Source organism: Paenibacillus elgii NBRC 100335 (assembly GCF_004000865.1).
Taxonomy (GTDB): Bacteria; Bacillota; Bacilli; order Paenibacillales; family NBRC-103111; genus Paenibacillus_G; species Paenibacillus_G elgii.
This window is the reverse complement of record NZ_BIMB01000015.1, coordinates 1-57,671: the sequence shown is the minus strand read 5'-3', so window position 1 is coordinate 57,671 and position 57,671 is coordinate 1. Positions and strand designations below refer to the sequence as shown.

The window sequence follows — 57,671 nt, the reverse complement described above, 5'->3', positions numbered from 1 at the left end:
TTGATAAAACGGCAGAATCGCCTTGGCCACCGCACGGTGAACCTTCGTATTAAAATAAAACTGTGTCGTTCCCGGAAGAATCGTGGTGCCGTTCGAATACAGCACGATCGGCTTCGGCGCGTTGAAATCGACGAAGTAGCCGATGCCGTTCGTGGACAAGGACGCATACCGCCGCTCGTTTAGACCGACTTGCCGAAACAGCCGAATCAGCGCATCCAGATCCGCGCGGCGCACGCCCCGGGTCCACGCGGCAGCATAAGCAGGGTCTGTGGCAATCCGCCGGTAAAACGGAATCATGGCGGCCAGCGTCTTCCGCAGCACCGGTACCGTCACGAGACGGTTCGTTTCTTTTACAGGGTTCGTTTTCACAATGACTCTCTCCTTTCCATGGCATCTCCCTCTTCTTTTCACCTTATGTTCTTTTGGCCGCAAGGTGCGGATTTTACGCCGTCTCTTGCAAAAGAGAGAAAAATCCCTCCCATTTTCATAGATACCGCCCAATATTCGGAGGGAAAACGCATAAAAGTCCGTCAAGTAAGGGCTTTCTTCAAAGAATCGTACGGAAAACCATTTATAATTGCCCTCCATTTTGTGTATTATAGAGAGTAATAGATTTTGACAGCTAATTTGTGAGAAAGGTTGATCCCATTGGACACGACGAAACCGGCTTCTGCATCATCCTCCAATTACATTAAAAACATCATGATCGAAGATTTGAACACGGGTAAAGTTCAAACCGTCGTCACCCGCTTTCCTCCGGAGCCGAACGGCTACCTGCATATTGGGCACGCGAAATCGATCTGCCTGAACTTCGAGCTTGCCGACGAATTCGGCGGACGTACGCATTTGCGTTTTGACGATACGAACCCGGTGAAGGAAGACGAGGAGTTTGTACGCTCGATTCAGGAAGACATCGCGTGGCTCGGCTTCGAGTGGGAGCAGCTGTATTTTGCCTCGGACTTTTTCGATGAAATGTACGAGCGCGCCGTACGCTTGATCCGCAAGGGTAAAGCCTACGTATGCGATCTGACGGCGGAGCAAATCCGCGAAACGCGGGGCACCCTGACCGAGCCCGGCCAAAACAGCCCGTACCGCGACCGCAGCGTGGAGGAAAATCTCGACCTGTTCGAGCGGATGCGCAAAGGCGAGTTTGCCAACGGCGAGAAGGTGCTGCGCGCCAAAATCGACATGGCCTCGCCGAACATCAACCTGCGGGACCCGGTGCTGTACCGGATTTCCCATACGCATCACCATAATACCGGCGACAAGTGGTGCATCTACCCGATGTACGACTATGCTCATCCGCTGGAGGACGCGATCGAAGGCATCACGCATTCCATCTGTACGTTGGAGTTCGCCGACCACCGTCCGCTGTATGATTGGGTCGTGCAGGAGTGCGAGATGGAGAACGTGCCGCGGCAGTACGAATTCAACCGGCTCAGCCTGACCAATACAGTGATGAGCAAGCGGAAGCTGAAGCTACTCGTGGAAGAGAACGTCGTCGACGGCTGGGACGATCCGCGGATGCCTACGATCTCCGGTCTGCGCCGCAAGGGCTATACCCCGGAAGCGATCCGCACGTTCTGCCGCGAAGTCGGCGTAGTGAAGACGAACAACAGCGTCGTCGACGAGAAGATGCTGGAGCATTTCATCCGCGAGGACCTCAAATTGAAGGCGCCGCGCACGATGGCCGTGCTGCAGCCACTGAAGGTGGTCATCACGAACTACCCGGAAGGGCAAGTGGAGATGCTGGATGCGGAGAACAATCCCGAGAACGAAGCGATGGGTCATCGTCAAATTCCGTTCTCGCGGGAAATTTATATCGAGCGGGACGACTTTATGGAGGAGCCGGTCAAAGGCTACTTCCGCCTGTTCCCCGGCAATGAAGTGCGTCTGAAGCACGCCTACTTCATCAAATGCGAGAACGTGATCAAGGACGCGGACGGCAACGTCACGGAGCTGCACTGCACGTACGATCCTGAAACGAAGAGCGGCAGCGGCTTTACCGGCCGCAAGGTCAAGGGGACGATTCACTGGGTGGAAGCGACGCAAGCCGTCCCGGCGGAATTCCGCCTGTACGAGCCGCTCATCCTCGACGAGGAAGCAGAGGAAGGCGAATCGTTCCTCGACAATATTAATCCGAAGTCGCTCGAAACGGTGCAAGGCTTCGTCGAGAACAATATGCGGGACACGAAGCCTCAGGACAAGTTCCAGTTTTTCCGCCACGGCTACTTCAACGTCGATCCGAAGCATTCGACGGAGGGCCGCCCGGTGTTCAACCGGATCGTGTCGCTGAAGAGCTCGTTTGACCCGAAAAAATAACCACAAGCGCAAAGAAGCCTTTTCGCCGGACGGTTTATCCGCTGCGAAAGGCTTCTTTTTTTGCTGTCGTCCCAGGACGCGGCGTTAGGACCGCGGAGCGTACAGCATGACGGCGACCCCGACCAAACACAAGCTCATCCCGAGCCAGTCGTAGACGTCCGGAGCTTTCTTGTCGATGCCCCAGCCCCACAGTACCGACAAGACGACGAAAACGCCGCCATAAGCCGCATACACCCGCCCGAAGCTCGGAAAGCTTTGCAATGTCGGAATGATCCCGTATACGACAAGAATCAGCGCGCCGACGATGCCGTAGCCGATCGCCCTTCCTTCCCGGAGCCATAACCAGACAAGGTACCCTCCGCCGATCTCGGCCAGCCCCGCGAGAATAAATAAGATAACGGCCTGTACCATCGCAGTCTTCCTTTCCCCGTTCCTTCTTCGGCAATCGTTTTTTCTCCATTCTAACCGCCGCTCCCCCTCAATGTATACCGTTTCCCTAATGCCAAGCATAAAAAAAGATCCCGCCAAAACGCGGGATCTTCAGGGAACTGCTCGCAATTAGATGAACAAGGAACGGGTAACGATTACAAGCAGAATGAAGAGAACGAGAATAACACCTGTGCTAGTAAACCCGCCGCAGCCGCCAAAGCCACCAACTCCGCAACCACCAAAACCCATTGTTCGGTCCCTCCTTTCGTTTACATGTTATATCCTATGGTCGTGTCCTTCGGCATGTTTGGACTATGGGGCAAAATGTGTGCTTTTCCCCGTCCATTTTATTCGTACCGTCAGGTCAACCGACTTTGCAGTTTTTGCGACTATTCCGAAAGGAAGCGATTAGACCGAAGCGCCCGGCTCCAAGTAAAAGGTAACGCCCCCTTCTTCATTCGCGGCTCGGGCCGTATAGCCGTGGTTGACGGCGATTTGCTTGACAATGGCAAGGCCTAAGCCGAACTGCCCGTCCCCTCCGGTCCGGAACGGCTCGAACAAGCTTTGCGCCGTCTCCTCATCGAGCGGCGGCCCGTCGTTCCATAGGCGAACGATAGGAGCTCCGGCTCCCCCCGGCCTCACTTCAAGCCGGATACTAGTTTTCGCATACCGCAACTGGTTATCAGCCAGATTCTCCAGCGCGACGCCCCACTGCTCCCGGTCGCCGGTGAGCATGACCGCATCCGGGACGCTGACCTCCCAAGCAATGTCTGCGCGGCGGTAGCGCAGCCTCTCCACGGTATCGTCGAGCAGCGCTTTCAGATCGAAGGGCTGGTGCGGCTTCGCCCGGGACGTAAAATAATTCAGCTTGTTCAAATAAAGCAGGTCGCGGACCCGTTTCTCCAGCCGCTCCGATTCCTTCATAATGACGTCCACGCTGCCTGCCAGCGTTTTCCGCGGAAAGACGCCGTCCATAATGGACTGGGCATAGCTGCGGATCACCATGACGGGCGTCTTGAGCTCATGCGAGATGTTTTGGAGGAAAAACTGCTGCGTTTTGTCCTGCCTTACAAGCTGCTGACGCATCGTCTCGATGGCCGATCCCAAACGCCCGATTTCATCCTTGCTGACCGTCTCCAGCGGTTCGTGCCAATCGCGTCTGGCAAGCCGTCCGACATGCCGCTCCATCTGCACAAGCGGACGCGTCAAATATTGGGCCAGCCCCAGACACGGGAGCCAGCTCAGCACGATCAGTCCCGCCATGAGCAGCGCCAGCCGGCCGAACATCGCCATAACCAGATCGTTGCGGTAATTGCTCGTGGTGTAGGATACCATGAAGCCGGGGCCGCCTTGAATGTCTTGTATTCGGATGACATAAAAGACCAGCTTGCCCTCGATATTGCTCATATACTTTTGTACGGGAGCCTGTTGCAGCCGGGCATCCTGCGCCATGGTTCGCACGAGAGGATCGGCCGAGGTCAAAGCGCCGCTCATTTCGAATAACGATATACTCCCTTTCGTACTCAGCATCAAACGTTGAACGGACGGACCATTCGGCGGCGGCAAAGAGGGCTCCGTCTTCTTGATAGCGCCCTCTGCTTTGAGCTTATCGTCCTCGATTGTCATTCTGGCAGCGGCCTCTTTCAACGAGGCCGTCTGCTTGCGATAATCGTCCAGCAGCTTCGGAAGCAATCCGCGGATCGCTTCCGCGTCCTCCGCTCGGATCGCTTGCGTATCTCCCGCTTCGACATCTCGCGCGTACGTCTCCAAAAGCTTCATCTTATCCGAAAGCTCCGATTCTTTCCCCCCGTTGATCCCGTTATCCGGATGCTTACCGATAAAAGTCGGGGTCACTCCAGCCGCAGCGCTTTCTTTAAAATCAATTTTGTCGTTCTGAGGAGAGGTCTTCTTATTGAAGCTGCGCTGTAGCTCGTCCTTAAACTTGGTGCGTTCCTGAGTCGCTTTCGCCATGTCGTTCTCCGCCAGCTCGCGCTCCCCAAACGCCTGTTTCCACATTTCCTCGCTTTCAGGAGCAACCCGCCTGATCATCTCCCGGAAGCCCGCCAGCCCCATAATGGCAGAAGCCGATATGTCTGAAGGAAGAAAAGAAGGCGGGGAGGACGCATACATTTGAGACTGGTCGAGTAAGGAATCGTACAGCTGTTCCGTAAAAAAATCTTTCAACGTCCATGGCAGCAGCACCGCCAGCAACGAGAAGCTGCCGATCGTCAAGGCGGTGAAGATCCCCCATAATTTGACGGCAAGAGGCCAATGCTTCACGCTTTCACCAGCCTGTACCCGTATCCGTATACGGTCTCCAGCCTCAGCTGCGGCAGCTTTCGCCTCAGCCGCCGAACGAGATCGTCCACAACGCGGTCGGACCCGTAATAATCGCTGCCCCACACGCCCGCCAGCACCTGCTCGCGATCAAGCAGTTGGCCGGCATGCCGGCCAAAATAAACAATCAGATCGAACTCCTTGGAGGTGAGGTCCACGGCCTTTCCTTTCTCCGTCCTGACCGTTCGCCCATCTTCATCGACGATATAGGGCGGCACGAGTAGCTGTGCGCGGCCGCGGGCCTCCGCTTCTTGCCTTCCGTCTCCGTATACGCGCTCCAGCAGCTTGCGCGTACGGATGACCAGCTCCCGCGGGAGAAACGGCTTGGCCATATAATCGTCGCTGCCCAGCTCCAGCCCAACGACCCTGTCGATATCGGCGTCCCTCGCGGAAATGAAAATAACCGGCAGCCGCGGCTGATCCGCCTTGATCTCACGAAGCAGCTGGTAGCCGTCGATACCAGGCAGCATAATGTCGAGGATCCACAGGTCCGGCCGTTCCCCTATCGCTTGGCGACCCTCCCCGCCGTTGAGAAACGAACGCACCTGCCAACCCTCGCTTTCAAGATAAGCGGAAAGCACCCCGTTCAAATGTTCTTCGTCCTCCACCAGAAAAATACGGTACATCCGAATCCTCTCCTGTATCTGTCCCAGCATGTTTGCGTCAAAGGAAAAAGGCGTCTTCGGCCTGACTGTGCCCGAAAAGAACGCCTTTTATAAAATGTGATTACGTACCGCTTTTTACAGACCCGCTTTGATCTTGGCATCCTCCGCTTTCATTCTTGCGGCCTCTTCTTTGATTGCGGTTGTCTGCTTGCGGTAATCGATCAGCAACTTCGGCAGCAGCCCGCGAATCGCTTCCGTGTCGCCTGCTTCGACCGCTTTCGCGTACGCCACCGCCCGCTTCGACTCTTCGGATTGCTCCGGTCTTTTATCGATTATACCATCCATACCCTCCATAGCGACAGCGATGCCTTCTACAATCTTGCCGTCTGCTATCGGCCTTCCGTTTGAATAATGATCTACGGGTTTACCGTCTATAAACAGTTGCTTTTTGCCCGTAGCGGAGTTTTCTTTATATTCGACATTGGGCGCTTTAGGGGCGGTCTCCGGTTTATAATTGCGCGATAGCTCGTCCTTAAACTTGGTGCGTGCCTGAGTCGCTTCCGTCATGTCATTTTCCGCCTGCTTGCGCTCTTCGACCGCTTTTTTCCACTCCTCTGCGCTCTCCGGTATGTAGATCTTCGCCAGCAGTTTCATATAAGCGCCGTTGCCGGGATTCATAACCCCCGATTGGACGCCCGGCGGTACCTCCTTCGCCTGCTCGGCCGCCGCTGCCGTACCCATCGCTCCAAAAGCCGTTGCCAGCAGTAGCGTGCCGATCGTACCCATCTTCAATATGTTTTTCATTGTCCTGCACTCCTTCGTTGATCTGAATTTGATTTTCGCAGGAGAATGCCCCTTTGCTTGACGGGCGTTTATCCCTGCAGTCTTAAACTAACAAAGCAATGCGGACAAAATATCGCAACAATATGGGAAATGATGTGTGATCTTGATCACAGGCAACGAGCGATTGCTAGTATAACCTTGTGGAGAGAGTTTTTTCCAATGCAAGGAAGTAAACTGATTCTATGGCAAAGGTGGCAATGATATATGAGATCCGCCAACCGAGGCAAGCTGCCCGTTTTGGACTCGGTGACGCTTTTTTTCATCATATCGAATCTGATTCTTATTTTTTTATCGAATGCCATTGTGAACGCGGTAACAAACTCGCTTGACGCTATGGGATACAGGGCACCGGATGTGCCGACGCTGCTGCGCTGGGGGCTGTTTCTGTTGAACTCCGTCGTATTTTACCGCATCCTGCAGCGCTATAATGTCCGGCTGCGGCGCGAGGCGGACCGGCGGCGGTCGTCGGAGGAGCATTTGCGGTTATATGCGCGGGTATTTCAATCCGCCCAGGAAGGCATCATGGTTACGGATGCGGCCACGCGGATTATCGATATCAACCAATCATTTACCCGGATGACGGGCTATGAAGCTTGCGAGCTGCTGGGCCAGACGCCCTGCGTCCTGCAATCCGGAAAGCACGACAATAACTTCTACGCCAACATGTGGGCCTGCATCTGCCATGGAAGCTGGCAGGGCGAGATCTGGGGACGGCGCAAGGACGGCAGCTTGTTTCCCGGCTGGCTGATCATCAACGCCGTCAAGGATGATCACGGACGGATCGCCAATTATGTGGGCATCTACTCCGACATCTCCGAACGCAAAAAAGACGAGCAGACGCTGAGGATGCATGCGGGCGTGTTTGAAGCGTCGCACGAAGGAATCATGATTACCAATATCGAAGGCCAGATTTTGTCGGTCAACCCGGCTTTCGTAACTATCACGGGTTTTTCGGCGAAGGAAGCGGTCGGGCAGACGCCAAAAATTTTATACTCGGGGCTGCACGACGAAGCTTTCTATCGACACATGTGGACGACGATTCGAAGGACCGGAAGCTGGCAAGGGGAAATTTGGAACAAGCGGAAATCCGGAGACCTTTACCCGCAATGGCTGACGATCAAAGCGATCAAGGACGAGCATGGCGATGTCCGGGCGTATGCGGGTATTTTCTCCGATATTACGGAGCGCAAAAAAGCGGAAGAAGATCTTCGTTATCTGGCCCATTACGACGGGCTGACGGGGCTGCCGAACCGGCGTCATTTTCAAAATCAGCTGCAAGCCGCGCTGGAAGATGCACAGCAAGCCGGCTCGATGGTCGGGGTGCTCTTCATCGACCTCGACCGGTTCAAGGTCATCAACGATTCGCTCGGCCACGACATCGGAGACCGGCTTCTCATGCAAGCTGGGCAGCGGCTGCTTCAGTGCGTCGAAGCGCCGCAGATCGTATCCCGGTTCGGCGGAGACGAGTTTACGATCATTTTGCCCCATCTGCGGGACCCCGAGGAGGCGACTGCCGTTGCGGATACCGTTTTGGCAGAGCTTGCGCGAAAGTTTCACGTCGAAGAACATGATTTTTATATCACCGGCAGTGTCGGCATCAGTCTTTATCCCAAGGACGGAAGCGACATGGAAACGCTCCTGCGGCACGCCGATTCCGCCATGTACGCCGCCAAGGAGAGCCGGAACGAGTATCGGCTGTACATGCCCAAGTGGACGGAGAAGCTGCCGCGTCAACTGATGCTGGAAAACGGCCTGCGCGCGGCCGCGGAGGCCGGCGAGCTGGAAGTGTACTATCAGCCGCAGATGGATTGCCGGACCGGCCACTTGACCGGATTGGAAGCGCTGACGCGATGGAACCATCCGGTGATGGGGCTTCTCAGCCCGCAAGAGTTCATCCCGGTAGCCGAAGAGATCGGCATGATCGCCGATATGGACGAATGGGTGCTGGAGAAAGTGTGCATGCAGCACGTCCGGTGGGAAGAGGTGTTGGGTTATCCGGTCAAGGTAGCTGTCAATTTATCCGCGCGGCAGCTGAACCGGCCTCATTTGCCCGAACGCATCCAACAGATCCTCCAGCGGCATGAGGTCGATCCTTCCCAATTGGAGATTGAGATTACAGAAAGCGCCGGCCTGACGAAGGCCGAGGCGACGATCCGGCTGCTGAAGGAGCTGCGCCGAATTGGCGTCGGGACGGCCATCGACGATTTCGGCACCGGCCATTCCGCGCTCGCTTACCTGAAAAAGTTTGATTTCAGCGTGCTCAAAATCGACAAGACATTCATCCGGGGGCTGGACCATGATCCGGTCAACCGCGCTCTGGTCCAAGCGATCGTCGACATGGCCCATGCGCTCGGGCTCCGGACGGTTGCCGAGGGCGTAGAGACGGAAGCGGAGCTCGCGCGGCTGAAGCAGATCGGCTGCGATACCGTGCAGGGCTACTTGCTCAGCCGGCCTTTGCCCGCCCGCGAGATCGAAGCTTTTCTGGCCTCGAAAGGCACGCCTCAGTATAACACCCTCCACAAATAAAACGTCGCATACGCTTCAAAGCCGCTCCAGCCGGCGGCAAGCCGCCGCAGCTCGGCCGGCGTCGGCTTGCTGTCCATGCCGAACAGATGCTTGACCGCATTCTGCAGGCCGACGTCCCCGGCGGGAAAAGCCGACGGCAGACGGAGACAGCGCATCATCACGTAATGGGCCGTCCATGGCCCAATCCCGCGTACGGCGGTCAGCTCGCGTTCGACCGCTTCCGCATCGCCTAAACGCAGCAGGCGCTCCTTGGTCAGCCGGCCGTCCGCCATGCGCGCCGCCGTTTCGAGCACATACTCGGCCTTTTTGGACGTGAGCTGCAGCGGCGTGAGGTCGGCCACCGACAGTTCCGCAATCGCTTCGGGCGCCGGAAAGGTCCAGAACTTCCGGCCGTCCCAAGCCATGGAAGCGCCGTACGATTCGACGAACCGCCGCTTGAGCGTGTAGGCGAACGCCAGATTGATCTGCTGCCCGAGAATGGCCCAGCATAGCGCCTCGAACAAATCCGGAATGCCGATGCACCGGAGCCCGTAAAACCGCTGTGTTAACGGTCCGAGCAGCAGGTCGCTCTCGGCCAGCCGGTAAAACGCGTCGAGATCCGTCCCCAAGTCGAACCATTCCCAGACGTAACGTGCCGCCGCCAAACGAGCCTGCGGATTCCCATGCGCCACTTCGTCAAGAAACCGCAGACGCACAGTACGATCCTCCGAACCGCCGAAGATTTCGACAAGCACCCGCTCACTTCCCGCTTCGATCCATTTGTACACGCGGTCTTGGTCTTGATCGACGTAAAACAGGCATTCGTTCTCCGATCTCCCCATATAGGCAAGAGCTGCGGAAAACCGGAAAGGCCCCCGCGGAATAAGCTCCCCTTCGTGTCCGCCGTCCTTCCATCCTTCTTGAAATTCAAGCTCGGCCGCAAGCTGTGCTTCGTTCATTATCCATTCTCTCCTTTGTCCAAGCAACGTCCGTTATTTTTCTTCATGATACCTTTTTACCATACTCCGGTCACATGCGCTTTTGAAATCTTGCGCTCTCACTCGTCCCCCCTTACATCGCAAGACCTGCCGGGGTATACTGAGCTCGTGAGGTGATCGCAATGACTGACCTGCCTAAACAGCCGGCGGACCGCGAACGGACGGAGCCGGCGTTAACCGACGATATTTGGAACGCCATCATCGCCAACGATGCGGCGCTCGACGGCCGATTGATTTACGCCGTGAAGACAACGGGAATCTTTTGCCGTCCCTCCTGCAAATCGAAGCCCCCGAGGAGGGAGCACGTGCGCATATTCCGCGGCGCGGCCGACGCCGCCGCTCAAGGCTTCCGCCCCTGCAAGCGATGCCGTCCCGACGGCAAGGGGATGCCGGACGAAGAATGGATCCGGCACACCGCCAAGTGGATCGAGGCACATTATACGGAGCCGCTGACCCTCGCCGTGCTGGCGGAAGCACAGCATGCCAGCCCTTACCATCTGCACCGTACGTTCAAGCGGCTGACCGGGGTCACGCCTGCGGAGTATATCGCAGCTACCCGCGTAGAGGAGGCCAAGCGGCGGCTGAAGGAAACCGGCGAGACGGTGACCGAAGTTGCGCTCCGCACGGGCTTTCCGAACGCCGCATATTTCTCGACCGTTTTTCATAAACGAACCGGGCTCTCGCCGACCGCCTACCGGCAGGCGCAGGAAGCTTCGGGCACATATCCGTCGAAGAGGAGAACAGAGGAGGGACGATCATGATAGATACAGCCGCCGTTACCAATACAAGGAACGCTACGCCGCCTTCGCGCGGCTCCGTGGAGGGCACGCAGACGCCGTACGTATATTGGACCACTTATCAGGACGGGGATTGGACGCTGAAGATCGCGGCGACGGAGCAAGGACTTTGCCGCATTCGCTTCCCGAACGAGAAGCCCGGGGCGCTGGCTGCTTGGGCGAGCATTCACTGGCCCGGGGCAGCGCTTGTGGAAAGCGCGGAGGCGCTGCGTCCTTATCGGGAGCCGCTCGCCGCTTATTTCCGGGGGGACTGCACCCCGTTCGATATGCCGCTTGACGTGCGGGGTACCCCGTTTCAGCTTGAGGTCTGGGAAGCGCTCCGGCTCATTCCGTACGGAAGCACCTGGACGTATGCGGAGCTGGCCGAGGTCTTGGGAAGGCCGCTCGCCGCCCGGCCCGTCGGTGCCGCCGTCGGCGCCAATCCGCTGCCGATCGTGCTGCCCTGCCACCGGGTGATCGGCAAGGACGGCTCCTTGACCGGCTACCTCGGCGGCCTGGAGGCCAAGACGCGGCTGCTGCGCATGGAGGGTTTCCCGCTCCGGGAGGAGCGCGGCTTGCGCCAAAATTAAAGTCAAAAAAGCCGGCCTCTGCCTATGTGCAAGAGCCGGCTTTTCCCTTATTTTCAATTAAAATGAAGCTTCCGCCCGATCCTTCTTCGCCGATCTGGCTTCGCGAACGGCAAAAACGGCAACGAGCAAAAACGACAGCACCCCGTACACCAACACCATGAGCTGCAGCCCGATGAAATCCAGCAGCAGCCCCGTGCTCAGCAGAACGACCTGGAACACGACGCGGTCGAGCATGCTGCGGAACGAGAAGAAGCGGCCGTGGTACGCTTTCGGAATCTGCTTCTGGAACAAGGTCGCCGCCGCCGGGAAAAATCCGCCCGCCGCCAAACCGAACAGTCCGAACGAAAGCAAAGCGCATAGCTTCGAATCGGCGAAAAACAACAGGCACTGCGCCGCTGCCACGATTGCCGCAAACAGGAACAGGCGATTCATCAAGCCGCCGCGATCGGCCATCCACTTGACCAGAAAGCCGGCCAGAATGAAGCTGATCCCTTCCACGGCATAGAGCAGCCCTTTCACCTGCGCATCGTGCTGCAGCTCGCTGATGTTGATGACCATCAGGTTGAAGCCCCCGATGAATAGCGTCGGCACCAGCGTCAGCCAGAGCACCGTCAGCACGATCGGCTCTGAACGCAGCAGCGGCAGAAGCGCCTTGAAGCCGCTTTGCTCCGCTGGCGGCGCCTGTGCTGCCGGATCGCTGCCGCGCCGGCCTTTTTCGGCCTGCTCCGGCTCCCCGCCGGGTACGGCCGCCGCCCCTTCGTCAGCCCCTCTCGCCCGCTGCAGGTCGGGCTCGGGCACGTTCAGGAAGGCCGTAGACGCAAGCAGCGCCACATAAGCCACGAAGGAGGCGACATACAAGCCTTGCAGGCTCATCACCGTCAGCATCAGTCCGGCCAAGGTCGTCCCCAGAATACGCGCGATTGTACCCGCGTTCATATGTACGCCGTTTAAGGCCAGCAGCTCCCGCTCCTTCACGATCAGCGGAATGACGGACTGTAGCGCCGGGAAATAGAACGCGGCCGATATTTGCAGCGTCACGGCGAACAGCACCATCCACCAGATGGAATCGAAATACAGCGCGACAAACATAAAGCAGACGCTGACAAGGCGTCCGGCACCCGAGATCAGCAGCACCTTTTTCTTCGAGGTTGTGTCGATGACCCGTCCGGCCAGCGGACCGAAGAGCACGCCGGCGAGCAGCCCGGCGAATAAAATAAGCGACTTCATGAAATCCGAAGGCACTTTTTGCTGCATAAACTCCAAGTTGGCAATAATCGACATCCACAAGCCAAGCCCGGCGATAAATTCCCCTGCCAGAACAATCCACACGTTCCGATTCTTCCACATATACGGTTCTCCCTTAGATTTGAAGCTGTCTTTGGATTGTATACCGAACCGGCCGAAATTAAAAGACTCGTTCGGCAAAATCAAGCGCAAAGCCCATTCTCTCCGGTTATCGAAGGGAATGGGCCTTGTATCGCCTTGAACGGCATATTTAATCCAACGGACGCTTCGGATGCTTTTTCATCGATTGGTTGAGCTTCTTCCACCGGTCTTTCTCCGCCCGCTGCAAGCCCTTGTCTTCCTTGCGGGCTTGGAACGCCAGCTCCTTCTGCAGCTTCACGTAGTTATGATACCGTCCCCGGTCGAGCGTGCCGTTCTCCAGCGCCTCCTTGACGGCGCAGCCGGGCTCCTCCTGGTGCGTACAGTTGCCGAACCGGCAGCCCACGGCAAGCTGCTCCACATCGCGGAAAGCGGCGTCCAAGCCGGATTCCGCATCCCACAGCTGCAATTCCCGCATCCCGGGCGTATCGATCAGCAGCGCGCCCCCAGGCAGCAGCACAAGCTCGCGGTGGGTCGTCGTATGCCGTCCGCGGTCGTCTCCCTCTCGGATCTCCCCGGTGTCCAGGATGGCCTCGCCGTAGAGCAGATTGGCCAGTGTGGATTTCCCGGCTCCCGAGGACCCGAGGAGCGCCACCGTCCGCCCTGGCTTCAGATACGAAGCCAGCGCATCCAAGCCTTCGCCGCGCGCGGAGCTGATCGCATGCACCGGCACGCCCGGCGCCACAGCTTCTACATCGGCCATTTTGCCCGGTACGTCCTCGCACAGATCCGCTTTGCTGAGCAGCACGACGGGCGCTGCGCCGCTCTCGTAGGACAAGGTCAAGTAGCGTTCCAGCCGCCGCACGTTAAAATCCGCATTGAGCGCATGCACCAAAAACACCGTGTCGATGTTGGCTGCGACGATCTGCTCCTCGACGGCCGACCCGGCGGCTTTGCGCGAAAACTTGCTCTCCCTCGGAAGCACCGCGTGCACGATCGCGCGCCCGTCCTCCGCCCGCGCCTGCAGCGCCACCCAATCGCCGACGGCGGGATAATCGGCCCGCCCGGCCGCTTGATGCCGGAGCCGCCCCGACACCTCGGCCAGCAGCTCTCCGCCAGCCGTGACGGCGCGGTACACGTGCTTATGCTCCAAAATAATGCGCCCGGGCTCGTGTCCGGCCTCCCGGTAAGGGGCGAACGCCTCCTCCCGCCGGTCGTCCCAGCCCCAATCGCGCAGATGGTATTCGGTCAATTGTTTTCCTCCCATTCTTCAAGCCGATAATACTGTTGTACCATTTATTGTAATGAACCGGACCGACCGCATCAAAGTAAAAAAAGACTTCTAATCATCCTTTACCAGAATAGCCGTCACGGCAGTTTGTAACCAGATTGTAACTTTCTTGCCAATCATCCGTTCTATAATCAAAGCATCAAGTCATTTACAACCTAGGAGGGACTTTTATGAAAACCCCGTTCAAATTACTGACTCTCAGCATCGCAGGGGCTTGCCTATTGACTGCAGGCATTCCTGTTTCCCGGGCAAGCGCCGAGCCTTCCTCCGCGAGCGTTCCCGTACAAGCCGTGCCGATCTCCGCAGCCGTTCAGCAGGGTGCCGTCAAAGTATCGGCCAAGGCCGTACAAGAGAAAACCGACCTGTACTCCGCGGATCTGAGCATCCCGGTCATCGAAGGACTGAAAGATAAAAAGTACCAAGACGAGCTGAACGATATTCTGGAGCGTCATGCGATGAAAGACTTGGAGCTGCTGAAGAAGCAAGCGGAAAATGACGCGGCCGAGGCCAAAAAAGCGGGCTTCGAATTCAGACCGTACGAGGTTACCGTCAAATACGAAGTGAAAGCCGGGGGCGGCGCGGCTGATGCGGATATGTTCTCCATCGCAGTGACGACCTACGCGTATACGGGAGGAGCCCACGGTTTACCGCGTACCGACACATACAACGTGCTGAATCAAGACGCCGCGAAGCGGATCGAGCTGCAAGACCTGTTCGGCGCAGACTACAAGCAGACGATCGACAAGCACATCAAGGATGAGATCGCCAAGCATCCCGACGATTATTTCAAAGACGGCTTCGAAGGCATCGCCGATACGCAGTCGTTCTATATTCATCGAGGCAGCGCCGTCATCGTCTTCGGGCCGTACGAGATCGCGCCTTACGCCGCAGGCATGCCGGAATTCACCATCCCGCTGCCGAAGCAAGCGCAGACACCGGGCATCGAAGCGGGCGGCCTGCCGCAGAAGCTTGTCGTGAACGGCACCGAGCTGTCCACCGTCGATGCAGCCGTCTACACGGACGCCAAAGGCACCGTGACCGTTCCTTTGCGGAGCGTCGCCGAAGCCCTCGGCTACGAGCTGAAATGGAACGCCGAGCAGCAAGCTGTCGAGCTGCAAAAGGGGGCTCGGTGGACGATCGTGCGGTCAGGCAAGGATGAGTACGTCATCAACAAAATGGCTCCGATCTCTCTGGGCACCGCCCCGGCGATTAACAGCGAAGGCAAAATGTACGTGCCGCTGGCCTTTTTCTCGGACATCCTGAAAGCCGACGTGAAGTCCGAAGCCGGGACGATCACGATCCGTTAGTCCCCCCTATAGACCAAGAAAGAGCGCTTATCGGCGCTCTTTTGCTTTGCTTAAAATGAAATAATCGTACTCGCATTGATCCGACAAGGTGACCCTTCGCCGATGCTCGAAGCCCGCTTTTTCAACCACCCTCCTGGAAGGGGCGTTAAACGGCTTAACGATCGCGACAATCTCCCCGAGCGACGTGCATTCGAACACGTGCGCAGCGACGGCTCTCACCGCTTCGGACACATAGCCTCGGTTCCGGTAATCCTTAGATACCGCGTAAGCGATTTCCCGTTCGGCAGGCGGGAGCAGATCATTAGGAAATACGCCGCACCACCCGATCAACCTCCGGCCCTGCTTATGCTCCAAGGCAAGCAGGAAGCGGACATGATCCGGATCGAAATTCTCGTAACTGGAAATGACGAAAGAAAGAAATTGATTTAGCTGCTCTTCGCTCATTCGCCAGTCCGGCAGCACATCCGTTATCTCCGATTGCCAGGTTAATTCCCTAAGCCCCGCCAAATCCTCAAGCGTAAACTCCCGAATGATCAGCGAGTCCGTCTCCATAATAAAAGAATGTCTGATTTCAACCATCCCCTGCGTCGATTTATCTTCTCTCTATACAGATTACCTTTCGGATAAAACAAATTTCCATGGAAACAATCATTAAAAGCAACTTGCCGCCTCTATAAAAAGGATTCGGCTGCCCCTGCGGAGAATTAGGCATGAACACCAACCGACATCAAATCGGAAGCAAAGGACGGCTGTATTGTATGAAACTTGACCGGCTGCTGGCCATCACCATGCTGCTGCTTAACCGCAAACGGGTGAGCGCCAAGGAATTGTCCGAGCGCTTCGAAGTATCGCTGCGGACGGTGTACCGGGATATCGAAGCGATCAATCAAGCGGGGATTCCGATCGTTTCTTACGCCGGTCAGACCGGCGGTTACGAGATTACGGACCGCTACCGGCTGGACCGCCAGCTCCTGTCCTTCGACGAGCTCCAGTCGCTCATCGTCGCGCTGCGCGGGATGCAGAACACCCTGGACGACCGGCATTTCGGCAGCCTGCTAGACAAAGTCGGCGCGCTTCTGGCGAAATCCGAGCAGGGAAGCGTGACGGATGCATCCAAGCAGATCATTATCGATATGAATCCTTGGAGGAACGGCACCGCCGACAAAGAAAAGCTGGAAACGCTGCGGCAAGCGATCCGGGAAAACCGGCTTACCGTCTTTGAGTATACGAACGGGAAAGGGGAACAGGCCGAGCGCCTGTGCGAACCAATGAGCGTGGTGCTTAAAGGCTACGTGTGGTACATGTATGGCTATTGCCGGTTGCGGGAAGATTTTCGGATATTCCGGCTATCCCGGATGCGAAATTTGCAGGCCGGAACGGAGACGTTCGAACGCCGCGAGCTGCCGGCGGATCAATTGGATAGCCGCTGGATGCGGCGCGAGGCTCGCCATTCCGTGAACCTCGTGCTGCAATTCACCTCAAAGGCCAGGGTTCCAGTAGAGGATTATTACAAGCCGGAGCAAATCGAATACGGCCCGGACGGGACGCTCATCGTGCGCGCTTCCCATCCAGACGCGCACTGGACGTATGCTCATCTGCTGTCTTACGGCGCCGATGTGAAGGTGCTGGAGCCGGAAGCCGTCGCCAGTCGGTTGCGGGAGGAGGCGCTCGCCATCGCGCGGCTCTACGAGCAACCCTGACATACAGCTGTCAGGGAATTCATGCTATTGTAAAGGGGTAAGCTAATTTGCGAGCACAGGGAGGAATTCGAGATGTTTATTAAAACAGCCGATTTTATAGCCGAATGGCAGCAAGAAGCTGCCGCTACACAGAGAATCATGGATGCCTTGACCGACGAGGCCTTGGATCAGGCGGTTACTCCGGACCACCGGACGCTCGGGCAGCTTGCCTGGCATCTAACGACGACGGTGCATGAGATGCTGTCTCGGACCGGCCTGGAATTCGCATCGGCCGGAGACGACCAGCATGCGCCGGACTCGGCAGCCGTTATCGCCGAAGCTTACCGGAACGCCTCTCAAGCGGCGTCGAACGCCGTCCAAACCCAGTGGACGGACGCCAAGCTGGCGGAAACGACGGAAATGTACGGCGACACGTGGCCGAATGGCCTGACCTTGCGTATTTTAATCCAGCATCAGATTCATCACCGGGGCCAAATGACCGTCCTGATGCGCCAAGCCGGGCTCAGAGTTCCGGACATTTACGGCCCGACGCGGGAAGATTGGCTGGAGAGAGGCATGCAGCCGCTTGTCTGACGGTGAGCGTTTCACCCGACTGAGTCAGCCTGACTCTAAGAAGCAAGACATGAATATGTAGCGCAAGCAGTGATATTATATATAGTATCAGCATCTTACATTTCAGTTTAAATGTGGAAACACTAAAAAGAGCCGCTAGTGCGCCAACATTAAACGGCTCTTTGGATAAACGAAGCTGTGGCTTACCCCACGGCGCGCATAGTTAAAACCTAAGCGAAAAACCACCGGTCAGGGCTGCAACCTTATTGACGGTGGTTTTTTCGCTTGCTTAGCTTCCGTTTGATTAACTTGAACAGCTCCCTACCGCTCAACCATAAGCTGAGAATAGTTGCAATCCATTTGACTACATTTCAGTTGTTAGATCAGTGAGCGTTGTAAATCCGAGTGCCCGTCCGTCTCAAAATTTTCTCTTTCGCAGCCTACCTACCCTATTCCGGCATCTCCGCTAATGCACATTTTCCCGCCCACCCAATCACAGGGCCCCTGACCATCATAAGGTATACTAGGCTAAACGGAAGGAGGATGAATGTATGAGCTGCGTAAAAGGGTTTGGCGGATTTACTTCTACGGGCGTAATCCTCGTATTGTTTATTTTGTTGGTAATCGTATCTTGTGCCGTATGGTTCTAATTCGAGGCACACAGCCCGGGCAGCGGCCGCCTGGGCTTTTTTTCTTGAATCACGGGTGTTGAGACTGGGGCTCGCTGCGCCCCCTCTTTTGACCTTGACCTTCAAGCTACATACTTCCGGTCACGGCTTTAGCAGACGAATGAATGCCAGCAGCGGCTGAGACATCCATTTCTTGGGATGGACAAACAGCTGCAGATCAAACCGGATATCAGGGTGGGCAAAAGGCAGCACCTTGAGGCGCCCGCGCCGTACTTCCTCTTCAACGACGATCTGTGGAAGAAGGGCTACGCCGAGCCCGTTCATCACGCACTGCTTGATCGCCTCCGGATTGCCTAGCTCAAAGCGGATGAGAAACGAGACGTTATGCGCTCTTAATACGTTCTCGAACATGCCCCGGTAATTGCAGCTTTCCTCCGACATGATCAGCTCGACTCCGTTCAGATGATCCACGCTTACACCGCCGGATAACTGCGTGAGCGGATGGCCGGGCGGCGCAATCAGCACCAGGGGCTCTTCCCGGATCGTCTCGCAGCTTAGAGCCGGGTCGACCGGCTTGCCGTCGAGCAGCAGGCCGATGTCGAATTCCCCCTCCTTCACTTTACTGACGATCAGCGACTCGCGTTCCGCTTGAATATGGATATTCAATTCAGGAAACCGTTCCCTCAGCTGCTGCAAATAGGGAGGAAGGTAGTAGGCCGCCAGCGAATCGATCGTGCCGATCGTCAGCGTCCCGCCGACTTGATTTCCGACGATTTCTTTGGATTGTGCATACAAATCCAGCATCTGCACGGCGAGCTTCAGCAGCACTTCGCCGGGCGGCGTAAGCCGAAGCAGCCTGCCGTGACGCTCAAACAAGGAAACGCCGTATTCCCGCTCCAGCTTCTGAATTTGCATCGTGACACTGGACTGCGCATAGCCAAGCTCCTCGGCCGCCCGGGTAAAGCTTTGACGTTTCGCCACCTCGCGAAACGTCTGGAGATATGTCAGCTCCATGTGAACTTCTCCCCTATTATCAATATTATTGATGATGATTATCACTTATTATAGCTAACTCCGATGATTGAAACCATGGTAAAGTAGAGCCAAAGAAAAAATATTCAAACCCCATGGAGGAATGTAAAAAATGCTAACCCAAGAACAGCTAACCGGTGTTTACGTCCCTATCGTCACCCCGTTCGACAGCAGCGGCGCCGTAGATCTAACTTCATTCGAGCGGCATGTTCGCTGGCTTGCGGACCGCGGCATCCATGGCCTGGTCGTCAACGGGACGACGGGAGAATCGCCGACGGTAGCATGGGAAGAAGTCGAAGCTTTGGTGAAGACCGCCAAGAACGCAGTCGGCGGAAAATTGCCGGTGATCGTCGGCACCGGAACGAACGATACCGCTTCGACCGTGAAGCGTACAGAGCTTGCGGGACGGCTGGGCGCGGATGCCGTGCTTGTCGTTGTCCCTTACTATAACCGCCCGTCCCAGGAAGGCATCGCCACCCATTTCCGCAAAGCGGCGGAGGTCGGCATTCCCGTCATCGCCTACGATAACCCGTCCCGTACCGGGGTGGGCCTTACGGCGCAGACGGCCGAAGCCGTCCTGGAGCTGGACGGAGTGATCGGCCTGAAGGACAGCTCCGGCGGCATTCAACTGCTTACAGAATTGTCTCGCTTGAGCAGCAAACCGGTGCTGTGCGGCGACGACTCCTACGCCTATGCGATGCTTTGCTGCGGGGCCAAGGGCGGCATCCTCACCGCCTCCAACGTGGTGCCGGAAGCTCTCGTCGAGATGCACCGGCAGTTCGCCGAAGGAGACTCGAACGGAGCGAAACAAACGTTCGAAGGACTGCTTCCGCTCATCCGGCTTCTATTCAAGGAATCGAATCCGGCGCCGGTGAAGTGGATTCTTGCTCATCGGGGCATTATCTCCTCGGAGGCTCTCCGCCTGCCGATGACCAGCATCAGTGCGAAGCTCGGGCAGGAGCTCGAAGCATATTGGAACCAAGCCGGTGAACTGGTAAAGTAAAACGACGGTCTGCACAATACCAACCGTCAGACACACGAAAAAGCCCTCCGCTGCAAGCGGAGGGCTTTTTTCGGACCCAAACCTAATGTTTCATACGGGAAAACAAATCGACAAACGCCCCGCCAACGAGCCAGTAGCTAACGATGCAGCTGAGCACGATGAGGATAACGTTTTTCAAAAACTTCATTTCTTCAACTCCAATATCATTTAGGTTCGCCAACGATAGAAGCGCCAAGCTTCACCCGCTTCCGGCGTACGGTGCCTAAGTGCGGCTCCTGGTGTCGTTAGACAAAAGGACCGTCATCTATTAGACGATTGAACCTATGAATAAGTTTCAAGCAAATGTTTCTCTCAGCCGGAACCCGGGGTCATAGGCGACGTAAAACGGCGGCTAGACGACGGATGCCTTCCTCGATCCGGTTCTCCGGTTCCCGGGCGTACGACAGCCTTAACGAGCTGCCCTCCGCGCCGTATACGCTGCCGGGCATAACCGCGACGCGGTGCGCCTCCATCTCCCGGACCAGCTCGCCGTCTGGGATTTTCCGGTTCAGTTTGCACCACAGGTAATAGCCGCCCTGTGGCACGAGCCATTCGGCCCGATTCCCGAGATGCTCCTGCAGCGCGGTCAGCATCCGGTTGCGGCGGCGCGTCAGCGCCTGACGCAGGTCCGCGAGGTGACCCTGCCATACGCCTGACGTCAAGTACAGCTTCGTCACCTCTTGAAGGATCGTACTGTAGCCGTAATCCATTTCCTGCTTCGCTTCGGCCAGCCGGCTCGCGACACCTGCCGGAGCTACGATCCAACCAGCGCGGAATCCGGGAGCGGCCATCTTGGACAGCGTGCCCATATACAGCACATGGCCGCTGCCGGATGACAGCGCCTTAAGGGATAGAGGCGGCGGCGCAGCCCCTTCCAACGCTAACAAGCTGTAGGGGTCGTCTTCGACGATGGGGATGCGGCGCTCCTCGCACAGCTCCAGCAGCCGCCGGCGGCGGGACAGCGAGAGCGTCGTTCCGGTCGGGTTCTGATAGGTCGGATTGACGAAGATCATCCGGATTTTATGCTTGTTATACAACTGAACCACTTCCTCAGGAATGAGACCGTGCTCGTCCATTGGCATTTGAAACAAACGCAAGCCTGCCGAGACGAAGAGCGAGCGGGAGTAAGCGTATGACGGTCCTTCCAGCCCGATTGCGTCGCCCGGGTTCAGCAGACAGTGCGTCACGAGATGCAAAGCCTGTTGGGCACCGGATGTCAGCAAGATTTCGTCCGGAGCGGCATTCACCCGGTACTGCTCCTTCAGATGCGCGGAAATCGCCTCCCGCGTCTCGGCTTCTCCTTTCGGATTGGCATAATCAAGCGGCATCGACAGCGTTAACTCCCGAAGTAATGCGCTGAGTTGCTCCGACGGCAGCAGGTCGGCCGACAGCTCTCCTCTGGAGAAAACGACCGTATCGGGAGCCGCTGCGATCTCCCGGACCCGCCGGACAATCGCCAGCGTCGGCACAAACGAGCCTCCGCTGACATAGGAGTGCCAATTCAAGCCGCGCTTCGGTGTATCGCCCCATAACGTTTCGCTTACACGCGTGCCGCTCCCTTGCGTGGACTGCACGAAGCCCGATGCGCGCAAATCGGAGTAAGCCGCCGTGACGGTGCTGCGGTTAATGCCGAGCCGCACGGACAGCTCCCGTTCCGTCGGCAACGCCGAGCCCGGCAACAGCTGACCAGAAACGATCTGCTGTTCGAAATAACGGGCGATTTGCCGGTATCTCGGTTCCCGGCTATCCGTATCCAACCTCCAGTTCACGCGCATCCCCTCCAAGTTACCTCAGTATACGCCAAATTGGTTGGCGATGGTACCCTCCAATTGGATGCATACAATCTCCGCCGACTCTTTTATGCTCTCATTAGAACAAAATCGTCAGGTCAAGGAGGGCTTCCGCATGTGGTTTGGAGAGAAAAAGTACGCCTGGGGGCTTCTCGCGGTCCTCTGGGTTTTCGGCTGTATTGCAGCGTTATCCCGATTCGTCATGGCATACTACCAAGCAGCCATTACCGAGGATTTCGCCGTGGGGCGCAGCTTCATTTCGCTGTCCTGGTCGCTGAACCTGCTGATCGCTGCGCTGTGTATGCCGCTCGGCGGGTGGCTGGTCGATCGATACGGTGTCAAAAAGGTGATGGTGCTCAGCACGCTGTTCGGTGCGACGGGCTCCAGCATGGTCTTTTTCATACATCATCCCGTCGCCTTCTTTATCGGCTACGGCATCATTACCGGTCTTGTCGGGATCGGTTCGACCACAGTGTTCACGCTCGTGCTCCATTGGTTCGAGCGCCACCGGGCGAAAGCCATGACGATCATTAACAGCGCTTCGCCACTCGGCCTCGCTATCGTCAGCCCGATCTTCATCAGCTACGAAGGACAGCTTACGTGGGAATACGCCTTCCTTATCACCGCCGCACTCGGGATCGGACTCGTTCTCCCCAGTACGCTGTTGTTCATCCGTGACGGGAGGAATTCCGGGAAAGGGACGGACTCCGGAGCGCCGGATCAGGCCGCTGAAGCTTCAGGTCAGCCGGAAGAAACGGGCCAAGCAGCCGCCCCCTCCCGGTCCGGGCTACCGCTGCGCAGGCTGAGGGAGAAATTCGTGCCTTACTTCGGCTCCCCAGTTATCCCGGTCGTCATGTTCGCTTTATTCACCTGCGGGTTCAACATGGGCACCGTCGAAATGAACATGGTAGCCATTCATCAGCATGCGCACGTTCCCGGCACAATGATTGCATCGGCGCTCAGTCTCCTTGGGGTCATGGAGGTGGCCGGCTCGTTCGTTTTCGGCTATTTATTGGACCGTATTTCGCGGGCGCTCGCCCTGGCCGTATTATACGGCTTCCGCGTCCTCGGGTTCACGCTGCTCTGGTTTCATCTGGATTTGTCTCCGGTTCTGTTCTCCGTCTTGTTCGGCGCAACTTACATCGGCGCTATTCCGGGAGGACTGCTGCTTGCCGGGGAGACGCTCAAAGGAACGTCGACGCAGACCGGCCTTCTTCTGCTGTTTCACCAAGCGGGCGGCATTATCGGGGCGTTGGTCGCCGGATTTTTGTTCGACAGCTTCGGCAACTACCAGTCGCTAATCGGGGTGAACATCACGATTGCCGCACTCGTGGCCGCCAGCTACGCCTGGCTGCATCTCCGCAGCCGGAGCAAGCGCGAAGCCACTCGGCCATCTGCCGCACAGGCCTGAACGGAGGCTTCAGTCACGCTGCTGTTCCAAACCGAACCCCGGCTTCATACAAATCGCCGCCAGCGCTCCTGTACCAGGTGAGGTACAAGGCCGCTGACGGCGACTTCATTGCCTATTCGATTCCGCCTGTGTGCTTACACCCAGCCGCGGGCTTCCATCGCTTTGGAAATCCGCTCCATCGAGATCATGTAAGCAGCCGTGCGCAGGTCGGTTTTGTATTGGATCGCCAGCTCTTGAACCGCGCGATACGCTTCCGTCATCGCCGTCTTGAGCTTAAGGTTTACCTCTTCTTCGCTCCAGTAATAGTTCATCAGGTTCTGAACCCATTCGAAGTAGGAAACCGTCACGCCGCCGGCATTCGCCAAAATATCCGGAATCACCTTCACGCCATTGCCGAACAAAATCTCGTCCGCTTCCGGCGTCGTCGGTCCGTTGGCCGCTTCGGCCACGATGCTCGCCTTGATCTGCGCGGCATTGGCCGATGTAATGACATTCTCAAGCGCAGCCGGTACCAAAATATCAACGTCCAGCTCCAGCAGCTTCTCCGGTTGAATCGCGAACGATGCGCCATATGCGGACAGGTCTCCCTGATCCTTCAGTTCCTCCACGCGGTTCAAATCGAGTCCTTGCGGGTCATAAATCGCGCCGCGCGAGTCGCTGACGGCCACAATGCGGCAGCCCAGCTCCGACAGCAGCTTCGCCGCAATCCGGCCGGCATTGCCGAAGCCTTGAATGGCTACCGTCGCGCCTTCCGGCGTCTTGCCCATATCCTTCAACGCCTCTTGAATCGTGAAGACGCAGCCGCGGGCCGTCGCTTCGTTTCTTCCCTTGGAGCCCCCGATAATCAGCGGCTTGCCGGTAATGACGCCTGGGCTGTTGAAGCCTTTCAAACGGCTGAACGTATCCATCATCCAGCCCATAATTTGCGGAGTCGTGTACACGTCCGGCGCCGGAATGTCTTTCTCCGGTCCGACGATATCAGCGATCGCTTCCATGAATCCCCGGCTGACGCGCTCCAGCTCGCCCTTGCTCATTTCGCGCGGGTCGCAGATGACTCCGCCCTTGCCGCCGCCGTACGGGAGGCCGACAACGCCGCATTTGAAGCTCATCCACATCGACAGTGCCTTAACCTCGTCCAGCGTCACGTCCGGATGGAACCGGATGCCGCCCTTCGTCGGACCGACCGCATCGTTATGCTGGGAGCGGTAACCTTCAAATACGCGGACTTCGCCGTTGTCCATCTTCACGGGGAACGTGACGGACAACACCCGTTTTGGGTGTTTCAGAATTTCTACGGCCTCTTTGGGCAAATTTAGTAGAGATGCCGCATGCTCGATTTGCCTTTGTGCGATTTTAAACGGATTTAGATTTTCGGCAGTCAGTGTAGTTACAGTCATCGATTCATCTCCATCTCCTTCTATGCTTTAACGTAATACTGAAATAATAAGTTGTTTTTTATTCTATAGGTATCGACTTCCACTTTCAACCGTTTTTTTTGACAATATTCGAAAAATTATCAGAAAACCTTATCAAACCTTTCATCATATGTTATTTTTAATCTGAAAATAATGTATAATATAATTGACATCTATTCAAAATTTATCTGATGGAAAGAGGAGAATATGCTGACGTTTGAGGAAAAGATCGCTGTAATCGAATCGTTTGCGGAGCTGGAGAGGAAGAACGTGTCCTTGGGCCGGGTAAACTATCATTATGAGCAGAGCGCTTATGACAAGAAGACCGTCGTCTATCATTTACATCCGAACGGCAACGGCTTCGTCTATGCCGGCCATCTATCCGGTTACGACATCGACGAGCGGGGGATGGTGAACATTAGGGACTATACCGCAGACGAGCTCCGCTCGATTGTCGAAGCCTCGATCCGCTCCCTTGCGCCCAAGACGGCAAAAGAACAAGCCGTCACCGGCGACGCGGAGATCGAAGAGCGCTGGATCGGTCCGGATAAGCAGGCCTTGATGCTGCTGTATGAGAACGAGCTGTGGTGCGTCTATGCCGGGTTGAATCTCGAAGCAGCCTTCGAGACGTACGGAGAAGCCGAAGAGTATTTAGTAGAGGAAGGCTTTTCGAGGCAATAGGCCTCGCCCACCTGCGAAGGACAGCAATCAGCTTACGTTTCAAGAGCTCTGTGAACTCGCCGGGGGTGCATCCGATATCCGCTCGCTGATCCGTCTTATTGTTTCCGGCGCAGCTTGTGGATACCCGGCAAACAGCCGGCTACGGATAAGGTCTATCGCAGCAAAATGACGCCATTCCCCGTCGGACTGGCGTTTTTTCACTTCAACCGCCGCTTCCATCTCAGGCCAGACCCTAGAGACATGTAAAAGAAGCCCCGGCCGGGAATGCGACCCGGACAAGGCTTCCACGAATACCTGCTTCTTCAAGGACGAGGCGGATCAACGCAGTCTTCGGGACCCGACTTCCGCTCCGTAATCGGCATCGTAGGTGCTCGCATTCCTCGAGTGATTGGCGCGGAACGTATCGTATACCTCGTTGTCAAGGTCGGCCCGAGAGTCTACAAGCACAAGGATGCTCCCTTCCTTCACATATTCGTTGTAGCGCTTCGCTTCGTCCTCGGGAATTCCCATGCCGATCAATCCGCCGACGATCCCGCCGGCCCCCGCGCCGACAGCCGCCCCGGTTAAGGTCGCCGCAATTGGGCCTGCCGCAATAATCGGCCCTACGCCCGGGATTGCGAGCGCGCCAATCCCGGCCAACAGCCCGGCGATCCCGCCCAGCATGCCGCCTGTAGCCGCTCCTGCCGCGGCACCCTCCGGCGCTTTGGACCCGGTCTGATCCGCTACGGCGGATACGTCCTTCTTATCCTTCGCAATCACGGATATCTCATCCGCCCGATAACCTTGCCTTTTCAAGCCTTCGATAGCCCGGATCGCTTCCTGCTCGGTCTGGAACACGCCTACGATTTTTTTCTCGTTGTTCATGGTCATGACCTCCTCGGTTGGTAACGAACCGGCAAGCGGTTCGTCGGCGTTTCGAAGCCGGACGGCCTGCCGCGCTTCGACGCGGGCCCGCCCGAATCGGCGCCTCTAGCAGCTTTCCGCTACACAGCTTCTTACCCCGAGGAAGGACATGCTAATCATTCGGCTTTTCGCCGCAGCCGTTTCTACGGATCGGCACGTCTGACCCGATCATGCATCGCAAGCCAGCTCAGCTTCCCTCTTGCGGGTCATCGCGGCCGAACCGCGAGACAGACTTCTTTGATCCGTCAGCTCCCCTTCTCCGATCATGGTCCGTCTGACGGGGCGACTGCTGCCGTGACGGCTTCCCCCGACCTTACAACTACCCGTCTTAGGTCTTCCACGAACAAACGCATAAGCCCCGGCCTGCGCCGGACGGCGAGCGGATGGTAGCTGACGGTCGTCGGCAGCCCGCCGATATCGTACCAGCTTCCCCTGAGCCGCTTGACCTCCGCTTCCGGATCTTGAAAAAACGCCTGTACCGCCACGTTTCCCAAGCAGATCATAAGCTTCGGACGCTTCAGCTCCAACTGCGAAAGCAGGTGTGCCCGGCAGCTATTCCTCGCGGCTTCTTTGTCGTATTTGCGAACCGGCCGGCATTTCAACACATAGGTCACGTAAACGTCGTTCATATCGAGTCCCGCCTCCGCCGCACCGAGCTGCAGCGTCGCACGGGTACCGCAGACGAAAGCGCGGCCCTCCCGGTCCTCCCGCGCCCCGGGATTATCCAGCAGCATGATGATCCGGCCTTCCGGATTGCCTTCCCCCCATATAACGCGAGTCCGCTGATTCGCCAGCTCGCATAGCCGGCAGGAGGCCGCATACGGCGGTGCGGCTTCCTCCGGCAGAGCAATTGGATCGTTGTCGGTCATGGATTCGGCTTCCTTCCCGATAAGATTGTCGGTTTACAGGATGTTCCGGAAGTTCTGCGTTTATGCATTTGCACGACTCTATTAAGTTGAAGCCCGGTTATCGAAAAAGCCGAAGCAGCCCTCCGGCTCCCTCGGCTTTTCGCCCTTTCATCTCCGCTACATTCGCTCCACAATCGACCGGGCCATCCACACGCCGGCTGCGCCCGCTTGGGCCAGCCCCCGGGTCACGCCCGCGCCGTCGCCGCCGCAGTACAAGCCGCCGATCACCGTTTCAAGGTGCTCGCTCAGCTTCGGCCGGGCCGAGTAGAACTTTGCCTCCACACCATAGAACAGCGTATGGTCCGATGCGATGCCCGGCGTCACTTTATCCAGCGCCTCGACCATTTCGATCAGACTTTTCATCGTATTGTACGGAAGCACGAGGCCCAGATCCCCCGGAACGGCTTCCTTCAGCGTCGGCTCCAGAAATCCTTCCTGAATGCGTCCTACCGTCGACCGGCGGCCGCGAATGATGTCGCCGTACTTCTGCACGATTACACCGCCACCTGACAAATCGTTCGCCCGCTTGCAGATTTCCCGCGCGTACTCGTTCGGCTTGTCGAACGGCTCGGTAAACCGGTGGGAGACGAGCAGCGCAAAGTTCGTATTCAGCGAGCCGAGCGCCGGGTCCTTGAAAGCATGGCCATTGGCCGCCATCACCCCGCTGTGGTTCTCGACCACGACATGGCCCGACGGATTGCTGCAGAACGTCCGCACCCGCGTGCCGACCGATGTGTTGAAAATAAATTTGCCCTCATACAAATGCTCATTAATCTCGCGCATGACCACATCGGACGTCTCTACCCGGACACCGACGTCCACTTGGTTGTTGAACATCGGGATGCGCCGCTTGCGGAGAATTTCCGTCAGCCAAGCCGAACCGTCCCGACCCGGCACGACGATCACAGCGTCCGCTTCCAGCTCCTCGCCGCTGGACAGCACGACGCCTTGCACCCGGTAGCCTTCCGCTTCTTTCACCGTCAGCACGTCAGCCACTTCCGTCTTGAACCGCACCTCGATATGCCGCTTCAAATAGTCGTTGATCGATTTCAGAATTTGCAAATTTTTCTCGGTCCCCAGATGCCTGACCTGCGCCCGCAGAAGCTTGAGTCCGGCCGCGTAGCCACGCTGCTCGATCGAGCGCACGACCTCGGTCATCGGATCGGTGATTGTATCGGGTGCGCCATGCCGCAGATTGAGACTGTCAACGTAATGAATAAGCTCCAGCACCTGCGACGGCGGCAAATAATCGGTCAGCCATCCGCCGAATTCCGTCGTAATGTTAAACTTCCCGTCGCTGTATGCGCCCGCTCCGCCGAACCCGCCCGTAATCGAACAGGCTGGCAGACAGCCCGCATATTCCTTTTTCCCCGCAGGAGGAGGACAGAGCCGGATCTTTTCTTCCAGAATCGGACACCGGCGGCTGTCGATATCGTGTCCTTTATCGATTAACAAAACGCGTTTGTGAGGCGCTTTCAACGTTAGCTCATAAGCGGCAAAAATCCCCGCTGGTCCGGCTCCAACAATAATCACATCAAAGCGATTGCCCATCTTCGCTTTCCCTCCATCGAACGAATAATCTCGTGCCTACCCGCCCGGAGACGCAAAAAATCCCGGCCTCGAGCGGGTATGGAAAACCCGCCGCTCGTAGCCAGGAATTGTCGGTTCCTTGTAGAGACCCCCGGCCCGTCATGCCGAAGATATACGAACAGTCTCATCTGTGACGCTTATTCGGTTTACGTAAATTACGTTACCGGAATTTCAGATCAGTGTCAAGGTATTATCTTGAATTTGTTCGTGATTTACAGAAAAAATACACGTTCATCCTGTGATCTCGTCCAATATAAAACGAAATTACGAACATTATCAGTGATTCCCCGCTCGCAACCCCATTGCTCGAGAACCATACGCCCCTAAATCTGCTGATGAACCTTTTTGCGGCCGACGAGGCATCTACAATAACTTAACACTATCTTCAAAGACGTTCCTGTAAGATGGAAAATATATAGTTCCAAGGGCCCGATTCTTTAGGTCTACAATAAAGAAAGGAACGATTTCCATGAATCTGTCTATCGCCAAACAAATCGTGATCGGCTTCCTCGTAGCGCCTCTGCTGCTCGCCGTCATCGGCGGTATGTCCTTTTACTCGTTGCAGTCCGTGAACCGCTCATACTCCGAGTTGATCCGCAGCGATATTCAAGCGGCGCTGGATACCCACGTCATTCAGTTCGACGCCGCGCAGCAGATGAACTTCCTCAATGCGTACTTCGTCGTACAGGAAAGCCAGTATTTGCAGGGTTTTCAGCGAACGAACGCGGATTTGAGCGAACTGGCGGACAAAGTGAAGCCCATGTTGGCTCAGCCTGAAGATCAAGCCGCCCTGGCGCAAATTACCGAGCGGAACCGCTCGCTGCAACAGAGTGCGGACAAGGTGGTCGCCTTGCTGAAAACAGACCCGAAGCAGGCGCGGGCGATCGTCAGTCAGGAGGTACTTCCGGCAGGCACGGAGATCAAAAATCAAGCCAAAATCATCGTCGACCGGCAGGAAGAAGCGATGCGCCATGCCTATGAAACCAACGCCGCCCGCGTCGCCTCCACCCAGCAGCTCATTGTGACGGCCAGCGCCGCGGCCATCGGAATTGCCCTTGTTTTCGGCCTGATCATAGCCTCGCGGGTTTCGAAGCCGCTCGTCATGGTTAACCGGCAGCTGAAAGAAATTGCAGAGGGGGAAGGGGATTTGACCAAGCAGCTTGCGATCCGGTCGGGAGGCGAGTTCCAAGAGTTGGCTTCGTCGTTCAATCATATGGTCCGGCACCTGCAAGGACTTGTACGGCAGGTTGGCGCTCATGCGGAACGGTTCGCGGCGTATGCAGTTCAGCTGAGCGTCCGCGCCGAGGAAACGAGCCGGGCATCCGAGCATATTGCGGCCACGGTGCGGGAGGTCGCAAGCGGAACGGAAACCCAGAATGAAGCGGTCGGGCACAGCTCTGAAATTATCGGAACGATCGCCCTGAACGCCCGGCAAACTGCCGCCAAGTCCGGAGACGTCTTCACCGCGATCCAAATGACGGAGGAAGCCGCGCTGCAGGGCAATCAAGCCATCCATACGTCCATGAAGCAAATCTCTCTGGTGCATGAGACGATCAGCCGGATGACCGAAACGGTGAATCGGCTCGATGCCCGTTCCCGGGAGATCGGGACTTCCATTCAGCTCATCACGGACCTCGCGCGTCAGACGAACCTGCTCGCCCTGAACGCCGGAATCGAATCCGCTCGCGCCGGGGAACAAGGCAAAGGCTTCGCCGTCGTGGCCGGCGAAGTTCGCAAGCTGGCCATGCGGTCGGCCGAATCGGCGCAAACCATCACCGAGCTGATCGAATCCGCCCGGACCGAGATTCAAGCGGCGATCGAGATGACCCGGCGCAGCGCGGCCGAGGCCGACTCCGGCCTCCAGACGGTGAACGAAGCCGGCGCTTCGTTCGACCATATCGTCCTGGCCATCCGAGGCATCCGTGGGCAGATGGAGGATGTGGCCGCCGCCTCAAGCAAAATGGCCGAGGACAGCGGGCACGTCGCCGGCTCCATCGGATCGATTGCCGCGGCTGCAACGGCCAATGCCGAAGGAACCCAGCATATCGCCGGAGCCAGCAGCAAGCAGCTCGATGCCATGGCGGAGATCACGGCGTCGGCCGGACACTTGCTGGAGATGGCACAAGAGCTTCAGCAATCGATCCACCGTTTTAAAGTTTGAAGCCAGTAAACAAAAAACGGCCCGGGTGGCTTCTCAAGGAAGCACACCAGGCCGTAAACGTTACTTGAAGATGTCCGCATGCTCGCGCAGAAAAGCATCCAGCGAGCGCGGCTCTCTGCCGAGCAGACGCTTTACGGTATCCGTAGGCTTTTCCGGCAGTGCCACCGACATGGACTGAATTTCCGTCACATGGTTCGCAAGCCAAAGAGGCATATGACCGAACTCCATCAGATCGCGGCGCAGCGCTTCGGGCTCCATATTGATATACCGGATCGGCTTGCCGAGCAGGGCAGACAGCTTGTCCGCAATTTGCGGATAACTGAAAACCTCCGCCCCGGTAAGTGTGTATACATGCCCGGCGGCCTCGGGGTTGGTCAGCGCCTCTGCGGCAACGTCCGCAATATCCCGGCAGTCGATGAAATTGCACGCCGCTTCGCCCATGCAGCCGTAGAATGCCCCTTGATGGATAACGGTCGGAGCCAGGCGCTGCAGGTTTTGCATAAAAGCATAGGGACGCAGCACGGTATTCTTGAGCCCGGATTCGGACAAAAATTTCTCGATTTTTTGGTGCCATCCCGCGACGGCTACCGGGGCGCTCGGGTCGTAGGCAGGACTGGATATTTTTACGATATGCCCGATTCCGGCTTCTGCGGCCATACGAATGATCGAAGTCTCCAGCTCCACTTGTCTCGGACTGTTGGACATCGCCATGAAAAGCTGGCTGGCCCCTGCGAAAGCGCGCCGCATCGACTCAGGATCGGCTGCGTCGGCCGCTGCGACCTCGATCGTCGATCCGCCCCACTCCCCAAGCTGATGCCGCAGCTTTTCCGGCTCTCTGCTCAGCGCCCGCGCGGGCACACCGAGATCAACCAAACGTTTCACAAGCGCACTGCCAATCGTACCTGTTGCTCCTAGAATAACAATCATCTTTATCTTCTCCTTTGATTAATTAGTTTTTGGCTGCAGTGAGCGCCAGCGCCAGATCATGATCGTGCTTGCTATCGCTCCGGACATCGGAAAATCGAGCCACACCCGATCAACCCAAGCCGCAGGATCAAACGGCCGCAGGATCCCGAACAAATATGCCGTCGCCCAGGCGACCAATAAACCGAAGGCAATACCGCCCAAGGTAAAAGTACCCGTGACAATCAGGCGATTCGCGCCGGCAATCCAACGATTTTTGCCTCCCGCACTTCGCAGCCAGAGGCCCAGCATCCAGGCGATCAAGGCCGATGCTCCGCCAATGGTGGTCAGCGCCGCAATTTGAAGCCCCTTGTCGGCGGTAACCAATCCTCCGATTCCCGCCATGACGGCGGGGGAGATATAGGCCATGGCCACTTCCCGCCATAGCACGAAGCTTTTTGCGCGAGAACCGGCAGACGCGATGTAAGAAGCGCCTCCCCGCTTATCCGCGGATTCCATCCTGTTCATGCACTTGCTCCTTTCTTTTGCTCATGTGGTTCGCACTTAATTTATACCACATATAATTAGGAACCTAACTATATGCGGGTGAAAATGGGCTAGTGAACCTAGCCCGTTTTACCCTTTGCTCCTGTGCTGCTTTTTCTTGGATTCCCCCGCCGGTTTGTTCGGTTCGATCGTCTCGTCCGTAAGTGCCGAGATCCCCTGCGTTACCCGCCCAAGCAGGTCAAGAAATACGCCGCGCTCCTCGATACTGAGAAGGCCAACCATCGCTTCCAGCCTCGCGAAGTGCTCCGGGGCCATAGCTTGAAGCCGCCTCGCTCCTTCCTCCGTCAGAATGACCGATCTCTGGCGGCCGTCTTGAGCGCTGGTCCGGCGGGATACGAGTCCGTCCCGTTCCAGAGTGTCGATCAGCCCCGTCATTGTAGCGCGCGTAACACCCAAATTTTCCGCCAATTGCGACGGCAACGCTTCTCCCTCGCTATCCTCCAGCTCGACCAGCACCCGGTACCGTCCTGTCGATAAACCGAATCTTGCAAAATGGACCTCCGAGGCATGCCCAAGCCTCGTTCCTGCTGCCAATAGCCTGGTAGCGACAAGAATGGCCTGTGCGTCGACATCCAGCCCATAACGCTCAATCTGACGCTTCGATTGGACAAGCGAGGGAATCGCGTCATTCTGATTCCAAACTTTGTTATCGTTAGCCATGAATATAGTATGGCACCTAACTAATTTGTTGTCAAGAATTTTTTTCTTGATCACTGCGCTTGAAGCGATCCATGTGGCTGACAATTAGTCAGACGTACTTCAAGACATCTTAATTAAATTATGGAATCCAACGCTCTTTTTAACCTCACATGAAGTAACTCTGTTTGCAAATCCATGTTCATTCGGTGAAGACATGAAACGATGTCTTCAACCGCTAATCTATGTAAAGACGCCTCTTGATTGCTTGCCATCTTCAGTACAGACATTGTGCAAGCTTCGTAGGTTTGAATTTGCAGTATTAATTCTCGTTCTTCGGCGTCCAATCTGTCTACGAGGAGAAGTTTATTTATATCCATGTCGCCCACCCTTCCTACGATTGCTGAAAGCTTTCCCCGCGGTTGAGACTAGAATATAGCTGGTTACATTCATTAAAAGCGACCTCCGTTGTAGAATATAAAACCAATACTACCCTTAAGCGATTAAACCGTTAAGAGTTCAATCCCTTCGATTAACTATACCACTCTTAAGAGTATAGCGCAATGTATTATTGACCAGACTATGGTATAATAAAAACTTAATTACGCTTAAAGGTAATGGAGGAGCTATGAAGATTCACATTAGATTACGAGATATATTAGCAGAACGCGGTATTTCACAACGGCAGTTTGCTCTCTCAATGAATATGCGAATTGCAACCATCAACCATCTCTGTTCTAATTCCGTAGACAGAGTTTATATTCGCACGTTAGAGCAAATTTGCGAAGCCTTGGATATTACCGTAGACCAACTTGTTGTCTCGGTAAACGAGAAAGAAGACGCGGCCGATAAATAACATACCTGCATAACCTTCCATACGGCTTGTAGAGCCATCTATTTTCTCCGCACACCCTATGTTGGCGGTGTTTTAGGTATGCAAAAAAAGCCCCTTCCTCCTCTTTACCCCGCATCCTACACATCAATGAGCAGCTTATAGCACACACGGTTTCTTTCTATATGAATCGTATCACCCACAACTGACGCCGATTGTAGTAAAATGGAGGATAGCATTTTCACTCCACGTATATATGAGAAGTGTGTTGCTGCATTAAACCGATCAGGATTGCATTTTGACAGATTGAAGGGATATGAAAAATGAAACACATGTTAGGCAAATTGCTCAACAATTACTGGAGCCCCTATGCCGCGATGGGAATCGCAGGTCTTCTGAGCGCACTCTACTTCGGAATTACCGGAACCGTATGGGCCGTAACCGGCGAATTCACTCGTTTGGGAGGGCACGTTTTACAGCTTTTCGGCGTGGATGTTTCCAATTGGGCCTATTACGGCTTGATTCGCATGGACGGAACGACCTTCAGCAGAACAGACGGCTGGATCGTGTGGGGCATGTTCATCGGCGCCTTGATTATGATTTTGCTCAGCAATAATTTTAAGGTAAGAGTTCCGAAGCAAAAGCGACGCTTGCTGCAAGGGCTGATTGGCGGATTCATCGCGGGTGTCGGCGCCCGTTTGGCGCTAGGCTGCAATCTGGCTGCCCTTTTCACTGGTGTACCTCAGTTTTCATTTCATGCTTGGATATTTATGATCGCCACCGCAATCGGCACTTACGCGGGCGTTAAAATCGTCAATACAAGATGGTGGAAAGGCAAGCCTGCCCTGCAAAAGGGCAATATAGCCCAAAGCGCTGCCAAAGCCAGAAAAATTCAACCTATTGCAGGGACCGTTATTGCATTGTTATATGCAGGTCTTATCGTTTACTTTTTTATCTCGGGCCGCACGATGTTGGGCGTAGCCGCTTTATTCGGGGCCGCATTCGGTATTTTGATTGAAAGAGGGCAAATTTGTTTTACATCTGCGTTCCGCGATTTATGGATCAGCGGGCGGGCCACCATGACGAAAGCAATCACGGTCGGCATGGCAATTAGTTCCGTGGCGACACTGCTAATCATTCTGATTTACGGCTTGGACCCGATTACCAAGATCGCCGCGCCAAGCACATTTATCGGCGGCGTGCTGTTCGGCATCGGCATCGTACTGGCTGGCGGCTGCGAGACAGGCATGATGTACCGGCTGATGGAAGGACAAGTCGTGTTCTTACCCGTATTTATTGGCAACATTATCGGGGCCACGGCCCTCGCCTATGCTTGGGATCATCTCGGTGTCTATAACGCGCTCGTGCAAAGCGGCGCCAAAATCAATCTGCTCACGATCATGGGGCCGGTCGGCGCGCTGCTGTTGACCTTGATCTTGCTGGGAATCGGATATGCCGTGGCCGTATACTGGCAAAAAAACTACCGCTTCGGCGTTGGATTCAAGAAAGGGGACTACAAAAATGTCGGTTGAAGTTGATTTCACGTTGGATCTTCGAGGGGAATCTTGTCCATACCCTGTTATTTATACGCTGGAAACCTTACGGGACATGACGAAGGGGCAGCTGCTTCATGTCATTGTCGACTGTCCGGCGGCTTTCCGCAACATCCCGGAAGAAGTCGTCAAGCACGGCTATACGTTCACGCAGGAACCTGTCAAAAACGGGCAGGATTTAAACTTTTATATTCAGGCGTAAAAAAACCAAAGGATTAGGTGCGAAAAATTCGCGGTCTAATCCTTTTTCTTATTGCAGTTTTGGCTATTCTATTGGCAATTTTTAAATTCACGCACTTGGGCCGTTGTCGTCTGTTCCTACGCCGTAACCGGCGTAATGTTCCGTGCTTTGAACACTTCGCTGACCACATTCAAGGCTCCGCATGCTTTCGGGAACCCGGCGTAGCCTGCACAGTGCAGGACGATCTCCAAAATTTCCTCTGGCGTCAAGCCGACGTTCAGCGCCGCATGCACATGGAACGGCAACTGCTCCGTCGCCCCCTGCGTGATGAGCGAGGTGATCGTAATGATCTCCCGCTGCTTCAGGTCCAGCGTCTTGCGCGAGTACAAATCGCCGAATCCGAAGGATACGATCTGATGCGCCATATCCGGGAAAAAAGCACCGATATTCCCGATCGTCTGCGCTCCTTCTTCTCCGACCATCTCCACTAACGTCTTCATGCCCCGTTCATACCGATCGGCGTTCGTTAACCGGTCTTCGCTTCCCATCGTACTCACCTCTGCTTATGTATTCATGACCCTCTCCAGTTACCCGCGCGCCATCGTCGGCGGAATTTCCAGCGGATCGGCCATCACTTCGATCACGGCCGTACGTCGCATCGCCAGCGCCTGCGTCACCGCAGCATACAGCTCGGCTTCGGTCGAGCAGCGGAACGCTTCCGCTCCCATCGCTTCCCCGAACTTGGCGGCGTGCACCGGCACCGTGTAATTCGTCCCGATCGCACGGCCCAGATGCCGGGCCATCCCTTTTTCCACCATATCCAGACTGCTGTTATTCATCACAACGAAAATGACCGGAGCGCCGGCATTCACCGCCGTCGAGATTTCCGTGCCGTTCATGAACAGGCATCCGTCCCCGGTCAGGCAGACGATCGTTTTGTCCGGCTCCGCAAGCTGGGCGCCGACGGCATATCCGATGGCGCGGCCCATCGTCGCATACACTTCTTCGAAGTAGAACGTCCCGGGCACCTCGATATCCAAGTGCTTCACCGCATAAAAGGAATGGCTGCCCGCATCGCCGTACACCACAGCCTCCTTCGGCAGCGCCGACCGCAGGACGCGCATCGTCTGCCGTCCGGTCAGCCACCGGCTCTCCGTCGGCTCCTCCGCTTCGGCGGCCGGTTCCGATGCGGCCGCAGCCTCGGCATACGCGCTTGTAAGCTCTACCCGACGGCCATCCGTCAACCGTAGCAGCTCCTGAAGATTGCGCTTCAAGTCGCCAAGCACCGGGAGCACCGGCACGGGCACCGCTTTGCCGATAAACGTCGGCTCGTAGTCGAAATGGATCATCCGCTGCGGGTACATGTCCGGCGTCAGTCCGGGCAGCTCCAAGTCGCTGAGCTGGCTGCCCACGACCATCATCACGTCGACACCTTCGCCCATATAGGCTTTGGACGTCTCGTTGCCGCCAAGACCGAACGGTCCGAGCGACAGCGGATGCCCGGATACGAACGCGCCCTTGCCTCCCGGCATCGTCATCACGGGAATGCTCCATCGTTCGGCCAGCTGCCGGAGCTCTTCGTAGACCCGGCAAGCGTGCACGCCGCCGCCCACGAACAGCACCGGACGCCTTGCCGCATCAAGCCATTCGATCACTTGATCGAGATTAGCGGAAAGAACGGCCGGATAATGCGTCGGCAGCGGAATTTGAAAAGGTCGGACTTCCTCTGTCAGAACGTCCAAGGGGATGGAGAGATGGACGGGGCCTTTCACCCCGGTGCAGGCTTGTTCGATCGCATGGCGCAGGTACGTCTCCAGCAGTTCGCCGCGCTCGATGCGCGCGCTGAATTTCGTCACCGGCTCGAACATCTTGACGAGGTCGGTGCCGAACAGCGTGCTGTCCTGCCCGAGCACCTTGCCGATCTCTTTGATCGGCGGCTGCCCGGTCAAGAACAGGACGGGAACGCCCGTCGCCTTCGCTTGTCCCGCGGCGGTCAGCATGTTGATGCCGCCCGGCCCCGCCGTGCTCAGCGCTGCGCCAAGCCGCCCGCCTTCGAAGGCGTACCCCGCCGCTGCGAACCCTGCGCCGCCTTCATGCTTGCTCAGCACGAAGGCGATGCCCTGCCGGTCCATCTCCATGACCAGAGGCGTCACCGGCTTTCCTGGGATGCCGAATACATGGGTAACGCCCCATCGAATCAAATGCTCCACTAATAATTGAGCCACAGTTTTCATGATGATCCCCTTTTTTTGAAAGCATCAATATTTTCTTTTGACCTTTTCCTGCAGCTCCTGAAAATACAGCTCGAACTTCTCTGCCGGGATCGGCTCGCTGAAGTAGTATCCTTGCACTTCGTTGCATTTTTGGTACTGCAGGAAACGGAGCTGGTCTTTCTCTTCGACGCCTTCCGCAATAACCTCCAGCCCCAGATTGTGCGCCATCGCGATGATGGTACCGACGATGTCCGAATCGTGGGAATTCGTCATAATATCCCGCACGAACGACTGATCGATCTTCAGGCGGTCGATCGAAAACTTTTTCAAATAATTGAGCGAGCTGTACCCCGTTCCGAAATCGTCGATACTGATCTGGACTCCGAGACCATGCAGCTGGCGCAGCGTCGGAATCGTATGCTCCACATCCATCGTCATCGTTTCGGTAATTTCCAGCTCAAGGAATTTCGGCTCAAGCCCGGTCTCCTCCAAAATGGCTTTGACCGTCTCGGCCAAATATTCTTTGGAAAATTGCTGGGAGGACAAGTTCACGGCGACGCGCATCGGCGGCAGTCCTTTTTCCTGCCAGCTCTTGTTCTGCATGCAAGCGGTGCGCAGCACCCATTGATCCATCTGGATAATAAGTCCGGTTTCTTCCGCTAACGGAATGAATTCATAGGGAGACACAAGCCCGCGCTCGGGGTGCATCCAGCGAATCAGCGCCTCGGCGCCCTTGATATCTCCGCTTTTGATATCGATTTGCGGCTGGTAATACAGCACGAATTCGTTATTGTCGATCGCGCGACGCAGCGACGTTTCCATCTTGATTTTCTCGTGGGACTTCGTCTGCATGTCGTCGGAATAAATGACATATTGATTTTTGCCGCGCTGCTTCGCCCGGTACATCGCCGTATCCGCATGAATCATCAGCATCTCGATGTCGAGACCGTCGTCCGGGTAGAACGCGATGCCGATGCTGGCCGTAATATGAAACTCGTACCCGTTCATGTTGAACGGATGCTGGAACAGGCTTAGTATGCGCTCGGCACGATGGACGACCTGCTGCTCGTCCGTCACGATCGGAAACAGAAACATAAATTCGTCGCCGCCCATGCGCGCAACCAGATCCGTCGCCTCGAGGCTGCTCGTCAGCCGCTCGGCAATTTGCTTGAGCAGCAGATCTCCGTTGGAGTGCCCCAACGTGTCGTTGACCAGCTTGAAGCGGTCGAGATCCAGATACATAATGGCAATGCCGGACGGATGCAGCCCCCGCTTCGCCCGCTCCAGCAGAGGGACAAGCACTTGCTTGTAATACCTGCGGTTGGGCAGCTTGGTCAGATCGTCGTGATTGGCCAAATAATTGTATTTCTCCTCCGCCTCATACCGGTCCGTAATGTTACGGAACTGGCCGAAGGCGCCGATAAGCCGTTTGTACTCATCGTAGATCGGGAACGCGTCGAACAGGCACACCGTGCGCGTCCCGTTCCCCTTGCGCTCAAAGCTGATTTGAATATCTTCGTACTTTTTCCCGTGGCGGATCACATCGTAGATGTATTGCCCCATGGGTTCAAGAAACAGCACCGACCTCCCCAGCGTTTGCTCTTTGGACAGACCTGTAAGATCTTGAGCAAAGTGATTAAAATCCGTAATTTCCCCCTCTTTATCGGTGATAATAATGCCGTTGCGCGTGTTGTCCATCAGAATTTGATTCATAATGTCCAGCTTGCGGTTCTGCTTGCGAAGCATCAGCTCCCTCTCGATCGAATCCACGGTGGTGGACAGCATGGTGACCATCAGCGGATTCTGGTATTCGATAGCCGTCATAATGATGAGGCTTCCTAGCAGATTGTTGGCATCGGTATAATGAAAAGCTACGGCGTAGCAGGCGGTTTGATGCAGGTATTCGTGGTAATGATCGGGGCCGATCAATTGGATGGCGTAGCCGCTGTGCTTCAAAGAAAGGTTCACCACATTGGTGCCCATGACTTCCTCGGAGAATTGAATGCCGGTGCGGATGCCGAGCTGATTGATCATGTTCTTGATGGTTTCATCCCCCATCATATGCAGGATGAACCCCCGTGCGTCGGCAACCGACAACAAGATCGGCGTGCCCTTCATCGAATCCAAAATCTTGTTGCCAAAAAACTGGACGACGGACAAGATTTCCTCATAGTCCTGACGCTTGTCCTCCAGCTCATTCGGCGTCATCACGACTTTGGGAAACGGAATCTCTTTCGGATTCATCCCCGCATCGTCACAAAACGACTTGGATTCGATAATGTAGTTACTTAGCGACATACCCCCACCCTCTTCCAACGTGACATAAGGAATGTGCGATTCCCTTGTAAAACGATATGTATATAGTATACTTCGCCACAAGAGCGGCGATAGTGAATAGGGAAGCTGACTTTCATGTCCGCTTTATTCTGATGGCGCGTTGAAGTGGCTTAACGAAAGCGGAAGGTACGGCACCATGCCGCTTGCCTTTTTCGGGCTGTTCTCGGTCTTGGCGGTGCGCGGGGGACTGCAACAGAAAAAACGGAGGCGTCATGTGCGTCTCCGTTTGTTAGCGTGCGATGATGTACTTCTATTGAATTGCATGCAGAACCATGCTAAAATGGAGATTGGTCGCCACCTATATTGTGGTTCCACTCTTAAATTTACCCACTATCATATTAACACATGCATCGGCGATTTGTCAAATCTTTTGAAAAAAGGGGCGGTAACGTGGTTAACATGCAGCAAGTGTGGCAGGAAGAGCAGGAGCGGGTCGAACGGGTAACCCGGGACATCGGCAAGAGCATCGATACCCTCCAGCGGGAGGTCGGCGAGCTAAGATCGGATATCGTCGATATCCGCAAGCATTTTTGGGACGATGTGACCGTCAATCTGGACGCTCCCGACGATGCCATAGAAACATACGCAAGCCTCAAGCAGCAAGCCGAGGTGCTTGTCGGCCGCGAGCACAGCCACCGGCATGCCCAGAAGCAACTGACGAAGCTGAAGCGATTGCAGACGACCCCGTATTTCGGGCGTATCGATTTTCTGGAAGACGGGGAACGGCGCGCCGAAGCCGTGTACCTGGGCATCGGATCGTTCCTGGACGATAGCGGCGAGCAGTTCCTGATCTACGACTGGCGCGCTCCCGTATCGAGCCTGTACTACGATTACCCGCCGGGACCGGCGCAGTATGAGACACCCGGCGGCGTCATCTCCGGCGAGATGGAGCTGAAGCGGCAATATATTATTCGCGACGCGGTCATCCGCAGCTTGTTCGACACCGGCGTCACGATCGGCGACGAGCTGCTGCAGGAAGTGCTCGGCAAGCATTCGGACGCCCAGATGAAGAGCATCGTCGCCACGATTCAAAAGGAGCAGAACCGGATCATCCGCAACGAGCGCAGCCGGCTGCTGATCGTACAGGGCGCGGCGGGCAGCGGCAAAACGTCGGCCGCCCTGCAGCGAGTCGCGTACCTCCTGTACCGGTACCGGGAAACGCTGAGCGCGGAGCAGATCGTGCTCTTCTCGCCCAATCCGATGTTCAACAGCTACGTCTCTACTGTGTTACCCGAGCTCGGGGAGGAAAACATGCAGCAGACGACGTTCCAGGAATATCTGGAGCACCGGCTCGGCGGTACGTTCCGTGTGGAAGACCCGTTCGAGCAAGCGGAATACACGCTGACGGCGGCCGGAGACCCCGGCTATGACGCGCGAATCGAAGGCATTTTGTTCAAAGCGGGCACTTCCTTCATGCATATGCTGGAGCGGTATGCGGAGCGGCTCGGCAGAGAAGGGCTGCTGTTCAAGGACGTGAGCTTCCGCGAGGAGCCTATCGTCACGGGCGGACAGATCGCAGCCTATTTCTACAGCCTCGATCCGGCGCTGCCGATTCCGAACCGGATGATCCTGACCTCCGAATGGCTGCTGAAGGAGCTGAAGCGGCTGGGGCGGCGGGAGCGATCCAAGTCGTGGGTCGAGGACGAGATCGAGCTGCTCGACAAGGAAGCGTACCTGCAAGCCTATCATCAATTGCAGCGCAAAAAACAGTATGCTGAAGACACGTTCAACGACTTCCAGCGCGAGCAGGAGCTGCTGGCCACGATGGTCGTTCAGGAGCATTTCAAGCCACTCCGCGTGAGCGCCAAACGGCTCAACTTCATCGACATTCCTGCCGTGTACCGGCAGCTGTTCGCCGAGCCGGGACGCTTCGCGGACCTCGCGCCCGAAGCCGGCCTGCCGCCGCATTGGGAGGACATATGCAAGCAGACCGCGGAAAAGCTGGAGCGCGGCGAGCTGGCCAGCGAGGACGGAGCGCCGTATTTGTACTTGAAAGAGCGGATCGAAGGCTTCCAAACGAACAACACAATCCGCCACGTCTTCATCGACGAAGGACAGGACTACACGCCGTTCCAGTTCGCGTTCATCCGGCGGCTGTTCCCGCGCAGCAAAATGACCGTCCTCGGCGACTGGAACCAAGCCATCTACGCGCACGCCTCCGCCAATACGGAAGGGTTCGTGCCGCTGACCTCGCTGTACGGGCCGGAGCATACGGAGACGAACGTGTTGACGCGAAGCTACCGCTCGACGCGGGAGATCGTCGAGTTCACCCGCGGCCTGCTGGCGGACGGCACGGCCATCGAGCCGTTCAACCGCGGCGGCAGCCTGCCCGTCGTCGCGGAAGCGGCGGACCGGGCCGATCTGGGCGCCAAGGTCGCCGGGCGCATCCGGGCCCTGCTGGCGGACGGCCACAAGACGATCGGCGTCATCTGCAAGACGGCGGCGGAGAGCCGGGAAGCATGCGACGCCCTGCAAGCCGCAGGGGTTCCGCTTCGCCTCGTCGGGACGGAGACGGCCTCCTTCGAGCCCGGCGTGCTGGTGATCCCGTCGTACTTGGCCAAGGGCGTCGAGTTCGACGCGGTCGTCATCTACAACGCCTCGATGGAGCAATACGGCCGGGAAGCCGAGCGCAAGCTGTTCTACACGGCCTGCACGCGGGCGATGCATGAGCTGTACGTGTACCATATCGGCCGGCGCAGCCCGTTTCTGGACGGCGCTTCCCCCGACACTTATACCGCCGGTCATTGATCTACGGTATCTCTAAAGCGCGCCTCCCTTCGACTTTCTTTTAAACGTCGCGGGGAGGCGTTTTTTTACATTCACGGGGATTTAGCCGCGCTAAACTACCGTATTGCCGGCGTTCAGGTCGGTCTTCTCGTTAAGCGACAGGGCCCCTTTCATGACGATGTTGTTCAGCACCTTCGTGCCCGTCGATTCTTTGGTGGCGATGGAATGGGTCAAGGCGTACTCGGAGTTGGAATATACGGTATTTTTTGCCACGATGGAATCCTTAGCATCTTTTAAATAAATCCCGACTCCGCCATTGGAAGACTTGTTAAAGGTTACGTTATTACCCACGATCTCGTGCTTTGCTCCGCCTACAATTTGGATCATGGCGGTGAAGCTGTTTGCATCGGCTATTTCGTTGTCCGCTATTTTGGCCCGTTTTCCGATGCCGCCCTCGCCGTAGATGGCGGTGTTTCTGGGGCCGGGAATCCGGTTCCCTTTCAGGGTTACCTCGCTTTTGGAATCGAAGGAGATGGCATAGGCGGTTTTTCCCTTGTATTCCGTCAGATCGATATGGTTGCTCTCCACGACGACTTCGCTGTTGGACGCTTCGCTCGAAATGTTGGTCACCTTGATGCCTCCGCTGCAATCGCGGACGACATTGCCGCGCAAGATGACCTGGGAGGAAGCGTTGGCTTCGATCGCCGTCTTGTCGGAGCCGTGCGCTTTATTGTTGACAAGTTGGACATCCTTGCAGCTGGCGATCCGGTAAGGCGTCCCTTTCGTCCGGTACACGGAGTTGTTCGCGATCCATACGTTTTCCGCGGCGAACGCGGCGATTCCCACCCCGGCCTCCCCCAAATGGGATAACGCGTTGCCGGTCACAACCACGTCTTTTCCCCGGATATCCATGCCGCTGCCAAAGCCTTTCACGATATTTCCCATGATGGTCACATGATTTGCTTCCAGACCCTGGGACACGCCTTGGCCGTCAATCCCCGTCCGCTGGCGATCCGTGCGGATCAGAACGTTGTTGGCAATGACGGTGTCGGTGCCGTTTCCGTAAGAGAGGGTATTGTCCGCAAAATTGCCCTCGATCACGACGCCGTATCCATTGAAATTGCCTACCGAATACACCCGGTTCCCCCGAAACTGGTTGCCCTGGATGACAATGTTCAGCGGGGTTTCATAATCGATATCGCCCTCGCCATACCCCTCGATGTCGATGCCGAATCCGGGGCCGATCTTGGATTTAAACCCGGGACCCGCATCGGTCTGAATCCCCGCGTTCAGGATGAGGTTGTTGCGGATGACGACGCCGTCGCAAGCGCTAATCGAGATATTGTTGCGTCTGGAGCCGTCCAGCGTACAGTTCTGAATCGTTACCTTCTGCGGCGGGGTATACGGGACGGTCCCGTAATTAATCATTCCGATGGCATTGACATAAATGCAGTCTCCCGAACAATCCTTAATCCGCACATTGTCGATCGTAATGTTGGTTCCTCCGCGGACGTTAATCCCAAATCCCCACTCATGCGTCGGCTTGGTTTTGTTGCTGTAATCGTGTTCGTTACGGTCGCCTGTCAAGATTCCGCCGGTAATGGTCACGTTGTGGACATTGTCCAGAAAAATACAGGAATAGCCGTATGAGCCGTTCGGCTCCACCTTTAATTCCGCTTCCGAATCCAGCGTCAGCTTGAGGTTGGAAGGAACTCTGATGCCTCCCCCGATTTCGGGCGAATGGTTGGTTTTGCACACGGCATCGATCAAGTATTTCCCTTTCGGCAGGTACACTTCGCCGAATCCCTTGGACTTGGCGTCGGCCAGAGCCGCATTGAGTCCGTCCGTCGTTGCCCGCGCGTTCGTTCCGTCCGTCGAAATGCCCCATTTCGCCGGGTCGATTAACAGGATATGAGCTGCTGCCCGCGCGTCTGCCGCCGCGGGTTGCGCGGTAGAGGTGGGCAACTGCTGCCCATATACTTGCTCCGTAACCGTCGCGCCGAACACCGGACTGCCAAGAGACGTTCCAGCCGCTACGGCGGCGCCTGCGAGTCCTAAAGAAGAAAGAAGCTTGCGACGGGTCATTTTGGACCCGGTCCATTGGGTTGGTTCCTGCTTGTCGTTCATAGCGTCCTCCTGAATATGTGCTGTTTTCCTCTTATGTAAATATTTCGGTGCCTCTCGCCGTAAATTACACCCCTTTTTAAAAATGTTAAAAAAGTCACGGTCCACCCCCCTGACGATGAGCGTACAAAAACGGTCTCCCGCCATGGCGAGAGACCGTTTTGCTATTGATTATTTCAGGCCGTCCAAGAACGGACGGTGGCTGTTGACAAAGCCGTAGCCGCTTGCCGCATCCCAGTTGATCGACCAAGTCATGAGTCCTTTGAAGCCGGGATAGCCGGCCGGGTTTTGCAGCTTGTAGCTGCCGCCGAACGACGTGCCCTTGACGAGATACGTAATCGCCTTTTGCACCTCGGCCGCCGATGTATATCCGCCTCCCGCGGCGCTCGGCACCGCAGGTACGCCGATGGCGACCTGCTCCGGACGCAGCGCCGGGAATACGTTGTTCGCATTGTTATTGACAGGGAAGCCCTTCAGCAGCATCTCGGCCATCGCGACGTGGAAATCCGCCGTACCTTGAGCGTAAGAACGGCCGTCAAGCCCCGTCATCGAGCCGCTGTTGTAATGCTGAACGTGAATATACGTCAGCTTGTCGCGCAGCGCATGGATGATCGGCAGATACGCGCCCCAAGGACCGCCGTAAGCACCCATTCCGCCTTGCACGTACGCCGTCTCCGGCGCCATCGTCAGCACGAAGCCGCTGCCGAACGTGCCGCTGAGCGTACGGACAGCGTCAACCAGGTTCACGATGCCCGGCGTGGTCGGGTTTTTGAAGTCCGTATCGCCGCCGTTCAGCGCGACCGAGCTGCCTTCCAGGTCGATATCGATCCCGTCGAAGCCGTACGTTTGGATAATCGAGGTCATCGTGCTGATAAATTGCTGCTTCTTCGTCGCATCGGACAGCGTAACCGTGCCGTTGGCACCGCCGAGGGAGATCAGCACCTTTTTACCTTGGCTCTTCAAATACGCGACATCCGCTTTGAATTCGTCCACCGTCGCATTGAATGGCGTAAAGGCAATTGTACCGCTGCCCGGAGAAACCGGCTCAGCGAAAGCAACGTTGATCACGTCGTATTTCTTCGAGACGTCCCGCAGTTTGAGCACCGAGGACCCGTTATCGAAGTTGTGCCAATAGCCGACGACGATCTTGCCCCCGCCTCCGGACGGCGCCGGTTCGGTCTTCCCTTGTACGCTGGCACCGGCCGAGACGTTGCCGGCGGCGTCCTTCGCCTTCACGGTGAACGTATACGTCGTGTCGGCGGCAAGCCCGGTTACCGTCGCCGTCGTGCCCGCGACGCTCAGGGTGCCGGAGCCGTACTCCACCGTATAGCCGGTGACGCCCACGTTATCCGTGGAAGCCGTCCAGGACAGCGAGATGCTGGACGACGTTTTCCCGGTAACGGTCAGATTCGTCGGCGCCGTCGGTGGCTGCGTATCGCCGGACGCCGGGTCCGTCGTCACTGTGACAGCTTGGCTTGCGGCAGACACGTTGCCCGCTGCGTCCTTCGCTTTCACCGTGAACGTGTACGCCGTGTTCGCAGACAGCCCGCCGATCGTCGCAGTCGTTCCCGTCACGCTCGCCGCGACGGCAGCCCCGTTGTACACGTCGTAGCCGGTGACGCCTACGTTATCCGTCGAAGCGTTCCACGCGAGGGTCACGCTGTTGGATGTTTTAGCGGTCGCCTTCAAGCCGGACGGAGCGGTCGGCGGCTGCGTATCCGTTCCGCCGCTGCCGCCGGCCTTCCACAAGGCCGGGACGTTCGGCGGCTCCCAGCCAGTCAGCGATGTATGCGGTTGCAAACAAGTGTACGTCTGCCCCGCGTAGGTAACCTCGTCGCCGGCTTTGTAGGCGGTGTTCGGCTGCCACTCGGCCGCGCCGAGCGCCATCGCCGGAATCAGACTAAGCAGGAGCACAGCGATTATGGTCAACGAAAACGCTTTCCTAAACGTGCGCCGAAGCGCGATTTGCGCAAAGCTCATTCATTAATCCCTCCTGAATATGGATAAAAACTACCGGAACATCCTCCATCAAACGACGACGACTGCGGCAGGCTCACCCCCTTTCAAACTGGGCTCGTACTCTCATTTAACCATGGCTTCGGCAGGGCGGTAAGGGATAGATTCCATTTTTTAGGGGATAAAATTGTGCAAAAAATCGTGGGTGCCAAAGCTGAACCATGACCCCCGGCAACAGATTCGGGCTGGAAACATTTACTATGGTTTAGCGGTAAAATTTTTATTGACCTGCAAATTTGCGTTCAAGTAAAATTAAACACGTTAATGTGATTGATAATGATTATCAATGTTAATTAGGTTCCATTTTTTGAGAGCGGGGGTTCCCATGCATAAACCGTTTTTCGCTTTACTTGGCCTGGTTTTGGCGTTCAGCCTGTTGTTTCATCCTCCTGCGGCGCATGCTTCCAGCGAAGGCGTCGAGCATATGACCAAAGCCGTCGCGGTCATCTCGCAAGCGCTGGATGCTGCAAAGCAAGATCAAGCCAAGGCCAAAGCCTTGTACGATCAGTTCCATGATCAATGGATGGACGTGGAGGATACGGTCAAGGCCGACTCCAAAGCGGCCTACAAAGACATCGAGTCCCAGATGGGGCAAGTCGATTATGCGTTTCTGGTCAATCAGCCGGAAGATGTCGTTTCCGCGCTCCAGCAGCTTCGGCAAGTGCTGGAACGTTATGTCCAAGGCCAATATGCCGAAGGAACGGACGGCAAGGAAAGCAACATCACGCTTCCCGGTTTTATCACCCTGCTGAAGCAAACGAAAGAAAGCGTCGCCAAGCATGATCAAACGGCGGCTTTGCAAGGGATCGGCGGCGTACGCGAGAGCTGGCTCAGCGTCGAAGGGCATGTCGTCGCGCAATCCGCTTCCGTTTACAGCGATTCCGAACGGGACATGGTCGTGATCCAGGCCATGATCACCAAGCAGCAGTACGATGCCGCGGCGAAACGGATCGACGACATGATCGCGTATCTTGCGCCGCTTGCGGAAAAGACGACCTACACCGTGTGGGATGCAGCCATGATTCCGATTCGGGAAGGGCTGGAGGCACTGCTCGTCGTGGGCGCGCTGCTCGCGTTTGTGAAAAAGTCCAAGTCGGCCAAAGGGAGCCGGTGGATCTGGTCGGGCGTCCTGGCCGGGCTTGCCCTGAGCGGCATCTTGGCCGTCATCGTGAAGTTTGTGTTTTCTTCGGGGGCTTTCGGCACGAATAACTTTCTCATCGCGGGCTGGACGGGAATTTTCGCTGCCGCCATGCTGCTGTATATGAGCTATTGGCTGCACAGCAAATCCAACGTCAAGCAGTGGAACGACTATATCCGTGTCAAAACCGAAACGGCGCTGAGCACAGGCAACGTATTTTCCCTCGCCTTGCTTTCCTTCCTTGCCATTTTCCGGGAAGGCACCGAGACGGTGCTGTTCCTGGTCGGGATGGTGAATCAGATCGGCCTTCAGCAGCTTCTGCTTGGCATTGTGCTGGGCATCGGCATCTTGGCCGTCCTCGCCTTCCTCATGCTGTACGTGGGCATGAAGCTGCCGATCCGTCCGTTTTTCCTGGTTTCGAGCCTGATCGTCTTTTATCTGTGCATCAAATTTACCGGTCTGGGCATTCACAGCCTGCAATTGGCCGGAACGTTGGGGACATCGAACAGCTCTCTGCTGCCCAGCCTTGATTTTCTCGGGATGTTCCCTTCATGGGAAAGCACCATCCCTCAGTTCACGATCGCTCTCGGCGCTCTCGCCTTCCTCCTTGGAAGCCGCATCAGCAAACGCTCGGCCAAACTGACATCTTAGACATTACATCGGAGGTATTTCGAATGAACAAGCCTGTGTCCCTGATCACCGCCACCCTGCTCCTCTCCGCCTCGCTCCTCTCCGCCTGCGGCTCTGCTCCGGCTCCATCGGCCCAAGCGAACAACGGACAAGCTTCCCCTGCACCATCCAAAACCGAGAACCCAACCGTATCCGACGCGGCTATCAAAGAAGGGACCGCGAAGCTACTAAAAACGGCGAAACAGCTGAGTAAAGCGGCAACGGCCGGCGACGAAGCCAAAGTCAAAGAGCTGGGACCTAAATTGGAAGACGCTTGGGGCGCCTTCGAAGACGGAGTCAAGCCGAAATACCCGGACCTGTACGAGAAAATCGAAAAAAATCTCGATCCGGCCATCGCGGCGTCCAAAGCATCGCCCCTGAATAAAGATGTACTATCCAAAGCAAACGACCAACTGATCCAAACGCTGTACGACCTGTCGCAAAAATTAATTCCCGTCGACCAGATCAAAGCCGGAGCCACTCAAATGCTCGGCATCGCCGGCGATTTGAAAAAAGAAATCGAAGCCGGCAACGAAGCGAAGGTAAAAGAGCTCGGCCCTAAATTGGAAGACGTATGGAGCACCTTCGAGGACGGCGTGCGCCCCCGCAGCGCCGAGCTGTACGAGAAGCTCGAAAAAAGCCTGAACCCCGAAGTGGCGGGTTCCCAGAAAAGCCCTCTGGACAAGCAAGCGTTGTCCCAATTGAATGACGGATTGACACAAGCCTTAAACGAAATGCTGCAAACAATAAAGTAATACGAAAAGAGAAGGATGCGCTCCTTCTCTTTTTCATTTTCAACTCAACATACCTCCCCCCGTTCAACAGTATGGAGCCCATCCTAACCCGGGCTCTTTTTTCGCTTCGCCGTTTGACATGCTCTGACCCGGAAGTTATAATTTGATCAATCAATCAGTTTTTTAATCGTATAATCAACTTCCTTCAATATTAAAGGAGGAATCTAAATGGAAACCGGGCTTTCGCTCAAAATACCACCGGAGAACGGGGTAGTTCAGCGCCTAAGCTTTTGGTCTCGCTTCGCCCCCGTGCTCGGGCTGTTCTTCCTTGCTCCGCTGGTCGGGGAGTACCTGCTCGGCAGCATTTCGATCAAGGAGCCCATGGCCCTGCTTCTCCTCTCTCCGATGTACGGCGGCGGCGCGCTCCTCATCCGGGAGGTCGTGCGCCGCACCGGGCGCGGCTGGCCGACCATCCTGCTGCTCGCGCTCGCTTACGGCGTGGCCGAGCCGGCGCTGTTCGACCACTCGCTTTTCAATGCGTCGTTCCAGGGTTACGACTTCCAGGACGCCACATACGTTCCCGCTCTTGGCATCAGCGTCTCGAACGCCTTGGCCTTCTGCGTAGGGCATGCGGTTTGGAGTATTAGTGTGCCGATCGCCATCGTCGAGATGCTCGTGCCCGACCGAAGGACGACGCCTTGGCTGGGCCGAATCGGCCTGACAGTTACCGGCGTGCTGTACCTTTTGGGCGGTACGATCGTCTTCCTGTGGGCGGCGAAATCGCAGCACTTTCTCCCATCCGTGCCGCAGTTTGCCGTCTCGATTGCCGTGGTGCTCGGCTTGATCGGGGCTGCCTTTGCCCTCCGGCGGCTGCCGCTCGGGGCATCCGATCGCCCAGGACCGAATCCGTGGCTGGTCGGCGCGGCCGCGTTCTTCGCATCCAGCCTCTTCTTCCTCCTCGGCGGGAATTGGCTGCACGTTGCGGTGAAGACAGGGCTCATCGCCGCAATGGCGATTGCCGTTGCGCTATGGTCCAGCCGGGCGGGTTGGGGAGCGCGCCATCGGTTCGCCCTGACCGGCGGTACGCTGCTCACCTACGTCTGGGGCGGGTTCGTATGTGCGACCTTTGTGGGCAATACGGGGTTGGTCGACCGGATTGGCAACGTTATTTTTTCCTTGGGCGCGATCGTATTGCTGATGCTGGCTGCGCGCAAAATACGTAAAATCTAATTCGCCCTTGGAGCAACCTGTTTTATTGCAACGGTAATTGGACGATCCCCGGCTTCGCTGGTATCATTGGTTACAGTCCCCCTGATGGCGCTTGCCGGCATCCGGAGCCGGTAAATTCGTACAACCATTGAAGGAGAAAAACGATGCGTGATAAAAAAGCGGACGAAAAGCAAACGTTCATTGCCGAGGCCAGACGTGCGCAGATCATCGAGGCGGCCATCTCGACACTGGACGAAATCGGATATGTTCATGCGAGTCTCGCTCAAATCGCCAAAAGAGCCGAAATCAGCACCGCTTTAATCTCTTACCATTTTAAGGACAAAACCGATCTGATGGACCAAACGCTGATAATGCTGGTTGCCGACACCGCCTCCTACGTATTGACAAAAACGCGGGCTGCGGCAACTCCCCGGGAAAAGCTGCACGCCTACATCGCGGCCTGCCTCGCTTACCAGGGCACCCGTCCCAAGCACAATACGGCGTTAATCGAGATTGTCTTTCATGCCCGAACGCCGGATAACGTTCCGTATTACAAGCTGGGCGACGACGATGAGGAGCCGCTTGTCCTCGAGCTTCAACAGCTATTGCTTGAAGGGCAAAAGAAGGGCGAGTTCCGCGAATTCAACGTTCAAGTTATGGCAACCGCGATCCGGGGAGCAATCGGGGAATATACGATGACTTCGGGCATTTCCGGTAAAATCGATTTGGAATCCTATAGCGCCGAACTGATCAAGCTGTTCGATAAAGCTATTCTGAAGGACGGCGATCCCCAGTAAGGCCCTCAGGTTGTAACCGGGGACCGTAAATAAAAGCGTCTAGGCAACTAAAGTAAACAAAAGACTGCTCTCGTTCGAGCGGTCTTTTAGGAGGGCACATGAATAAAAGAAGAGCTTGGATTATTTGGGGCTTACTATTCGTGGGCGTTATCACCATACTGTATTTGAATTTCAACCAGAACGATAAATTCGATATCATTTCCGCCTATGCTAACAAGAACGTAACCTTTGACAAAGACTCCCTTCGGACGTATCCGGAAGATAAATTTGAAGTTGTTTTCTGTACTGATAAAGCGCAAAAAACTCACGTTTTTCTGCTAAAAAACAATAAAGTCCTTACTTCCACATCGTTTGTAAATGCTCCCTTGAATGAAAAGATGGTTGATTGGCAGATTTCTAAGAACCCGCAGCTAAATTATTGGCTATTATCCGGGAGATTGAACGATGCGATCGAATCTCTTGAGGTAAATGGAACCAAACCACAAGACCTAAAAATAATACAATATAATCATGAGAAAATGTTCTACAGTTTGTCGGAGGATATTAGAGAACCGATTGATATTCAAGCCAAAAATAAAGACGGGAATATCATTTATAAAACGCTGCCCTAGTAAAAAAGAGAAGGAAAGCTCCTTCTCTTCCTCCGTGGGGATTGATCGTCCCCCATATGATACTTCATTCTTCCGCTTTCCGCAGCTCCTCGGCTTTCTCCCAGCTCGTGAACCAATCCTCCCAAACGATGTGACAGAACGACCCGTTGACGGCGATCACCGTTCCCCTCGCCCCGTCCGGGATAAAGATGACGCAGTCCCCCACCGCAAACATGTGCAGCTACCCCAGCCGGAAGATGATTCCGTGACCGCCTTTGGGATATTCCCACTTGATGTTCTGATGCGGACAGCCGATGCGGCAGCTTCCGCACTCGTGACAGCCCTCGTATCCGACATGCATCCGGATCTCTTCCCATTTGTACACTTCGGCCGGGCAAAAAATCGTACAGATCTTGTCGGGGCATTTCGTCGCGCAGATATCGTAATCGAGCACGTGGAGATGGGAGTTCGTATCCGCCTTGAACCGGATCAAGTACTGCTTCTCTTCGATGGTCTGCCCTTTTCCCTTGGGCTGGTCGCTCATTTCATCACCCTCCATGCCTTGAACAAATCTTGGGCGATCTTGAACTTCTCGCCGGCGGTGCCGATGCCCTGCCAGATTTTGCGCTGCTTCTCTCTCTTGCTCGTCCCGTCGACGGTGAATAGCTCGCCCGCCGCCCGGTTCATGAGCGGGATATATTTTTCGAAGTAGTGCGGGTATTTCTCAAAATGATGCGTCGCGTCCTTGTACTTCTTCAAGTCTTGGCCGACGAAGCCGTCCAGCAGCCGGGCCCGGTACTTATCGAGCCGCGCGGCGGAATAATCGCCCGCTTCCTTCGCTTCCAGAATCGTCTCGCCCGCCAGTACGCCGGACGCCATCGCCATATTCGAGCCTTCGCGGTGAATGGCATTGACGAGCTGCGCCGCGTCACCGATTACGATCACGCCGTCTCCGACGACCTTCGGCATGGAGCGGTACCCGCCCTCGGGGATCAAGTGGGCCAAATATTCCTGCTGCTCGCTGCCTTGAATATAAGGCCGCAGGATCGGATGCGTCTTGACATACTCCAACAGCTCGTACGGCTTCAGCTTGCGCTTGATCAGCCCGGACAGCATCGCCCCGACACCGATGTTCAAGCTGTCCTTGTTCGTATACAGCCACGCCGTGCCGAGAATGCCATGGGTCGAATCGCCAAAAATCTCGAACGTGCAGCCTTGGTCGCCTTCCAGGCTGAACCGGTCTTCGATAATTTTGCGGTCCAGCTTCAACACTTCCATGACGGCCAGCGCCACTTCGTCCGGGCGGAATTCCTTATGGAAGCCGAGCGACTTGGCGAGCAGCGAGTTGACGCCATCCGCGAGCACCACGACGTCGGCATACAGGTCCCCATCCGGGCGGTCGGTGCGGACGCCGACGACGCGTCCGTCCTGGGTGATGCATTCGAGCACGACCGTCTCGTTGACCAGCAGCGCGCCCTGCTGCACCGCTTTCTCCGCGAACCATTGATCGAACTTGGCCCGCAGCACGGTGAAATTGTTGTACGGCTCCTGCCCCCACTCCTTCCCCTTGTAGCTGAAGGTGACTGCCGATTCTTTATCCAGCATCATGAACCGCTGCTCGACGATCGGCCGCTCCACCGGCGCATCCTTGTAGAATCCTGGAATGATGTCTTCCATCGTTTTGCGGTACAGGACGCCGCCCATGACGTTTTTCGAGCCGGGGTACTCTCCTCGCTCAATGAGCAGAACGTTTACACCTGCCTTGGCTAACGTATAGGCGCACGAAGTCCCGGCCGGACCTGCGCCGACCACGATGACGTCGAATTTTTCAGCCATATTGAGGCACCTCGCTTTGCAGCGCTTTTTGGAACGCTTCGATCAGCAGCGGGACGATGACGAATGCATCGCCGACGATGCCGTAATGGCAGGACCCGAAGATCGGCGCGGCAGGGTCCTTGTTGATGGCGATAATGAGCCCCGAGTTTTGCATCCCGACCAAGTGCTGGATCGCCCCGGAAATGCCGATGGCAAAATAAATTTTTGGCGTCACGGTGACGCCCGTCTGCCCGACCTGATGATGATGCTCAATCCAGCCGGCCTCCACTGCATCGCGGCTCGCCCCGACCGAAGCGCCCAGCGTCGCCGCCAGCCGGTGAATCAGCTCGAAGCCGTCCGGACCGCCGAGCCCTTTGCCTCCGGCGACGATCACGTCCGCTTCGTCGATCCGCACCCGCTGCGTCGTATCGCGGACGATCTCCAGCACCTTCGTGCGCAGGTCCTCTTCGCGGACGGAGACGGCTTCCTCGACGATCTCCCCCTTGCGCTTCGGGTCCGGGGCTAGCCGCTTCATGACCTTCGGGCGCACGGTGGCCATTTGCGGGCGGTCCTTCTTGCACAAAATCGTGGCCATAATGTTGCCCCCGAACGCCGGACGGCTCGCTTCCAGCAGCCCGGTCTCCGCATCGACGTCCAGCTGCGTCGTATCCGCCGTCAGCCCCGTCACGAGATCCGTCGCCACGGCGCTGGCGAGGTCCTTGCCCGTCGATGTCGCGCCGAATAGGAAAATTTCCGGCTTGTGCTTCTGGCAAGCCTCGATGACGGCCCGCATGAACGATTCCGTCCGGTAATGATGGAAGATCGGATCATCGTATAAGTACACGGTGTCCGCCCCGTAAGCGATGACATCCGCAGCCAGAGGCCGGACGCCGTCGCCGATGAGGATGCCCGCCAGCGGCACGCCGCGCTTATCTGCGAGCTTCCGCCCGGCTCCCAGCAGCTCCAGCGATACCGGCGCAATCACGCCGTTCTTCTGCTCAATGAACACCCACACACCGCGGTAATCCTGAAGGTTCATCCGCTTTCACCTCCGTTCTGGACGCGGAAGAGCTCTTTTTTCTCCAGCAAAATCGAGAGCAGCTTGCCCGCCTGTTCCGCAGGAGTTCCCTCCAGCAGCTCTCCGCCCTTCGGCTTCTCCGGCGGCCATACCTTGGCGACGATCGTCGGGGAGCCTTTGAGGCCGAGCTTTGTACGGTCCACCCCCTCCAAATCGTCGACGGACCAGACGACTGGCTGGTACCGCGCCGCCCGCAGCATGTTGGGCAGCGGCGAATACGGGATGTCGTTGATGTCCTTTTCGACGGAGAACAGACACGGCAGCGTCGAACGGACGACCTCATAACCGTCCTCCAGCTTACGGTGGATGATGGCGTAGCCCTCGTCCTTGTTAATTTCGACGATCTTGCGGACGTTCGTCAACGGCGGAATATCCAGTCTGCGCGCGATGCCCGGACCGACCTGGCCGGTATCGCCGTCGATGGTCATTTTGCCGCAGAGGATCATATCGATCGGCTTGATCTTGGCGATTTTGTCGATCGCCTTCGTCAGCGAATAGCTGGTTGCCAGCGTATCCGCCCCGGCGAAGGCGCGGTCGGTGATCAGGTAGCCTTCGTCCGCGCCGATCTCGATGCATTTGCGGATCGCCTTGACCGCGGGCGGCGGCCCCATCGTCACGACGGATACCGTTCCTCCGTACCGCTGCTTAAGACGCACCGCTTCTTCGACGGCATGCGCATCGTACGGATTGAGGATGGCCGGCGCGCTGGAGCGGTCCATCGTGTTCGTTTTCGGGTTCATCTTGATGATTTTCGTATCCGGCACCTGCTTGATACAGGCGACCAAGTGAAGCATCGGCAGTTCCCTCCTTGTCGGACGCTTCGGTTCTCGACAGCGGCCCGCGAGACAAGCAGTCTTTCCCGGGGCCATGTCCATCTTCTCTTTATCAATCTATTGGCTGTCCGCTCCTTTTATTCGGCGATCCGAAAAAAAGAAGCCGGCCGTCCTGCAGAAAGTAATCGTGTTCATTGAAAAGATAGGCAGGCTTTTATGGAATACAAGGTGATCATGTACAATAAACCGATAAAGTAGGCGATGCTCAAGGTCGAATAAAGTGCATACTGGATTTTTTTGGATTTCGGGAGATGAACCAAATAATTCGGCAAGGGTCGGAAGGCGGCCTTACAGAGCAAATATTGGAGCGCCCTTCTTCGCAAATTGAATTCGCCCATCAGGGCTTCAATCGTGCGGAGTCCGTCGCTGGGCAGCAGCGGATTGACGTTAAACAAAAAGATCGTGAATTGAATACCCAGCAATACCTGGAACTGATCTCAAGGGTTCACCCGGCAGCGGGGGCAAGGAAATCACGTTTTGCAGCAGCCCGCCGATGGGTTGAACGAGCTTTTCGACAAAATTCATGGTCATCCTCCGATCCGGAACGATTTTTTGGCATTTTTACGGGCGTCCTTACGACGGGCTCTTTCTTGATTGGAGCGGTCGTCCCACTGAAAAGTATACAGAGCGATGACCAGAAACAGCGCTGCCGTCGCCGTCATCACCAAACAATCGACAATTAAAGACGCCATCGCTTCCGTCCCGGTATTGACGAATTTCCTTAAGCCGTCGCCGAAATACGTTAAGGGCACGTACTGCGCGAACGTTCTGATCAAAGGAGGCATCCATTCCAGCGGGTAAAACAAACCGCAAACAATCATTAAAGGCCTCATAATCAGTCCGATGACGCCGTTAACCGCTTCCTGGGAGTGGAGCATTCCTCCGAGCATATAGCCCAAGGAAAAAAACATCAGCAGCCCAAAACCGGAGACCATTAATATTCCGGGCACCGCATCGGCGGTCAAAATGCCGGTTTGAAAACTGTAGACCAGCATGATGGCCACTTGAATCATTGCAATGACGGCCCTGACCAAAATTTGCGAAGCAATCAGGTTAAACCGGTTCACCGGCGTCAGGGCAAACAACCGCAAGCTCCCTCTTTGCCTCATTTGAATAATCGGAACGGAAGTTCCCGTAAGGCTTAAGGAAAGAAAAGCCAGAATCAAGACGGAGGGGAAGGTAAACTTCAATATGTCGAACGGCTTCCTTGCCTCCCCTATCGGCTCTGTTACCGTCTGCGGTCCGCCGGTCGGATGAAGCTTATCGTATAGCAGGCTTTTCAAAATCAGAACGAGATCCTCTTTATTCCGGTCATAGACCAGTCTGACCAATCCTTGCGCGTCCAGCGTGCGCGGCAATACAACGGCGGCGTCTAGCTCTTTCTTCGCAAATTTGGCGTTCAGCTCCGCTTCTTCGGCATTCGATACCTGAAACCGGTCATGCTGCCGAAGCTGTTCCGTCAGATTTTGCACCCTCGCGTCGCTGCCGGATTCCATAACGATTCCTACCTTGATAGGGGCAGGCTGGGATTGGTAAGAAATGAAAGCAATTGAACATTCCCACCACCTGCGCTATGGCG

At 56.3% G+C, this 57,671-nt stretch carries 51 protein-coding genes and 1 riboswitch (1 of these 52 running past the window's edge); of the genes, 21 read left to right on the top strand and 30 right to left on the bottom strand.

The features are described from left to right. On the bottom strand, positions 1-369 hold the 5' portion of the coding sequence (locus tag PEL01S_RS13620) for a hypothetical protein (protein WP_127460656.1). 210 nt of this gene lie to the left of the window's left edge; only the first 369 of its 579 coding nucleotides appear in the window; the start codon lies at positions 367-369; its stop codon lies beyond the left edge, outside the window. 279 nt (positions 370-648) lie between these two features. Here PEL01S_RS13620 and PEL01S_RS13615 point away from each other — a divergent pair, with 279 nt between their 5' ends. Next, positions 649-2,322 (top strand): glutamine--tRNA ligase/YqeY domain fusion protein, encoded by a 1,674-nt coding sequence (locus PEL01S_RS13615; RefSeq protein ID WP_127460655.1) that lies wholly within the window; start codon positions 649-651, stop codon positions 2,320-2,322. 84 nt (positions 2,323-2,406) lie between these two features. Here PEL01S_RS13615 and PEL01S_RS13610 read toward each other — a convergent pair whose 3' ends face one another. From PEL01S_RS13610 to PEL01S_RS13595, 4 genes are all read right to left on the bottom strand, one after another. Further along, on the bottom strand, positions 2,407-2,733 hold the full coding sequence (locus PEL01S_RS13610; RefSeq protein ID WP_063180976.1) for a YnfA family protein: 327 nt from the start codon (positions 2,731-2,733) through the stop codon (positions 2,407-2,409). Between the two features lie 426 nt (positions 2,734-3,159). After that, positions 3,160-5,031: a sensor histidine kinase gene (locus tag PEL01S_RS13605; protein WP_127460654.1), complete on the bottom strand. Its 1,872-nt coding sequence runs from the start codon at positions 5,029-5,031 to the stop codon at positions 3,160-3,162. Beyond that, entirely contained in the window at positions 5,028-5,714 is a 687-nt protein-coding gene (locus tag PEL01S_RS13600) for a response regulator transcription factor (protein ID WP_108532251.1), read from the bottom strand. The genes PEL01S_RS13605 and PEL01S_RS13600 overlap by 4 nt, the downstream gene beginning before the upstream one ends. A 114-nt stretch (positions 5,715-5,828) precedes the next feature. Further along, positions 5,829-6,497: a hypothetical protein gene (locus tag PEL01S_RS13595; RefSeq protein WP_127460653.1), complete on the bottom strand. Its 669-nt coding sequence runs from the start codon at positions 6,495-6,497 to the stop codon at positions 5,829-5,831. A gap of 243 nt (positions 6,498-6,740) precedes the next feature. Between PEL01S_RS13595 and PEL01S_RS13590 the strand changes: the two genes are divergently transcribed. Then, positions 6,741-9,062: a bifunctional diguanylate cyclase/phosphodiesterase gene (locus PEL01S_RS13590; protein WP_127460652.1), complete on the top strand. Its 2,322-nt coding sequence runs from the start codon at positions 6,741-6,743 to the stop codon at positions 9,060-9,062. Here PEL01S_RS13590 and PEL01S_RS13585 read toward each other — a convergent pair. Then, positions 9,038-10,003 carry a DNA-3-methyladenine glycosylase family protein gene (locus tag PEL01S_RS13585; protein ID WP_127460720.1) on the bottom strand — a complete coding sequence of 322 codons (966 nt, stop codon included), beginning with the start codon at positions 10,001-10,003 and terminating at the stop codon, positions 9,038-9,040. The genes PEL01S_RS13590 and PEL01S_RS13585 overlap by 25 nt on opposite strands. 158 nt (positions 10,004-10,161) lie before the next feature. On the opposite strand from PEL01S_RS13585, the gene PEL01S_RS13580 reads away from it, so the two are divergent. Beyond that, complete coding sequence (locus tag PEL01S_RS13580; protein ID WP_127460651.1) at positions 10,162-10,800, top strand: bifunctional transcriptional activator/DNA repair enzyme AdaA; 639 nt, start codon at positions 10,162-10,164, stop codon at positions 10,798-10,800. Then, a complete protein-coding gene (locus PEL01S_RS13575; protein ID WP_127460650.1) occupies positions 10,797-11,405 on the top strand; it encodes a methylated-DNA--[protein]-cysteine S-methyltransferase in 609 nt (202 codons plus the stop codon). The genes PEL01S_RS13580 and PEL01S_RS13575 overlap by 4 nt, the downstream gene beginning before the upstream one ends. 57 nt (positions 11,406-11,462) lie before the next feature. Here PEL01S_RS13575 and PEL01S_RS13570 read toward each other — a convergent pair whose 3' ends face one another. Together PEL01S_RS13570 and rsgA are read right to left on the bottom strand one after the other, a co-directional pair. Continuing rightward, entirely contained in the window at positions 11,463-12,752 is a 1,290-nt protein-coding gene (locus PEL01S_RS13570; RefSeq protein ID WP_127460649.1) for an MFS transporter, read from the bottom strand. Positions 12,753-12,900: 148 nt separating this feature from the next. Next, on the bottom strand, positions 12,901-13,980 hold the full coding sequence (gene rsgA, locus PEL01S_RS13565; RefSeq protein WP_082867106.1) for a ribosome small subunit-dependent GTPase A: 1,080 nt from the start codon (positions 13,978-13,980) through the stop codon (positions 12,901-12,903). A 209-nt stretch (positions 13,981-14,189) separates the two neighbouring features. Between rsgA and PEL01S_RS13560 the strand changes: the two genes are divergently transcribed. Further along, positions 14,190-15,326 (top strand): stalk domain-containing protein, encoded by a 1,137-nt coding sequence (locus PEL01S_RS13560; protein ID WP_127460648.1) that lies wholly within the window; start codon positions 14,190-14,192, stop codon positions 15,324-15,326. Between the two features lie 27 nt (positions 15,327-15,353). On the opposite strand, the gene PEL01S_RS13555 is transcribed toward PEL01S_RS13560, so the two are convergent. Next, complete coding sequence (locus PEL01S_RS13555) at positions 15,354-15,905, bottom strand: GNAT family N-acetyltransferase (RefSeq protein ID WP_063184813.1); 552 nt, start codon at positions 15,903-15,905, stop codon at positions 15,354-15,356. Between the two features lie 131 nt (positions 15,906-16,036). On the opposite strand from PEL01S_RS13555, the gene PEL01S_RS13550 reads away from it, so the two are divergent. The 3 genes from PEL01S_RS13550 to PEL01S_RS35285 all read left to right on the top strand — a co-directional run bounded on the left by PEL01S_RS13550 (position 16,037) and on the right by PEL01S_RS35285 (position 18,228). Beyond that, a complete protein-coding gene (locus PEL01S_RS13550) occupies positions 16,037-17,026 on the top strand; it encodes a helix-turn-helix transcriptional regulator (protein ID WP_127460647.1) in 990 nt (329 codons plus the stop codon). 72 nt (positions 17,027-17,098) lie between these two features. Continuing rightward, the gene (locus PEL01S_RS13545; RefSeq protein WP_063184815.1) at positions 17,099-17,599 is read left to right on the top strand and encodes a DinB family protein; all 501 of its coding nucleotides are present in this window, start codon (positions 17,099-17,101) and stop codon (positions 17,597-17,599) included. A gap of 530 nt (positions 17,600-18,129) precedes the next feature. After that, entirely contained in the window at positions 18,130-18,228 is a 99-nt protein-coding gene (locus PEL01S_RS35285; protein ID WP_054974735.1) for a hypothetical protein, read from the top strand. A 120-nt stretch (positions 18,229-18,348) separates the two neighbouring features. On the opposite strand, the gene PEL01S_RS13535 is transcribed toward PEL01S_RS35285, so the two are convergent. After that, entirely contained in the window at positions 18,349-19,221 is an 873-nt protein-coding gene (locus PEL01S_RS13535) for a LysR family transcriptional regulator (RefSeq protein WP_063184817.1), read from the bottom strand. 130 nt (positions 19,222-19,351) lie between these two features. On the opposite strand from PEL01S_RS13535, the gene dapA reads away from it, so the two are divergent. After that, positions 19,352-20,242 (top strand): 4-hydroxy-tetrahydrodipicolinate synthase, encoded by an 891-nt coding sequence (gene dapA, locus PEL01S_RS13530; RefSeq protein ID WP_063184818.1) that lies wholly within the window; start codon positions 19,352-19,354, stop codon positions 20,240-20,242. Positions 20,243-20,610: 368 nt separating this feature from the next. On the opposite strand, the gene pdxR is transcribed toward dapA, so the two are convergent. After that, positions 20,611-22,050, bottom strand: a complete 1,440-nt coding sequence (pdxR, locus tag PEL01S_RS13525) for a MocR-like pyridoxine biosynthesis transcription factor PdxR (RefSeq protein ID WP_255320112.1) — start codon at positions 22,048-22,050, stop codon at positions 20,611-20,613. Between the two features lie 136 nt (positions 22,051-22,186). On the opposite strand from pdxR, the gene PEL01S_RS13520 reads away from it, so the two are divergent. Continuing rightward, complete coding sequence (locus tag PEL01S_RS13520) at positions 22,187-23,482, top strand: MFS transporter (protein WP_163768723.1); 1,296 nt, start codon at positions 22,187-22,189, stop codon at positions 23,480-23,482. Between the two features lie 134 nt (positions 23,483-23,616). Here PEL01S_RS13520 and PEL01S_RS13515 read toward each other — a convergent pair whose 3' ends face one another. Beyond that, a complete protein-coding gene (locus PEL01S_RS13515) occupies positions 23,617-24,879 on the bottom strand; it encodes a Glu/Leu/Phe/Val family dehydrogenase (RefSeq protein WP_127460645.1) in 1,263 nt (420 codons plus the stop codon). A gap of 225 nt (positions 24,880-25,104) precedes the next feature. On the opposite strand from PEL01S_RS13515, the gene PEL01S_RS13510 reads away from it, so the two are divergent. Continuing rightward, positions 25,105-25,578, top strand: coding sequence for a hypothetical protein (locus tag PEL01S_RS13510; RefSeq protein WP_063184821.1), 474 nt, complete (start codon positions 25,105-25,107; stop codon positions 25,576-25,578). Positions 25,579-25,896: 318 nt separating this feature from the next. On the opposite strand, the gene PEL01S_RS13505 is transcribed toward PEL01S_RS13510, so the two are convergent. The 3 genes from PEL01S_RS13505 to PEL01S_RS13495 form a co-directional block, all read right to left on the bottom strand. Next, on the bottom strand, positions 25,897-26,442 hold the full coding sequence (locus PEL01S_RS13505; RefSeq protein ID WP_108532273.1) for a general stress protein: 546 nt from the start codon (positions 26,440-26,442) through the stop codon (positions 25,897-25,899). Between the two features lie 302 nt (positions 26,443-26,744). Continuing rightward, positions 26,745-27,350, bottom strand: a complete 606-nt coding sequence (locus tag PEL01S_RS13500) for a uracil-DNA glycosylase (protein ID WP_063184823.1) — start codon at positions 27,348-27,350, stop codon at positions 26,745-26,747. A gap of 156 nt (positions 27,351-27,506) precedes the next feature. Beyond that, positions 27,507-28,940 (bottom strand): NAD(P)/FAD-dependent oxidoreductase, encoded by a 1,434-nt coding sequence (locus PEL01S_RS13495; protein ID WP_127460644.1) that lies wholly within the window; start codon positions 28,938-28,940, stop codon positions 27,507-27,509. 77 nt (positions 28,941-29,017) lie between these two features. After that, positions 29,018-29,117: riboswitch (purine riboswitch) on the bottom strand. A gap of 331 nt (positions 29,118-29,448) precedes the next feature. On the opposite strand from PEL01S_RS13495, the gene PEL01S_RS13490 reads away from it, so the two are divergent. Then, entirely contained in the window at positions 29,449-31,140 is a 1,692-nt protein-coding gene (locus PEL01S_RS13490; RefSeq protein ID WP_127460643.1) for a methyl-accepting chemotaxis protein, read from the top strand. A gap of 60 nt (positions 31,141-31,200) precedes the next feature. Here PEL01S_RS13490 and PEL01S_RS13485 read toward each other — a convergent pair whose 3' ends face one another. The 3 genes from PEL01S_RS13485 to PEL01S_RS13475 all read right to left on the bottom strand — a co-directional run bounded on the left by PEL01S_RS13485 (position 31,201) and on the right by PEL01S_RS13475 (position 33,270). Beyond that, positions 31,201-32,067 (bottom strand): SDR family oxidoreductase, encoded by an 867-nt coding sequence (locus PEL01S_RS13485; protein ID WP_127460641.1) that lies wholly within the window; start codon positions 32,065-32,067, stop codon positions 31,201-31,203. An 18-nt stretch (positions 32,068-32,085) separates the two neighbouring features. Further along, positions 32,086-32,571: a hypothetical protein gene (locus tag PEL01S_RS13480; RefSeq protein ID WP_174806945.1), complete on the bottom strand. Its 486-nt coding sequence runs from the start codon at positions 32,569-32,571 to the stop codon at positions 32,086-32,088. Positions 32,572-32,679: 108 nt separating this feature from the next. Beyond that, positions 32,680-33,270 (bottom strand): MarR family winged helix-turn-helix transcriptional regulator, encoded by a 591-nt coding sequence (locus PEL01S_RS13475; RefSeq protein ID WP_127460640.1) that lies wholly within the window; start codon positions 33,268-33,270, stop codon positions 32,680-32,682. A 604-nt stretch (positions 33,271-33,874) separates the two neighbouring features. On the opposite strand from PEL01S_RS13475, the gene PEL01S_RS13465 reads away from it, so the two are divergent. The 3 genes from PEL01S_RS13465 (at position 33,875) to yedF (ending at position 35,833) form a co-directional block, all read left to right on the top strand. Beyond that, a complete protein-coding gene (locus PEL01S_RS13465; protein WP_127460639.1) occupies positions 33,875-34,102 on the top strand; it encodes a helix-turn-helix domain-containing protein in 228 nt (75 codons plus the stop codon). Between the two features lie 299 nt (positions 34,103-34,401). Further along, entirely contained in the window at positions 34,402-35,610 is a 1,209-nt protein-coding gene (yedE, locus tag PEL01S_RS13460) for a selenium metabolism membrane protein YedE/FdhT (RefSeq protein ID WP_127460638.1), read from the top strand. Continuing rightward, positions 35,600-35,833, top strand: a complete 234-nt coding sequence (gene yedF, locus PEL01S_RS13455; RefSeq protein ID WP_063184831.1) for a sulfurtransferase-like selenium metabolism protein YedF — start codon at positions 35,600-35,602, stop codon at positions 35,831-35,833. The genes yedE and yedF overlap by 11 nt, the downstream gene beginning before the upstream one ends. Positions 35,834-35,949: 116 nt before the next feature. On the opposite strand, the gene PEL01S_RS13450 is transcribed toward yedF, so the two are convergent. From PEL01S_RS13450 to PEL01S_RS13440, 3 genes are read right to left on the bottom strand one after another with little or no spacing between them, the layout of a single operon-like run. Next, positions 35,950-36,360, bottom strand: a complete 411-nt coding sequence (locus PEL01S_RS13450; protein WP_127460637.1) for a carboxymuconolactone decarboxylase family protein — start codon at positions 36,358-36,360, stop codon at positions 35,950-35,952. 39 nt (positions 36,361-36,399) lie between these two features. Further along, a complete protein-coding gene (locus PEL01S_RS13445; RefSeq protein WP_127460636.1) occupies positions 36,400-38,046 on the bottom strand; it encodes a thiamine pyrophosphate-binding protein in 1,647 nt (548 codons plus the stop codon). 24 nt (positions 38,047-38,070) lie between these two features. After that, complete coding sequence (locus tag PEL01S_RS13440) at positions 38,071-40,323, bottom strand: putative bifunctional diguanylate cyclase/phosphodiesterase (RefSeq protein WP_127460635.1); 2,253 nt, start codon at positions 40,321-40,323, stop codon at positions 38,071-38,073. A gap of 438 nt (positions 40,324-40,761) precedes the next feature. Here PEL01S_RS13440 and helD point away from each other — a divergent pair, with 438 nt between their 5' ends. After that, positions 40,762-43,110, top strand: coding sequence for an RNA polymerase recycling motor HelD (gene helD, locus PEL01S_RS13435; protein WP_127460717.1), 2,349 nt, complete (start codon positions 40,762-40,764; stop codon positions 43,108-43,110). Positions 43,111-43,200: 90 nt separating this feature from the next. Here helD and PEL01S_RS13430 read toward each other — a convergent pair whose 3' ends face one another. Further along, entirely contained in the window at positions 43,201-45,216 is a 2,016-nt protein-coding gene (locus PEL01S_RS13430; RefSeq protein ID WP_163768726.1) for a right-handed parallel beta-helix repeat-containing protein, read from the bottom strand. A gap of 168 nt (positions 45,217-45,384) precedes the next feature. Beyond that, positions 45,385-47,193: a fibronectin type III domain-containing protein gene (locus tag PEL01S_RS13425; RefSeq protein WP_127460633.1), complete on the bottom strand. Its 1,809-nt coding sequence runs from the start codon at positions 47,191-47,193 to the stop codon at positions 45,385-45,387. Between the two features lie 361 nt (positions 47,194-47,554). Here PEL01S_RS13425 and PEL01S_RS13420 point away from each other — a divergent pair, with 361 nt between their 5' ends. From PEL01S_RS13420 to PEL01S_RS13400, 5 genes are all read left to right on the top strand, one after another. Next, complete coding sequence (locus PEL01S_RS13420) at positions 47,555-49,018, top strand: FTR1 family iron permease (RefSeq protein WP_127460632.1); 1,464 nt, start codon at positions 47,555-47,557, stop codon at positions 49,016-49,018. A gap of 23 nt (positions 49,019-49,041) precedes the next feature. Next, positions 49,042-49,791, top strand: a complete 750-nt coding sequence (locus tag PEL01S_RS13415; RefSeq protein ID WP_127460631.1) for a hypothetical protein — start codon at positions 49,042-49,044, stop codon at positions 49,789-49,791. A 207-nt stretch (positions 49,792-49,998) separates the two neighbouring features. Further along, positions 49,999-51,000 carry an AF_0692 family protein gene (locus tag PEL01S_RS13410; RefSeq protein WP_163768729.1) on the top strand — a complete coding sequence of 334 codons (1,002 nt, stop codon included), beginning with the start codon at positions 49,999-50,001 and terminating at the stop codon, positions 50,998-51,000. Positions 51,001-51,143: 143 nt separating this feature from the next. Next, entirely contained in the window at positions 51,144-51,776 is a 633-nt protein-coding gene (locus tag PEL01S_RS13405) for a TetR family transcriptional regulator (protein ID WP_127460628.1), read from the top strand. A 98-nt stretch (positions 51,777-51,874) separates the two neighbouring features. Beyond that, the gene (locus PEL01S_RS13400) at positions 51,875-52,387 is read left to right on the top strand and encodes a hypothetical protein (protein ID WP_127460626.1); all 513 of its coding nucleotides are present in this window, start codon (positions 51,875-51,877) and stop codon (positions 52,385-52,387) included. Positions 52,388-52,451: 64 nt separating this feature from the next. Here the strand turns inward: PEL01S_RS13400 and PEL01S_RS34485 are convergent, their stop codons facing one another. The 7 genes from PEL01S_RS34485 to PEL01S_RS13375 all read right to left on the bottom strand — a co-directional run bounded on the left by PEL01S_RS34485 (position 52,452) and on the right by PEL01S_RS13375 (position 57,633). Beyond that, positions 52,452-52,601 carry a hypothetical protein gene (locus tag PEL01S_RS34485; RefSeq protein WP_164824279.1) on the bottom strand — a complete coding sequence of 50 codons (150 nt, stop codon included), beginning with the start codon at positions 52,599-52,601 and terminating at the stop codon, positions 52,452-52,454. Positions 52,602-52,607: 6 nt separating this feature from the next. After that, positions 52,608-52,910, bottom strand: coding sequence for a ferredoxin family protein (locus tag PEL01S_RS13395; RefSeq protein WP_010500576.1), 303 nt, complete (start codon positions 52,908-52,910; stop codon positions 52,608-52,610). Next, on the bottom strand, positions 52,907-54,202 hold the full coding sequence (locus PEL01S_RS13390; protein ID WP_127460625.1) for an FAD-dependent oxidoreductase: 1,296 nt from the start codon (positions 54,200-54,202) through the stop codon (positions 52,907-52,909). The genes PEL01S_RS13395 and PEL01S_RS13390 overlap by 4 nt, the downstream gene beginning before the upstream one ends. Continuing rightward, positions 54,195-55,220: an electron transfer flavoprotein subunit alpha/FixB family protein gene (locus PEL01S_RS13385; protein ID WP_127460624.1), complete on the bottom strand. Its 1,026-nt coding sequence runs from the start codon at positions 55,218-55,220 to the stop codon at positions 54,195-54,197. The genes PEL01S_RS13390 and PEL01S_RS13385 overlap by 8 nt, the downstream gene beginning before the upstream one ends. Next, a complete protein-coding gene (locus PEL01S_RS13380; protein WP_054974540.1) occupies positions 55,217-56,053 on the bottom strand; it encodes an electron transfer flavoprotein subunit beta/FixA family protein in 837 nt (278 codons plus the stop codon). The genes PEL01S_RS13385 and PEL01S_RS13380 overlap by 4 nt, the downstream gene beginning before the upstream one ends. 426 nt (positions 56,054-56,479) lie before the next feature. Continuing rightward, positions 56,480-56,617: a hypothetical protein gene (locus tag PEL01S_RS34480; protein WP_163768704.1), complete on the bottom strand. Its 138-nt coding sequence runs from the start codon at positions 56,615-56,617 to the stop codon at positions 56,480-56,482. 2 nt (positions 56,618-56,619) lie between these two features. After that, positions 56,620-57,633, bottom strand: coding sequence for an ABC transporter permease (locus PEL01S_RS13375; protein ID WP_255320113.1), 1,014 nt, complete (start codon positions 57,631-57,633; stop codon positions 56,620-56,622). Positions 57,634-57,671 lie beyond the last annotated feature (38 nt).

Bases quoted from the DNA above. Each gene is read 5' to 3' on its own strand.
- PEL01S_RS13395 (WP_010500576.1), bottom strand. From the start codon at position 52,910: ATGAGCGACCAGCCCAAGGGAAAAGGGCAGACCATCGAAGAGAAGCAG.
- PEL01S_RS13570 (WP_127460649.1), bottom strand. From the start codon at position 12,752: ATGTGGAAGAATCGGAACGTGTGGATTGTTCTGGCAGGGGAATTTATC.
- PEL01S_RS13405 (WP_127460628.1), top strand. From the start codon at position 51,144: ATGCGTGATAAAAAAGCGGACGAAAAGCAAACGTTCATTGCCGAGGCC.
- PEL01S_RS13535 (WP_063184817.1), bottom strand. From the start codon at position 19,221: ATGGAGCTGACATATCTCCAGACGTTTCGCGAGGTGGCGAAACGTCAA.
- PEL01S_RS13520 (WP_163768723.1), top strand. From the start codon at position 22,187: ATGTGGTTTGGAGAGAAAAAGTACGCCTGGGGGCTTCTCGCGGTCCTC.
- PEL01S_RS13590 (WP_127460652.1), top strand. From the start codon at position 6,741: ATGAGATCCGCCAACCGAGGCAAGCTGCCCGTTTTGGACTCGGTGACG.
- PEL01S_RS13465 (WP_127460639.1), top strand. From the start codon at position 33,875: ATGAAGATTCACATTAGATTACGAGATATATTAGCAGAACGCGGTATT.
- PEL01S_RS13415 (WP_127460631.1), top strand. From the start codon at position 49,042: ATGAACAAGCCTGTGTCCCTGATCACCGCCACCCTGCTCCTCTCCGCC.
- PEL01S_RS13385 (WP_127460624.1), bottom strand. From the start codon at position 55,220: ATGAACCTTCAGGATTACCGCGGTGTGTGGGTGTTCATTGAGCAGAAG.
- PEL01S_RS13480 (WP_174806945.1), bottom strand. From the start codon at position 32,571: ATGAACAGGATGGAATCCGCGGATAAGCGGGGAGGCGCTTCTTACATC.
- PEL01S_RS13450 (WP_127460637.1), bottom strand. From the start codon at position 36,360: ATGGGAAGCGAAGACCGGTTAACGAACGCCGATCGGTATGAACGGGGC.
- PEL01S_RS34480 (WP_163768704.1), bottom strand. From the start codon at position 56,617: ATGAATTTTGTCGAAAAGCTCGTTCAACCCATCGGCGGGCTGCTGCAA.
- PEL01S_RS13515 (WP_127460645.1), bottom strand. From the start codon at position 24,879: ATGACTGTAACTACACTGACTGCCGAAAATCTAAATCCGTTTAAAATC.
- PEL01S_RS13550 (WP_127460647.1), top strand. From the start codon at position 16,037: ATGAACACCAACCGACATCAAATCGGAAGCAAAGGACGGCTGTATTGT.
- yedE (WP_127460638.1), top strand. From the start codon at position 34,402: ATGAAACACATGTTAGGCAAATTGCTCAACAATTACTGGAGCCCCTAT.
- PEL01S_RS13485 (WP_127460641.1), bottom strand. From the start codon at position 32,067: ATGATTGTTATTCTAGGAGCAACAGGTACGATTGGCAGTGCGCTTGTG.
- PEL01S_RS13545 (WP_063184815.1), top strand. From the start codon at position 17,099: ATGTTTATTAAAACAGCCGATTTTATAGCCGAATGGCAGCAAGAAGCT.
- PEL01S_RS13505 (WP_108532273.1), bottom strand. From the start codon at position 26,442: ATGAACAACGAGAAAAAAATCGTAGGCGTGTTCCAGACCGAGCAGGAA.
- PEL01S_RS13555 (WP_063184813.1), bottom strand. From the start codon at position 15,905: ATGGTTGAAATCAGACATTCTTTTATTATGGAGACGGACTCGCTGATC.
- PEL01S_RS13495 (WP_127460644.1), bottom strand. From the start codon at position 28,940: ATGGGCAATCGCTTTGATGTGATTATTGTTGGAGCCGGACCAGCGGGG.
- PEL01S_RS13610 (WP_063180976.1), bottom strand. From the start codon at position 2,733: ATGGTACAGGCCGTTATCTTATTTATTCTCGCGGGGCTGGCCGAGATC.
- PEL01S_RS13440 (WP_127460635.1), bottom strand. From the start codon at position 40,323: ATGTCGCTAAGTAACTACATTATCGAATCCAAGTCGTTTTGTGACGAT.
- PEL01S_RS35285 (WP_054974735.1), top strand. From the start codon at position 18,130: ATGAGCTGCGTAAAAGGGTTTGGCGGATTTACTTCTACGGGCGTAATC.
- yedF (WP_063184831.1), top strand. From the start codon at position 35,600: ATGTCGGTTGAAGTTGATTTCACGTTGGATCTTCGAGGGGAATCTTGT.
- PEL01S_RS13390 (WP_127460625.1), bottom strand. From the start codon at position 54,202: ATGGCTGAAAAATTCGACGTCATCGTGGTCGGCGCAGGTCCGGCCGGG.
- PEL01S_RS13425 (WP_127460633.1), bottom strand. From the start codon at position 47,193: ATGAGCTTTGCGCAAATCGCGCTTCGGCGCACGTTTAGGAAAGCGTTT.
- PEL01S_RS13430 (WP_163768726.1), bottom strand. From the start codon at position 45,216: ATGAACGACAAGCAGGAACCAACCCAATGGACCGGGTCCAAAATGACC.
- PEL01S_RS13420 (WP_127460632.1), top strand. From the start codon at position 47,555: ATGCATAAACCGTTTTTCGCTTTACTTGGCCTGGTTTTGGCGTTCAGC.
- PEL01S_RS13400 (WP_127460626.1), top strand. From the start codon at position 51,875: ATGAATAAAAGAAGAGCTTGGATTATTTGGGGCTTACTATTCGTGGGC.
- PEL01S_RS13445 (WP_127460636.1), bottom strand. From the start codon at position 38,046: ATGAAAACTGTGGCTCAATTATTAGTGGAGCATTTGATTCGATGGGGC.
- PEL01S_RS13500 (WP_063184823.1), bottom strand. From the start codon at position 27,350: ATGACCGACAACGATCCAATTGCTCTGCCGGAGGAAGCCGCACCGCCG.
- PEL01S_RS13510 (WP_063184821.1), top strand. From the start codon at position 25,105: ATGCTGACGTTTGAGGAAAAGATCGCTGTAATCGAATCGTTTGCGGAG.
- PEL01S_RS13575 (WP_127460650.1), top strand. From the start codon at position 10,797: ATGATAGATACAGCCGCCGTTACCAATACAAGGAACGCTACGCCGCCT.
- PEL01S_RS13380 (WP_054974540.1), bottom strand. From the start codon at position 56,053: ATGCTTCACTTGGTCGCCTGTATCAAGCAGGTGCCGGATACGAAAATC.
- helD (WP_127460717.1), top strand. From the start codon at position 40,762: ATGCAGCAAGTGTGGCAGGAAGAGCAGGAGCGGGTCGAACGGGTAACC.
- PEL01S_RS13560 (WP_127460648.1), top strand. From the start codon at position 14,190: ATGAAAACCCCGTTCAAATTACTGACTCTCAGCATCGCAGGGGCTTGC.
- PEL01S_RS13410 (WP_163768729.1), top strand. From the start codon at position 49,999: ATGGAAACCGGGCTTTCGCTCAAAATACCACCGGAGAACGGGGTAGTT.
- dapA (WP_063184818.1), top strand. From the start codon at position 19,352: ATGCTAACCCAAGAACAGCTAACCGGTGTTTACGTCCCTATCGTCACC.
- PEL01S_RS13490 (WP_127460643.1), top strand. From the start codon at position 29,449: ATGAATCTGTCTATCGCCAAACAAATCGTGATCGGCTTCCTCGTAGCG.
- PEL01S_RS13595 (WP_127460653.1), bottom strand. From the start codon at position 6,497: ATGAAAAACATATTGAAGATGGGTACGATCGGCACGCTACTGCTGGCA.
- PEL01S_RS13600 (WP_108532251.1), bottom strand. From the start codon at position 5,714: ATGTACCGTATTTTTCTGGTGGAGGACGAAGAACATTTGAACGGGGTG.
- PEL01S_RS13475 (WP_127460640.1), bottom strand. From the start codon at position 33,270: ATGGCTAACGATAACAAAGTTTGGAATCAGAATGACGCGATTCCCTCG.
- PEL01S_RS34485 (WP_164824279.1), bottom strand. From the start codon at position 52,601: ATGTTTGCGGTGGGGGACTGCGTCATCTTTATCCCGGACGGGGCGAGG.
- PEL01S_RS13580 (WP_127460651.1), top strand. From the start codon at position 10,162: ATGACTGACCTGCCTAAACAGCCGGCGGACCGCGAACGGACGGAGCCG.